The organism is Oligosphaera ethanolica, assembly GCF_030814695.1.
Lineage (GTDB): Bacteria > Verrucomicrobiota > Lentisphaeria > Oligosphaerales > Oligosphaeraceae > Oligosphaera > Oligosphaera ethanolica.
The window spans coordinates 4,093,774-4,151,444 of the sequence record NZ_JAUSVL010000001.1; the positions used below are offsets into that span (position 1 = coordinate 4,093,774).

The following is a 57,671-nucleotide window of genomic DNA, read 5'->3' on the forward strand; positions in this document are numbered from 1 at the left end:
AATGCGCTCCTTGATCTTGTCGGTCGTTTCCCGAGGCAGGGATTTGCCGTCGCCGTAGTAGAGCTCGAAGAGATTGGTTTTCTTGGGGTACTGCAGCCAGGCTTTGGTGACGGCCTCCGTCCAGCCGTTGCGCAGTTTGAGCACGGCCTGGTTCTGGAGTTCCACTAAGTTGGGCATGGCGGCGCCGCGGGCGACGGCCTCCATGGTGTCCTTGATGATATCATGGACAATGCTTCCTGCCCACATGACCAGCGGCTTGACGTTTTTAAGGATGTAGAGCGTGCGGGTGCGTTCGGAAGCATCGGCCTCCCAGCCGCCCCAGGAGCCGTAGTAGGCGTAGTAGTATGCTCTCGGGCAGCTTTGGAAGAGCTGGGCGCGGGAGACCGACCAGCTCAGATCATTCGTCAATTTGCGCATTATGGGGCCTTTCTTTTTGCTCCAGGCGCCGCTGGCGGAAGAAGGCCTGGAGCATCTCCTGGGCTTCGTCCTTGAGGAGGCCGGCTTCGACGTCGACCTGGTGCAGCATTCCCGGGAAGGCGGTGATTGATAGGGCGCTGCCGGCGGCGCCCATGCGGGGGTCGGGGCAGGCGAAGACGAGTTTGCCGAGGCGGCAGTTGACCATGGCGCCGGCGCACATGGCGCAGGGCTCTTTGGTGACGTAGAGGACGCAGTCGTTGAGTCGCCAGTCGCCGATGCTGGATGCCGCCTGGGTGAGGGCGATCATTTCCGCGTGGGCAGTGCCGTCCTTGAGCAACTCGACTTGATTGTGCGCCCGGGCAATGATTTGTCCCTGGTGGACAACGATGGCGCCGACGGGCACTTCGCCGGCCTTTGCGGCCAAGTCGGCCTGGCGCAGTGCCTGGCGCATGAAGTATTCTGGGGTGAAAGCGAGCATCAGCGGCTGGTGATATTCATGGTGGCGGGTTTGGATAGCGCCGTCAGGAAGCGCTGGGCGCGGTCGGGCTGGGAGTCCAGGACGACGGCGGCTGCGGCGCGCAGCTCCTGCAGGCGGCAATCGTCTTCTGGCAGGGCGCCAGCGCGTTCGATGCGGTCAAAGGTGGCGGCGGCCTCCAGGAGGTGACTGCGCAGATCGTGGTAATACAGATCAACGAGTTCGCGGGCAGATTTGACCGGCTTGAGTGTTGGCATGGGGTATCTCCGGATGGCTGTCGTACAGGGCCTGCTGCTGCCGGGCAATATAAGTGGCGAAGGAGCCGTGGCCAAGCGCGCGATCACACGATGCGCGTTTGGGCGCTGGGGTATTGATACACTATCTCAGCGTTTGCCTTTGCGTGGCTTGGCGGCGTTGAGTTCGGTTTCGCGGTTGCTGATGACCTCGTAAATCTCTGTCGGGCTATCACAGCTGCGCAGATCAGCCAGGATGCTGGTGTTAAGGCAGAGCATGCAGATTTGGGTGAGTACTTGCAGGTGCAGCTGGTTTTCCTTGCAGCAGATGAGGAAGAACAGGTCGGTTTTGCTGTTGTCGGGTGCGGCGCCGAAGAAGATGGGGTTGTGGAGTCGGCCGACGCAGACGAAGGATGCCTCGAACATGTAGTTGTCCCGCTGCAACGGGTGGGGCAGGGCGACGCCGTTGTCGATGGCGGTGGTGCCGATTTGTTCGCGTTTGCGCAGTTCTTCGTAGAGATCGTCAGGATTGTAGAGCAAGCCGGTGTTGGTGGCCAGCCTAGTGAGATCGCGGAGGACTGCGGTTTGCGTCTTGCCCTTCATGGCGGAGTCGATGGCATCGGGCGAGCATAGCGGGGTGAGGATGAGTGGTCGGCAGGCGCTGGCGACTTGGCTGTCGCGGCGGGCTTCGTCGAGCGGTTTGACGACGGCTTCGTGAAGAATGCGTTCGGAGTACCAGGCATCGAGGTCTTCCTGCTCGAAGAGGAAGCGTTCGCCCTGGTGGTTGCTGGGAATCTCGGCGCGCAAAGCCATGGCTCGCAAGGTCTGCGGGTCAAGCTGCAAAAAAGCAGCGGCATCGTTCAGGTTGAGTTGTCGGTAGGGCATGGCGCAGTTCTGGTAAAAAAGCATGGCTGGGGGGGGAATGGAAGCATAAATGTAGTTCATGAACGCATTTTTGCCTGCGCGTACAGGCAGAACTGATAATGACGAGGTAACCGGTCAGTGTACACCCCGGCGCTTCGCTGGGACAATTTGCAGGAAACCCACGGCCAGTCGCCGCCCAGCCATCCGACCTTGATTTCCGCCGACCTTTGCGGCAGCGTGTTTCATAGGAGTGTACACCCCGGCGCTTCGCTGGGACAATTTGCAGGAAACCCACGGCCAGTCGCCACCCAGCCATTACACATAGGTGGCTAACCAGGCAGCGGATTTCATAGGAGCAATGCTCTTCACATAGCATGCGGCAATCGCCGGCCATGAGTTGATTGGTAACCATGCACAAGATCATTCGCCGAGGTTTTGAGCACCGAAGGTGCGCCCTAAGATAGCCCAGGGCAAGCGCCCGCAGGGCGCGTCGCCCTGGGTAAGGTGCCCCATCCCAAGAGAAGTGGGTAAGGTAGAGGTTATGAGCCTCTACCTCCCCGTTGTAGCGATGGGGTCATTTCCCCATATTTACCAGCGTGCCGGTCTGGCACTGGGCTACCCCTACTCAGGTTGCCACGTTTCGTGGGGCAACTCGTCGTGTTTCACCATACTCATCTTTGTACGTGCAGAACTGTTCCAGTGTCAAGAGCCCAAGTTTCTGGCTGAAGTACCTCACGCTGATCCGGCGGTTGTCGTCGTAGTTCTTTCTCTTCTTCTTCATGGCCCGTAGTCGCATGCGAATCCACGAGTCGAGTTTTTGGAAGAGCCACCGGCAGGTTGCGAAGGGTTGCGCGAAGTAGTTTGCCGTACCCCGTATGACTTGGTTGAGCGCATTGATCACGGTCTCGTCAAAGTTTCGCGAGCGTGTGGTTATTTCCCTGACCTTGTCTTGAAATTTGTTCCTTGACTTGTCGCGCATCAGGCGCGATCGTACGGACAGACGGAATCCGAGGAATTCGTATCCTTTGCCGTATGTCGTCAGCCTCGTCTTCTCCTCGCTCAGCTCTAGTCCGAGCTGGATCAGGCATTGCCTGACGACCTCAAGGGCTCCTTGCGTCTCGGCCTTCGTTTTTCCGAGCACGACGAAGTCATCGGCGTACCTGACATGCAGGTATCCGGCTTCGGCTAGTGCCCAGTCCATGTGATTGAGAACGATGTTCGCCAGCAGCGGTGAGATGACCCCGCCCTGTGGCGTGCCGATGGTTGTCGGCTTGAACACGCCGTCCTCCATGACTCCGGCTTTGAGGAACTTCTCCACAATGCCAAGAACGTTTCCATCGGCTACGCGCTGGCATACGGCGGCCATGATCACCTTGTGCGGCAGATTGTCAAAGAAGCCTTTGATGTCGGCGTCCAGCACGTGCTGGTAGCCTTGTTTGTGCAGCTCCAGAATCCGCTCGATGGCACTGTGACAGCCGCGCCCTTTTCGGAAGCCGTGGGATGCGTCGTGAAAAAGCGGTTCGAAGATGGGTTCAAGAAGCCTTCGCAGGACTTCCTGTGCCACCCGGTCACGCACGATTGGGATGCCCAGTGGGCGGGTTTTTGTGCTTCCCGGTTTTGGGATGTTGACGCGGCGCAGCGGCTTGGTCTGAAAGGTCCGGCCCTTGAGGTCGCGCATGAGCGCGTCCAGATTGGGGCTGAGGTTTGCTTCAAACATCTCCACGCTGACCTTGTCCACCCCTGCTGCTCCACGATTGCTTTTGACAGCCTTAAAAGCCTGCCTCATCAACTCGGGGGTTATGCGGCCGGTCAATGAGTGTGCTTTGATGATTTTTGGCATGGTTAGCCTTTCACGTCGATGTTGTCACGCAGTCGCCTCCGGCATGTTTTGGGACCGTCTCCTAGCGGTTGCGTTTCGTCAGCAAGAACCTGACTGGGCCTTTTGTGGCCCATTGCGCCTGTGCTAGCTTGTCTCGTGGTCTGCCTTCGGTTTCCACGTCGCTTTTCGGTTTTGTCTTTCATCGGGTGTTGCGTGTCCCCGACTACTCCGACTCTGCTGCCGTCTCCAAACCGGGGGCCGTTAGGCACGTTCCCCTGACCAATGCTTCAACCCGACCTTTCGCGTAGCGCTTATAGTGCTGGGTTTACCGCTCCTCTGCGGACACTGTGAGACTTTCACCGGTCATGTCTCGAAACCATTTTCCCTTGATGATAGCCCGTTGCATCCGGCAGGTTCTTCCGTGATAACCGCTGTGTCTACGGGAGAGAGACTCGGGGGAGTCCCAGTGCTTCGCTTAAGGGCGGTAGCTCGCACACGCAACCAGACCTAAATGCCATCCTCAAGAGTACCGTTGCCTGGCTCCTTCGTTACGACCCCTTCTTCGGGACGTCCCCGTGGGTGTCGCCCTAGCTGCGTACCTCATCACCTCGTTTGTGAGTTCGAGCAACGGTTTCTGTACGATCGCGGAATCGCACAGGTAGGTTTTGGCTGTTATTGCTGACCTCCTTCCTTTTGGCCTTACCGTTTTCAAAATGCTAGACTTAGTTTCGGACACTGCGGCTCACGCGCCCTGAAAGGGCGGCCTAAAAGACCTGCGACGAAGGGTCACAGCGCAAAATTGCCGCAGCAATCAATGAGTTCCATTGCCTCTTTGGCTCCAGTCAGCTTCGCCGACTGAAGCCAAAGAGGCTGAGGAACACGGACCAATATGGCGCGCTACCCAGGGCGGCGCGCGCCTTCGGCGCCGCTTGCCCTGGGCTATCTTAGGCCGCGCTTTCAGCGCTTCTGCCGCTTCGCGGCGGAAATGCACGACGAGAAAAGGCTGCTTGGTTGAAACAACAAGTGCCATGGATACAGTTAAATGCAGAGCATCGGTTTCATAGGAGTCATTGATATTGGCCGGTCTCAGAGGACGACTGGGACTATGGGGACGACTTGGCGACTGCGCGCACTGGGGCGAGGACTCACGGACTCATGAGGCATGATCCCATGGATTGGACCGTGAGGACTTTCTGGACCATGGGGAAGGACGCCTTGGACACCGGGGACCGGTTGTGGACTGCTTGGACGCCGTGGACTGACCGGCGGTGTCCATAGCGTCCATGGTGTCCAAAAAAACGCCCAGTGTCCCGCCAGTCAAGAGGCGGCACTGGCAGCCGGCTATTCTCAATCACCGACCGATTACGTTGATTATTCACTGACATGAAAAACGGTTTGCAGCAGCAGTGATGTGCGGGTATTATTGCAGGGAGCGGTGCGGATGTGCCGCCGGAGACCGTGAATCACTTTCTGGAGACTATGCCCAATGGAAGCACCTGCGCGTGACGCTGGCAAAGCGAACATCATTCTGATGAATTGCGACGATTTGGGCTATGGCGACTTGGCCTGCTATGGCTCGCCTTGCAACAGCACGCCGCATCTTGATCGGTTGGCGGCCGAGGGGATGCGTTTCACGGATTTCTACATGGCGTCGCCGGTGTGTTCGCCGTCGCGCGGGGCGATGCTCACGGGCTGTTATCCACCCCGAATTGGTTTTGGATCGTTTGATGGCCGCGGGGTGCTGTTTCCCGGCGATCCCATTGGGCTGAATCCCAGCGAGATCACCATCGCAGCGCTGTTGCGCGATGCGGGGTATGCGACGAAGATCGTCGGTAAATGGCATTGCGGCGATCAGCCGGAATTTCTGCCGACGCGGCATGGATTTGACAGCTATTATGGGCTGCCCTATAGCAATGACATGGGCCGTCAAAAGGAGGATGACAAATGGCCGCCCCTGCCTTTGTTGCGGGATGAAGAGGTCATGCAGGAACAGCCGGATCAGTCTGGGTTGACGGAGCGCTACGTGGAAGAGTCGTTGCGTTTCATTCGCGAGCAGCGGCAGCGGCCCTTTTTCCTTTATTTGGCGCACATGCATGTCCATTTGCCCATTTACGCGCCGGCGCGGTTTTTGCGCGAATCGCGCAATGGCGCTTACGGTGCGGCAGTGGCCTGCATTGACTGGGCGGCGGGCGTGATCATGGCAGAACTGCGGCGCTTGGGCCTGGAGGATAACACCATGGTGATCTTCACCAGCGATAATGGCTCGCGTTGCCGCGGCGAAGGCGGCAGCAATGGCGTGCTGCGCGGGATCAAGACGACCACCTGGGAAGGGGGCCAGCGCGTGCCATGCATAATACGCTGGCCGGGGCACATACCCGCCGGCAACACCTGCACGGGCCTGGCTACCGCGATGGATTTCTACCCGACGCTGGCCGCCATTGCCGGCTGTGCCGTGCCGACGGACAGGATCATCGATGGCCGGGACATCACGCCGTTGATGCTTTCCGGAGGGGCTGCCGCGTCGCCACGCGAGGCGTTTTTCTACTACAACCGCAATGACCTGGAAGCCGTCCGTGACGGCCGCTGGAAACTCCACGTGCGCAAAAGTCGCCAGGCCATCGCGGAACTCTATGATTTGCGCAACGATCCCGGTGAGAATCGTAATGTCCATGCCGACGAGCCGGCGGTGGTGGCGCGGCTCACCGCGTTGCTTGAACGTTGCCGTGAAGACCTCGGCGACGAGGCGTTGGGCATCGCCGGCCAGAATGTCCGCCCGGCCGGCCGCGTGGCCTCCCCACGGACACTGACGCAGTACCGGCCGGATCACCCGTACATGATCGCGACCTACGACCTGCAGGAACGGGGATAGGCCAGCGATGTCTGCGCGCGTTGTCGACTATATAGAAAAAAAACTTGGCAACTTACTTATCTTTATTTGACACCATGGCTTTGTTTGATAACATAAGCCCGGAACCTGAATGCTCTGCGCGGAAGGCAATACGATAGGGAAGCGGGATGACAGAGTGTCCCGGTATTTGTTCCTATTTGACATATTTGTCAGTTCGCAATTGGACAAAACTGATCATCCGTGTATATAATAGGACAAGCAGCCAATGAGCCGGGCAAAACGTTTTTTCTGAGTTGGGGATATGGAACCGGCATGAGCGGGGGCTAGTCAGAGGATACAGAAAGAACATGGATAAGCAAACGCACAGGACTAGCCGGCGGGCACCGCCGCGGCGGGAGTACTGCAAAGGAGAAACCATGAGTAATGATAATGATAGCCGAGTATACAGCAACCGCCATCTCTGGGCTTTGCCCAACACCAAGAAAAAGACTGCCACGATTGGCATTTCGGATTTTTTGGCGGAAGAGCTCGGTGAGATTGCCAGCATTGACATGCCGTTGGTCGGTGACGAGTTGGACATGGAGTCCTTCTGCCTGCATCTGCACCTTTCCGGCCGTATTCACCACCTGCGCTCGCCGTTGAGTGGTCGCGTGCTGGAGATCAATGATGACGTGCAGGACAACAGCAACCTGATTCACCTCGACCCCTACAAGCACTGGCTGTACAAGATGGAATATGACGATACCGAGGAGTTGGACCTGCTGATGAGTTCCGCTCAGTATGCCCGTTTCGTGGATCAGCTATGACCCCATTCAGTCCCGCTGAAGGCCGGCTGTATGCACTGGCCGGACGACTCAATGCAATGGCGCTTGCCATTGCATTGTCTCTTTTTGTGTTCAGCGGGCCGGTTTTTCAGAGTCGCCAGTGGCCCTTGCTGCGCTATGGCCAGGTCATGCCGGTGGCGCTGCTGACGTTGTGCCTGCTGGCGCCGACGCCGGCGGCGTTGCCGCTGATTGGCTGGCGCTTGCGTGCGGCGTGTCTGACAGTGCTGGGCCTGTCGCCTTTTCTGACCTGGTTTTTGCGCAGCGACGGCCAGACCTATTTTGCGTTCTGCACCCTGTTGCTGACGGGCGCGGCGCTGTGGTTGCTGCTGGAGATCAGCCTGTGGTTGCGCAGGCTTGCGGCAGATGCGGGCAATATCCTGCTGCGGAAACTGTCGCAGAACAGCGTGACGCTGGTGTTGTTCGGGGCGATCATTCCCGTATCCGCCATTCATTTGGCTTTCCTGGTGCTGCTGGGTGGCGACGAAAATGGCTGGTCGGCGTTGGATCTGCAGGTTGTCTGGGCGACTTCGCCGGCGCACATCGGCCTGCTCTTGCGGGTGCTATTTTACTGGATATCCTTTCATGTCGGCGCGGTATGTCTCTTTGCCGGTCTTTACGGCCAGCGGCAGATACATCGGCGACTGTTTGACAAGCTGGCTGAGGACAATAAGGAGCACGACGAATGAGTACGACGCTGATGGTTGCTTTGGATGTGGATAGCTTGGCCGAGGCCTTTGCGGTGGTCGACCGCCTGGGTGCTGAGGTCAGCTGGTACAAGGTGGGCAAGCAGCTTTTCACCCGTCTGGGCCCCGCCGTGGTGCAGGGGCTCAAGGACCGCGGTAAAAAGGTGTTTTTGGACATGAAGTACCACGACATCCCCAACACCGTCGGTCAGGCCGTGCGTTCGGCGGCGGCCATCGGCGCGGACCTCTGCAATGTGCACGCGTCTGGCGGGCCGGCCATGCTCCGGGCGGCCGCGGAAGCGGGGCATGAAACGGGCCTGACCGTGGTGGCGGTGACGGTGCTGACCAGCATGGACGCCGCCGAGCTGTCCGCCGTGGGCATCGCCGTGACGCCTGCCGAGCAGGTGCTGCGTTTGGCCACGTTGACGCGCGACTGCGGGTTGCCCGGCGTGGTCTGTTCCGCGCAGGAGATCGGGCTGATTCGCGAAGCTTGTGGCAGCGACTTCCTGCTGGTAGTGCCGGGCATTCGGCCGGCCGGTGCCGGCAAGGGCGACCAGAAACGGGTGATGACGCCCAGCGAAGCGGCGCAGGCCGGCGCGCAGTACATCGTCGTGGGCCGGCCCATCCTGGCCGCCGATGACCCAGCCGCCGCCGCGCGCGCCATCAACGCCGAACTGCGAGGGTGAAGGCCCCGTGCACGAGCGGCTCGGCGCTTGGCCTGGATCATGCGTGGGTGTGTGGACAAGCAGTCACGTCCCCGGCAGGGGCCTCGCGACTGTGGGCCGGCGTGAGCGCGTGAGTCCGTGATGTCTTCCACGAATTCGTGTTCTGGCGGTGATGGCCTAGTCACTGGGCAATATGGTGGAGGAGTTCGGTAAAGTTGAGTGACAACAAAATCAAACTTCAGGTTATGGATGCCATCTGTGCCGCGAATGGGCCTTCATCGAAAAAAGCCATTCGCGAGGCCACTGGTCTGGCCTGGAATACCGTTGGGCGCATCGTTGATCGGCTTGTTGACAATCGTATACTGCTTGAGGAGCGCGACGCCCCGTCTCAACCCGGCCGGCCGATCACCAACCTGGAACTAAATCCTGATAACCAACTGCTAGTAGGTATAGCGCTGGGCGGCAAGTGGTGGCGTATAGTCCTGTGCAGCTATTGCTTTGATACGGTATTCGAAAGAAAAATTGCGACTCCGCAGTGGGGGGGGCCGCTTCCTTTTCTTCATGGCATACGAGATTTCATCCTTTCTTCTCTGTTGCAGGCCGGATATTCACTGGATCGGGTTTTTTGTATTGGCATCGCTAGCTCGGGTACAATTGATCCGGAGAATGGCGTGCTGGTGTCAGCATTGAATATGGGTATGGAGGTCGGCGTTCATCTGCCGTTGCGGCAGGACTTGGAAGCGTTGCTGCACAAGCCGGTGTTGGTTTCAAGTTCAACGGTAGCGACTGCGTGGGCGGAGTATAAATTCGGCTCTTGCGCCGGCATTCGCAACTTGCTAACGGTTGGAATCAGCATCGGTATAGGTGCCGGCGTGATCATTGACGGCAAGGCGCTGGTCGGCAGTCCGGACCGCCCGGTGGGCACTCTCGGGCACTTGTTTATCCCCGGCAATTCCCGTCTCTGCGTCTGCGGGCGAAAAGGATGCCTGGAGGCATTTGCCGGAGGACGATCTTTGGTGGACGTGGCGCAGGAACGCTACCCCGATGCGGGCTGGAAAAGCGCAGAAGAAATCGACCGCGCCGCCGCCACCGGTGATGCCCGAGCAAAAAATATCCTCGGCCGCGCCGCCAGGCTTGATGCCGCCTGTATTGCGTTTCTGGTTCAGATATACCGTCCCGAAGCTATTATTTTTACTGGCGGACAATGCGTGGTACGGGCTTTCTTCTACACCACTCTATGCGAAAAATTACGCAAGGGTTTACCTGGCGATATTGCCGAACACCTGAAAGTGTCCATCTCGGCAATAAAGGAATACGGCAACGCCATCGGTGCCGCGCGTCTCGCCTTCGAACAATTCTTCTGAGCGCAGCGCCGCCGTCCCGGCGGCATGGTGTTTTTTCTATCCGCAGATTCCGCAGATTGGCGCAGATTTTTTTGTAGGGTGGGGGTGCTTGGAAGTCCAAGGCGTCCTTGGGAGTCCAGGCGGGACGGCGGCAAGGTGTTTTTTTCTATCCGCAGATTCCGCAGATTGGCGCAGATTTTTCTGTAAAATGCAAAATCTTATGATAGAAAGAAAGACTTGACACAGTGGTTCTGAAGCCTTTGTCTGCGCCGTAGGCGCTTAACCATGCTTTAGTCTGGGGTTAAGCATGGTAGTGCCCCTTCGGGGCAAATTCATGCACAAATGTTTGACAAGCAGGTTAAGGTCGGCGGAAATCAAGGTCGAATGGCTGGGCGGCGACTGGCCGTGGGTTTCCTGCAAATTGTCCCCGGGGGTTTCCCCACCGTGGTGGTTACTGACCGATTACAGTGTCCATGTAAGCGGTCAGCCATTGATAATGTCGGCACGTCTGCCTTACTCTGGAGCGGTGAGACGTAACGTGTTAAGCCAATGTAGCGCCCTCCAGGCGCAATTTTAGGTTGTTGTTACACCCCTGGTTGCGGCGCCCTCCGGGCGCCTCACCAGGGGTTATGCATGGTCCGGCCCTCCGGGCCGAACTTGGCCGATCAGATGGCTAGCTGTGTCCGGTTCGGGCTGAAAACCACCATTATTCAATATCCATGTTTTTGCGCCGTAGGCGCTTAACCATGCTTAACCCCAGGCTTTAGCCTGGGGACGCAGCCTGCCAACAGGCAGTGCCTCGTAGAGGCACCACAGTTTTGGTTATCAGTGGCTGACCGATTGCGTGTCCATTTGTCCGGAATTTGACTCCCCCTTGACTTGCACGACATGGCGCGCTATAATTAAAACATCGGTATTTTAATTAATATGAACCGACATATGAATGGTGCGACATGCGGTATAGGGAGTTTACAGCGGACGTCGTGGTAGTTGGAGCTGGCATAGCTGGTTTACGGTCTGCGCTAGCGGCCTCTGGGCGTGGCGTGTCGGTGTTGATGGTCAGCAAGGGCGCTGCTGCTTCGCCGGCGGTTATTGGTTTTAACGCGCCAGTGGGAGCAGGTGACAGCGGCGATTTGTTTTATCGTGACACGAGTGCTGGTGGTGGTGGGCTCAATGACCGCGAGTTGGCCAAGCTCTTAACTGGGCAAGCGGTGGGCGTGTTGCGGGAGTTTGAGGCCTTGGGGTTCAGCTTTGATCGTGAGGGTGCTGCCTACGATGTACTTCAGCCTCTGGGCAGCAGTTGTCCTCGCCTGGTTCATCAGTCCAATCACACGGGGTCGGCGACCATGGCCATGATGCGTGAGGAGCTATTGCGCCGGCAGGTCAAAGAATGTTCTGGGGTAACGGCGTTGGACTTGTTGCGCGATCGGCATCGTGTCTGCGGGCTGTTGGCGGCAGATCCGCTTCGGGATGAGATATGGGTTATTAGCGCTGGCGCGGTGGTGTTGGCCAATGGTGGCGGCAGTGGTATTTATGCCGACAGCACCTATCCGGACGGGATTGCCGGCGATGGCTATGGCATGGCGTATCGCGCTGGCGCGTCGTTGCTTGACATGGAATTTGTGCAGTTTGAGCCCTGTCGCTGCATTTGGCCACGCAAGCTGGGCATTTCCACCACGTTGCTGGCCAGAGGGGGGGAACTGCGCAACCGCCTGGGTGAACGATTTATATGCAAGCGCTATCCTGGTGGCGAAGGCACGGTAGCCAAAGATATGTTGGCCCGGCTGATCGCTCTGGAAATAAAAGCGGGTCATGTGAGTGAGCACGGCGGGGTGTATCTGGATTTGCGCATGCTGCCGGAAAAAGTGCTCAAGCGAGACCATTCCATGTATTACGAGCGCTTTTTGCGCGCCGGGATTGATCTGACGACGGAACGGATTGAAGTTGCGCCGGCCGCTCACACCTTCATGGGCGGGGTCAAGATCGACGCTGGTTGTGGCTGTGGGGTGCCGGGGCTTTTTGCCGCCGGCGAAGTGACTGGGGGTATTCACGGTGCCAACCGCCTGGGCGGCAATGCGGGCACGGAAATATATGTGTTCGGTAAAATTGCCGGGGACAGCGCTGCAGAGTATGTCCACCGGCATGGCCAAGTGTCCATTTCAGATCAGGAACGAAGGATGATAGACGAGCGCGTTGGCCATCTCCATGGCCGCGATGCGTCCGTTGTCATTCAGAACGCCAAAACGCTCATCAAAAACACCATGGGGACGTATGCCGGCGCAGTCAGGTGTGCGGATGGACTGGCGCGGGCAGGGCGGATTATTCAAGAACTAGCTACTGAATTCAAGAACTACCAAGCCGCCAGCGTGCAGGAATTGACTCAGTTCACTGAACTGAAAAACATGATGTTGACTGCGGAACTCGTGGTTGCGGCGGCACATCGGCGCCAGGAGAGCCGGGGCGTGCATTTTCGCGAGGATTTTCCAGAACGCGATGACCGGCACTGGTGCAAAAGCATCGCAATCACCCCGGGGGCTGCCAGCTATGAATTGACAACCGTTGCCCGCAATGGGGAGATTTGCGCTGAAGGACGTCGTGCCGAAAAAAGTCGCAGGGAGAAATTCTGATTATGATCTGTAATTATGTGAAGACGAACGACTATCGCGATTCGGTGTTTTTGATGGGCCTGGGCCGCCGACTTGGCCAGGTCCCTGGCTTGGAGCGGGTGGCGGTGCTGATGGCGACGCCGATGAACCTATCGTTGCTGGACGATATGGGTGTACTGGGGCCAGCGGGCAAAGCGGCCGGACCGAATGACCTGATCATAGCGATGTCGGTGACGGATGAAGAAACGGGCAAGAAAGTCAAAGCGCGACTGGACGCGCTGCTCAACGAGAAGAAGCCGCAGCAAAAGGGCTCGGGGGCCTGTCGCGATATCGCATCGGCTCTGCGACAGTTGCCGGGCGCCGACTTGGTGGTGATTTCCTTGCCTGGCGAATTTGCGGTTGTCGAGGCGGAAAAGGCGTTGAATGCAGGGCTTAACGTCTTCATGTTCAGCGACAACGTCGCTATTGAAGATGAGCGTAAGCTCAAACAGATGGCGCGTGACAAGAATTTGTTGATGATGGGGCCAGGCTGCGGCTTATCGTTCCTCAACGGCAACGCCATTGGTTTATGCAGCAAAGTCCGGCGCGGTCCGATCGGCTTGGCGGCGGCTTCCGGGAGCGGATTACAGGAAACCATGGTGTTGATCGACCGCTTCGGTTCCGGCGTGTCCCAGGCAATCGGCGTGGGCGGGCGAGATCTGGGTGACGAGATTGGCGGCATTACCATGCTGCAGGCGATTGATATTCTTGAGGCTGATGCTGACACCAAGGTCATCGTGGTAATCTCCAAACCGCCGGGTAAAAACACCGAGCGCAAGATCATGGATCGGCTAAGGACCTGTTCCAAGCCGGTCATGGTGAATTTCATCAACGGTGACAAGGAGGCGATAGTCCAGGCGGGAGCAGTAGCGACCGAGACCTTTGCCGAAACTGCCTTGGCGGCAATTTCGCGGCTTGCGCTTCCGGTAGCCACCAAGACAGTTGACATAACGGCAGTCGAACTCAGCGCCATTGCGGCGAGGGAAGTGGGACGATATGCTCCCGAGCAGCGTTACCTGCGCGGGATATACTGCGGTGGGACCCTGGCGGAAGAGGCCATGCTGATTATGCGTCGGAGCATTGGGGAAATTTATGCCAACGCCCCACTCAGTCCAGACATGCTGCTGGCCAATCCTCAGATCAGCCGTGAGCACTGCGTCATCGATATTGGCGCTGAAGAATTTACGCGGGGCAAGCCCCACGCGGCGATTGATCCGTCGCCGCGACTGGACCGCTTCCGTACTGAAGCCGCCGACCCAGCCGTCGCCCTGATCCTGATGGATTTTCTGTTGGGTTACGGCTGCAATCCTGATCCCGCCGGCATGATGGCGGAAACAATTGCCGAAGCCATTGCCACCGCTGAACGGGCTGGACGGCATCTTAGCGTCGTGGCCTCAATTTGCGGCTCGGAATTGGACCCGCAGGGGTTTTCAGCACAAAAGGCAAAACTGAGTGCGGCCGGAGTGATGGTCATGCCCAGCAACTCCGCCGCCGCCAGGTTGGCGGCCGCGATCATTGCCATGAAAAACGGCGTTGCCGGAGGGAGAAAATGACTACAGCCTTACCGATTCGTTCGCCGCTCAAGGTCATATGCATCGGCGCTGAGGTTTTTGCCGACGCGTTGCGGGAACAGGCCATTGAAACCATCCAGCTGCAATGGTCGCCGCCGGCGGAAAGCGTCCGCAACTTTCAGCGGCAGCTCTGCGAGCTGCGCGCGAGTCCATTGGCGGGCAAGATTGCCGCCGCCAACGCGAAAGTCATTGAGTCACTGCTGAATGCCGATCCCTGCTGGGTTGATATGAAACCGGCGATTGACGTCGTTCCCGGGTTAACGCCGAACATGATCTTGAAATCCGGCCCGCCCTTGCCCTGGGAGCAACTCTGTCCGACTCAGCGCATGGGGATCTGCAACGGGGTTATATACGAAGGCCTGGCGACCTGCGAGGCTGAAGCGGAGGCGCTCGTGCGCTCGGGCAAGATTGAATATCATGCCGCCAACGACTTTGCGGTCGTGGGGCCGGGTGCCGGCATTGTGACGCCGTCGATGATCGTCAATGTGGTTGAAGACCGGCACAGCGGCAAGCGCGGTTACTGTGCTCCGTTTGAAGGTCCGAACAAAGGCGGTCTCAGTGGCTGGGGCATATACAATGCCGATATCAAAAAGCATCTCGATCTGCTCCGTGACGTGGTCGGGCCGATCTTTGCCAAAATGCTTAAACGCATTGAGGGCATTCCCATGAAGGCGATTATTACCCGGGGGGGTGAGATGGGCGACGAGACCCATTCGCGTCAGGAAGCCGAGAGTCTGATCCTGATCAACAAGCTGTTTTTCCTGCTGTTTGCGGAACCGGCTATTCCGGCGGACACCTTACGCTGCTGTGTTGATTTTCTGGACAAGACGCCGCGCTTTTTCCATCCGCTGGGGATGGCATCGGCCATGGCGACCCTGCAGGCAATGAAGCACGTGGAGTATTCAACCGTGGTTACGGCGCAGGTCGGCAACGGCGTGGAATACGGCATCAAGGTCAGTTCCATGGGCGATCAGTGGTTCACGGCGCCATCACCGCAGTTGAAAGGCATGTTTCTGTCTTCGGACACCAGGCAGGAGGACGTCCTGCCATGGATCGGTGACAGTTGTATCCTTGAAGCCATTGGCCTGGGCGGCTTCGCGGCAGCGGCGTCACCGGCGGTGGCGCGGCTAACCGGTGGAACCTTCGCTGACGCCATCGCGCAATCTCGGGAAATGGCGGACATCTGTCTTTGTGAAAACCGCAATTTTCTGTTGCCGGCTTTGGATTATGCCGGTAGTCCGGCGGGAATTGACATGTTGAAAGTACTGGCTACTGGCATTCAGCCGGTGCTGCATGGCGGGATGATTTCCAAAACCGGCAAACGCATGGGGGCCGGCATGACCCGCGTGCCGCTGGAATGTTTTGCGCAGGCCTTTACGGCGTTTGCCGCGAAATATCGCGAAGGAATACCAGGTTGACCGCTATGGGCACGGAAAGCAAACTGGTGGTCGCTGCCGGCAGTCAGGCGATATGCTTTTACTGCCTCAGGAGCAACATAGTGACACTCACAGGAGACCATATAGACCATGGACGCTGAACTGAAAAATCAGGTAGCGGTCATTACCGGTGCTTCGCAAGGCATCGGCCAGGCTTGTGCCGTGGCCTTTGCGCATGCGGGAGCGGATGTCGCTTTTACCTACGGGCAGAACCATGAAGCGGCCGAACACACCGCCGCGCTGGTGCGCGACGCCGGGCCCAAGGTATTCTTCGCGGCAGCTGACGCCGCCGACCCCGTGGCGACAGAGGCGTTTATGCGCGACGTGATGGATACCTTCGGACAAGTCGATATTCTCGTCAATAATGTCGGCGGCGCCGATGCCACGCCTAATACCGGCTTCGCCGATATGCCAATGGATTACTGGCATCGGCAGTTCGCAAAAAATTTTTTCAGTGCGGTTTCCTACAGTCGTTTGGCGTTGCGGTCGATGGTTCCGCGTCGATGTGGCAGCATCATCAACATTGGCTCCGTGCATACCAGCCGGGTGATCAATTTGGATGTCATGCCCTATGCCTGCGCCAAGCAGGCGTTGAATCATCTGACTCGCTGCCTGGCGGTGGAAATGGCGCCTCACGCTATTCGGGTCAACTGTATTGCGCCGGGGCTGATTAAGACCGCGCTGACCGAAAATCGCTATAATCAGGATTGGTGGGACAAGGTCTTCGCAAAAATCCCGATGGCCAGGGCGGGTTCGGCCGCTGAAGTTGCCGAATTAGCGCTGTTTTTGGCTTCGGCCAGGTCCAGTTACATCACCGGGCAGATTATCGGTATTGACGGTGGTAGGACGCTGCAGTAACCCAAAGGGACTGATGAAAATGGAAATTTGTCCCGGCATTCATGTGTTGAAATACCCCTGTGGCACCGCGTGGACTGGCATGGTGTTGATTGTGCGCCGACGTGTTGTCTTGATTGACACGGCATTTGCGCCGGCGATTGATTCGCTGCTGTATCCGTACCTGGAAACGTTGGGGCTGATAGCGGCTGACATTGATGTGATCATCAACACCCATGTCCATGGCGATCATATTGGTGGCAATGCGCGGCTGCAAGCCGAAACCGGCGCCGAGCTCGCGGTTCATGAGCTCGGGGCGGCAAAGCTGCGCGATCCCTATTTGCATCTGAACAGGATTCGCAGTCGCTTCTCGCCGCTGGTTCCTTTTCAGGAGGTCCCGGCGGGACTGGCGCCCGTGATAGCGGATCGGGTCCTGCATGACGGCGACCGCATCGATCTGGGCGATTCCGAATTGCGGATCATCCATACGCCGGGGCACGACAGCGATTCGCTCTGCATATGTGAGCCGCAATCGGGATGTCTGTTCAGTGGCGATACATTACAGGGACAAGGCACGCTCAGTGCCGGGCTGGCTTTCTATCAGGATTTACCCGCGTATCGGCACAGCCTGCAAAAGATTGCCGCCATGTCAGGCCGGATTAACTGCCTTATTGCCGGGCATCCTTTTTCTCCCACCGATGGCATCATGCGCGGCGAGCAGGTGACTGAGTTCCTGGCGGCCTGTCGCGAGACGACCGATCGCTATGATCATGAGCTAAGGAGACTGCTGCAAGCGCACCACGACTGCAACGACCTCAAATACTTTACCGATGAGCTGCTGGCCAGTGCCGGTCTGACGGCCAAACCGACGGTTCCCGTGCTGGCTTTCCACACCGTTGCGGAACATCTCAAAGACATCCAGGGAACTCAGTCGCTATGAAAATGACCCTACAGGGAATTATCTGTGCCTTGATTACTCCGCTCACTGAGCAGGAGAAGATTGATCTGCGCGGCGTTGACCAGCTGCTTGAACGGGTTATTGGCGGCGGGATCAATACTCTGCTGGCGCTTGGATCAACGGGCGAACAGGCGATGTTGCGTGATGCTGAAAAGCAACGTTTGCTGCAAGCAGTCAAAAGCGCGCTTCCGGCTGGCGTTGCGCTGATTGTCGGGACGGGTGACACCGGGACGGAGCGGGCAATCGACAACGCCAAGATGGCTCAGGACGCCGGCGCGGATGCAGTCATCGTCACCCCGCCGAGTTATTATCCTTTTGCCGACGGGTCATTGCAGGAGTACTACGAGCGCATCGCTGAGGCGATAGCTCTCCCCGTTATTCTTTACAATATCAGCCGCTTTACTGGGAATAAGCTGTCGCCAGAACTGGTAACCAAGCTCAGCGCTGATCAGCGGATCATTGGTATCAAAGACAGTGATCGCGATATGGACTATTTCCGTCAGCTCCTTAAGCTCACCCAGGCGCACAAGCATTTTGCGGTCATTCAGGGCAGCGACCGTTTGTTGGTGGAAAGTTTTGTCGCCGGGTCGCCGGCCGGGGTTTCTGTCACCGCCAATATCTATCCGGAACTCACGGTGAGTTTATATGAACAGTGTCGGCGGGGCGATAGCGTCGGCGCGCAAACACTGCAGCAGCGCAATTTGGAGTTGGTCAAAGTCATCATTCGTCATGGCTGTTTTCCGGTAGAATTAAAAACGGCCGCGGCTGGGCTGGGCCTGTGTCAGGCCATGGCGAGTTCACCGTTTCCGGTTCTTTCTGAGCAGGATAGGCAACAGCTCGTTCATGACGTGCAAAAAATAATCGCGGGAGAAACGGTATGAATCAGCGCAGTAAACTGGATTTTGGCATTGCCAGCGTGAAACGCGACGGCATTCTCATGGGCTTGGGGTACACCAGAGAGGAAATTAGGAAGCCCTACATCGCCGTGGTCAACTCCTGGAACGAGTACAATCCCGGGCACATTCATCTGCGGGAGATTGCCGAACGGGTGAAAGCCGGCATTCGTGAAGCCGGCGGGCTGCCTTTTGAGGTGGTCACGACTGGTCTCTGCGATGGCATGGTGCTCAAGGACCCCCGCTATATTGAACTGCCCAGCCGCAACCTGATCGCCGATGAAGTCGAGCTCAATGTGGAAGCCAATATGTTCGACGGCATGGTGCTGTTGAGTACCTGCGATTCAATTGTGCCTGGGCACCTGATGGCGGCGGCGCGGCTGGATATTCCCGCAGTAGTGGTGACCGGCGGATATATGCCGCACTGCTTCTACCGAGGGCACGAGATCGGCCTGACTGAAGTGTCCAGCTCGGTCGGCAAAGTGATGGAAGGCAAAATGCCCCGCGGCGATTTCGACGACATGGTCGGCTGCGCTCATGCGGGGCAGGGGGCCTGCGGGAGCATGACCACCGCCAATAGCATGTGCTGTATCGCGGAAGCCCTCGGCATGGCCATGCCGAACAATTCGACCACGGATGCCACCAACAAACGCATCGGCGGTATGGCATACGAGGCCGGACGCCACGTGATGCGCATGCTGGCGGCGGGCATCACCACTCGCGCTATCATTACCGAAAAAGCTCTGGAAAACGCCATCATCACCGATATCGCCATCGGTGGCTCAACCAATCTGCTGCTGCATATTCCAGCCATCGCTACCGAGGCCGGGATCGATCGCGACTGGTGGAAATTCTTCGACGAAGCTTCGCATCGCATTCCACTGTTGACGGGCATCGCTCCCAACGGCAAGTATTATTTCAAGGACTTCGATGCCGCCGGTGGCATGCAGGCTCTGCTGAAAAATCTCATGCCCAAGCTTCATGCCGACTGTCTGGCGATTAACGGCAAAACGATTGGCGAGAATGCTGCCGGTGCACCGATCTATAATGCCGAGGTCATTCGTTCTTTGGACAATCCGGTGATCAATGACGGCGGTATCGCCGTGCTCTATGGCAATATCGCGCCCGAGGGTGCGATCATCAAAACGGCGGCGGTGCCGGAATCCATGCTGCGTTTTGTCGGGGGGGCAAAAGTCTTCCATGACGTCGATGACGCCACCGCGGCCTTGCGGCGCGGCGACATTACCCCCGGCACGGTAGTCGTCATCCGTTATCTCGGCCCCAAGGGGCGTTTCGGGACCACCGCCTTCACTTTCCAGAAAGAGCTTGCTGGCATGAGCATCGCCGACAACGTGGCGATCATTACTGACGGACGCTTCTCCGGCGGCACCTCTGGCCTCAGCATTGGCTATGTATCACCGGAAGCTGCCGTGGGCGGACCGCTCAACGCAATCGCTGACGGCGACATCATTCACATCGATATCCCGCAACGCACGCTCAAGGTCATGCTGTCTGACGCCGAGATCAAGCGGCGCCAAGCCCAGGTTGACTGGACCTTCAATGTCCCCAATTGCCGGCCATTTTTGCGCCTCTTCGCGCGCAACGTGACCTCAACCGCCAAAGGGGCGACGTGGTATTGAGCGCAAGGTTTTCTGTAATGTGCGAAATTTCGTGATAGAAAGCGAGACTTGACATAGTGGTTCTGAAGCCTTTGCCTGCGCCGTAGGCGCTTAACTATGCTTAACCCCATGCTTCAGCATGGGGTTAAGCATGGTACTGGACTTTGGACAATCTTGCACGGACTCCTACGCAACGTCCGGTGCTGATTTTTTTCCCTCCGCCAGCTCGCTTTGCATTAAACGCACCAGATCGCGCAGGGATGGACGGGTGACCGGGTCGTTTCGCCACCGTTCTCGCGTTGGGAATGCCTCGTTTCGCTTGTCATCGTAGAGTCGTATGCTTGCCAGAAGCAAAGCGGCATAGCAAGCCGAGATGAAAGCGGGCACTTTAGCTACTGAATCTTTGTTCCACACCTGGGCTTTGCCAATGCCAAGTATTGCTTTCTGGTCTCGAAAGCTGACTTCGATCTCCCAGCGAAGCAAGTAAGCCCTTATAGCCTGTTCGATCGTGATCTTGTTTATGGCACCGGTTACGACCAGGAAGGCAGGCTGCCGATAGAGAGTGCGCCCATTCTTGGTCAGACGATAGGGAAAAGGCTTAATGACTATGAGATTACAGGGCTGATCGTGGGTCGCACCCGGCCACCTGACGTTTTGGACGCACTTGTAATGCACGGCAAGTTTACGTCCGTGCTTGAATACCTCCATGGTCCGCGTTTCGTAGTTGTCGCTGGCAAGAATATCCTTGGGTGAAGGCAGACGTTGGCCGTACTTGCGATTGCCTTTGCGTTGTTCGGGGCAAAGAGGCTCGACAAAGACCGTGTCCTTCCTCGCTCGCGCGACGATCACGGTGTTGTGAGGAGGATCAGTCAGGAAACAGCTGTTGGCAAAACTGCCGTCGGCGCTTTGGATAAGGACACGGTCGTAACCGCCAGGTATTGCGTCGATTGCCCCACGAAGGGAAAAAAGCTGCTGGCGACCGCGCACACTCATGTTGTGCTTTTTCTTCTCTTCCTTCAGTATCTGTTCCTCCTCCGGACTTGTCACTTTTCCAGCCTTGACCGGTGGTGCGTGTCTGAACGCCACGGGTACGGCTCGACTGGAGTTGGGATCAGAGCCGTGGCACATGATGGTCGTTTCCAGATAGCGCTGGCCAATGACCAGATTGACATGAAACGGGGGGCTGATAGGGTCCCGGGCGTAAGCAGTACCGGGGATTTTTTTGCCGGTCTTGCGCACGAGCGTATCGTCGATGGCGGAAATGATGGGGTCGTAGACTGGGCAGAGACTGACGGCCTCCTGGATAATGGGCCCGAATATGCCTTCACAGTCCCATTTACTCCGGGAGAAAAGTTTATAGAACGCGCTCCAGTGGAACACCATATCTAGAAAGTTAATGGCGCTGGTTATGGTTTTTGGATGACTGGCGCCCAAAAGGCCGATGCCTATCGTGACAAATCGCTTTCGTGACCGAACATCCTTGATGCCCACGCTCAGAGTCGCCAAAAAAGCACGCAACCACACAAGCAGCGATTTGTTTTCCATGGCTAATCGTCCTCCTCTTGGTCCAGCAGTGCAAATTCGTTGCGTCCTGTACGCCGGAACGTGTGTCCGTCGAGAACCTTCTTGGTCATCGCCGACACGATGGACTCGCGACGCAGCTTCACGCCATGGCGCTTCTGCACGCGGTCAAGGATCTCATTGATGTGAAGAGGCTCCCCCGCTTCTCGGAGTATATCGCTAACTAGTAACATGTTAGATCTTTTTCCGGCTGCCTTTCGGTTCGCTTCCAGGCGACCGTCCAAACCTTTGGCCGAGCGCAATGCCTTTAGTCCGGATTCAAGCATTGTTTCCAAGACATTACAGAGATCGTTGCTGCTGATTTCTTTTGCCATACCCGTAGCCCTTCCTTGTTGTGACCAGACACGCCAGCATTCAAGCTACGGGTAGCATAATACGGAGTAGGTAGAATGCAAATTAATTTTTAGATTTATTTTTAAACAAAAAAAATTGTCCAAAGTCCAGAACTATGCTTAACCCCATGCTTCAGCATGGGGTTAAGCATGGTAGTGCCCCTACGGGGCAAATTGGCAACTACAAGTGTCATCATAAAACTTCGCACATTTACCGATTTTCAGATCGTGATGAAGATGGGAACTGATTGGAAGCCGGTTACTGGTCATTCCATTCACAGCAGCAAGGAGAAAACGATATGCGTTTCACAGTAATTGCGGGCATGCTCTTGTTTCCGGCGCGGGTCCACTGCGCCCAGCGGGCGGTGTTGGAGAGCGCCCGGGCGTATCCGGTAGCGGCCGAGGTCGATCTCGTGGTGGTCGGCAGCGGCGTCGGTGGCATGGAAACTGATAAAAAACAGTAGTAAACAGTGGTAGGGTATTTATAGGCCCTGCCGGGCGGTGCCCGTCTGCTGTGGCTGTACGCGCAGTGGACGTTGTTCGTGGCATGGTTGTTAGCAAAGGACAGAATGACGATGGACAAGAACTTGACGGTTGCGATCATTGGTTGTGGCAAATTCAGCCCGAATTTTGTACCGTTGTTCAAAGCGCATCCGCTGGTGGACAAGGTGTATGTCTGTGATTTGCTGCCGGATCGGGCGGCGGCCGTCGCGCAAAAATTTGGCGTTGAGATCGTGGGGTCTTTTGAAGAGGTCCTCAAACGGCGGGACATCAACGCGGTGGCGATATTTACGCAGCGGCATTTGCATGGGCCGCAGGTGCTGGCGGCGTTGGCGTCTGGCAAGCACGTGTATTCGGCGGTGCCGATGGCCAGCGAAGTCGAGCAGTGTCAGCAGATCGTGGAGCTGGTCAAGAAGACCGGCCAGACCTACATGATGGGCGAGACCTGCTACTATTATCCCAGCGCCATGTACTGCCGCGAAGCCTATCACGCCGGCAGCTTCGGCAAATTCGTGTATGGCGAGGCGCAGTATCACCACGACATCGGCCACTTTTCGCAGGAGTACCGTAACGATTTGCTCAATGCGGGGTTGCCGCCTTTCTATTATCCGACCCACTCCACGGCGATGATCCTGTCGGCGGTGGATTCATACGCGCTGAAGGTCGTCGCTTTCGGCTACGAAGACCAGGAAGACGACCAGATCTATAAGCGGAACGTCAACCAGTGGGACAATGTTTTTTCCAATTCCTACTCCATGATGAAGCTGGCCAACGGCGGCACCGCGCGGATCAACGAATGCCGGCGCATCGGCTATAAAGCCCCCAGTTCCTACGTGTCGGCGTTCTATGGCACCGAAGGCGCATACCAGTTCAGCAACGCCCAGCATCTGCTGACGGTGAAGGCGCCCCAGGGCGTGACGCTGACCGACGTCAGCGCGCGCGTCAATCCCGTGGCGATGACGGAACATGCGGACGACCCAGAGTTCAAGCAGAAAGTCGCCAATCACAAGTGGCAATGTGATAACTTCGCGCCCATTCAGCAGGCCGATGCAGACCGCCTTCCCGCGAGTTTCAAAGTGCCGGGTTTTCCCAATGGCCACAGGGTGCAATTCCCAAAAGTGGGTAACGCCTATGCAGCCAGGCCATTGAGTAAATCGGCGTAGAACATGTTCCAGTTGTTGGTTTTAAGCTGACACCGCAGGTGGAGTGCCGCCTCCGCGTTCTCCAGCTTCCAGAACATGCCCGCACCTTTGATTCTCAGGTTCACGATTCTGCGCACGGCGCTTTCAATCGCTCCAGAGCCAATCGGCTGTTTCTCTCTGCTGAGCCTGGCATAGTCAATTGCCGACATGTTGGTTTTGAAATACGCATATTCCCGCCTGATGACCGCGTTGCCACGCCGTCTTGATTTGGCCAGTTCAGCCAGGAACACTGCGGGAGGAGCCTTCTTGAGCAGTTTTTTCATGTTGTCGAGCCACGCGCGCTTCTCGATCTGGCTTGCAAACGTCTTAGCCTCCGCGACGCTTGCAAGATGCTCGACCGCGTGGTAGTAGTCAAGGCACGTTGACACGCGCGCCCTGTCGATGCCGACTTCTTCGATAATCTGGTCGATCCTGTTCCATATCCATTTTGCGCCGTCGCCCAGGAACGTGATTGACTTTGCGTCCTGCGCGCCCATCGCCCTGAGCTCCGCCACCAGCAGCCGAGTGATGTCCTCCGGGCCGCCGATGGTGCCGTCGCAGCGTTCAAGTCCCTTGCGCATTTTCCGGCCCTCGGCGTCCAGTTCGTAGATGATGAACAGCTTTGGTTCGCGCCAGTCGGCGACATAGGTATGATAGCCCTTGGCGGTCTTGCGCCCGCGCTTGTTCGTGCGTATGAGGACGCGTCCCCCGTCCATGGCAACCGCGAGTCTTTTTCCCTCGGCCTCGTTGCTCACACGAAGACAAGCGAGCCGTCGTTCCCTCGCTTTCAGGGAAGCATGACCGACAGCCCGGCTGATCGTGCCGACGCGCTTGGCCGAAATGTCCCGGCCCCGTAAGCGCAACGCATTGGACGCCTCTTCGTAGGAGTCTCGCAGCCCTTCCAGCGTGACATCCTCGCACAAAGCAGGCGAAGCGCCGGCAAGGACGCCTAACAAAAGCAAAGCGGGAAACCTGCCTGTGCCCGCCACGCCGCGTCTACCCGTGCCGCGCTTGCGCCCGCGACGCTTCTCTTTTACGGGCAGATAGTAGGCCGCGGTAATCGAGGTATACTTCCCATGCTTGAGCTGAATGCTGGTCAGCCTTTGCCCGTGGTACCGGAGTTTTTTTTAGCGGGCCTTTCTATTCGGACGTCTCCCACCGTCTTTTGCAGCACCTCCGCCACGATGTCGTCCATCGCCTGTCCCAACAGGCGATCCGGTGTGTTTTCCGCTTCCTTGAAGGTCTTCGCCGACGGGCTCCGGTTGAATGTTTTCAGCGCCTGGACGATCTCGGCTTTGCGTTCGAGAAGCTTTTTTTCCACCAGGGCGTTCAGTTCTTCGTCCGTCATTCCCATTTTCCTTGATCTCCTTGATGTTGAGTTCAGTCAGTTCCTCGATGATTGCCCATGCGCGCTCATACATGGCCACGGCACGCTCAAACGCTTTTTCCTCGGACGGCTTCACATACTGGATCTTGTTTTTCGAACCAGCTGAAGACCGCGACAGGTAGCAGAACGGATGCTGCTTGCCTTTCGCGCATTCGCATTGTGCGCGCCCGCACTTGCGCGTCGTATGGACAATCGATCCGCGCACCAGACCACACAGCTTCACCAGTTCCTTTGCCAAATCGCGTTGCTTTTCCATCGCCATCGTCGCAACTCCTTGTATATATGCGGTTTAACATACCATACAACGACAACAAAAAAAAGCAAGTCGAGTACTTGCAAAAAAAATGGGGGGGGGTAGTGTTTACCCCATCGCGCAATGACCCACTTTTGGGAATTGCACCCATGGCCACATGGCCTCGCATCAGCTGCTGATCGACGATTTCTGCAGGGCCGCCGTCCATGGCACGCTGCCACCCGTACACGCTTGGAATGCGGCGCGCTGGACCATACCCGGCCTCCTTGCCCACAAATCCCTGCTGCTGGACGGCGAGCCACAGATTGTGCCGGACTGCGGCGAACCACCGCAGGAGTGACGCGTACGGGTATGTCCCTCCCGTGACGCCGCCGTCCCGGCGGCAATCATCCTGGGAGCGCCGCCGTTCCGGCGGCGATGTTTTTTTATCCGCAGATTCCGCAGATTGCCGCAGATTTTTGTTTTGATTGGTTGCTTGGATGTCCAAGGCATTCCGTGGTGACGGCTGTCTCAATAACGGCTCGTTCATCTCGTCCATCTCGTCCATGCGCTGAGGCGGGTCTTGGTCGCGGTTATCGATGTCCGTCCATTTTGTCGATGAGGCATTTCTTGATGAGTGCATACGCATCGTCTGGTGAAAAAGTGATGGGCGAACGCAATAAAGCGGCGACATCTTCACGGAATGCCACATCCTGCATTTTCAGCTCCAGATTGGCGACATATTCTTTGTAGGAGGGCGCATGTCCCACCACAAAGGCCATATAACGTCGATAGCAGGATATCACCTCATCGGCGCAGACCTTGGCGTTTGTCAGCGCGTAAAAAAGATCAAATAGATCGCGTCCCTTCTTGCGCTGGTACAGAGCACGCAGTTTTGTGCCCAGCAGTTCTTCCAGGCGGTAGGTTGTCAAGTCGCATTGCCCCTTGAACCAGCTATTGTTTACCGCGAAGGGGATTTTTTCCAAGCCCAGAACGGTGAAATGTTCGCAGCAGTTGATTTCGATTTTCAGCCGTATTTGCTCAACCGGCGGTATTTCTGAGTCAACCCGAAACAGCAGAGTGTTGTTATGCCGTTTTTGCCTGGTCACTTTGTCGGGCATGAAGGCGAGCACTTCGCCAAGACGCTGAAGCACTGGCTTGATTGGACCGGGCTGAATTTGGACTAGATCAATGTCTTCACTATAGCGGGGTTGCGGTTTGAGATAGAGTTTATGGAGGGCTGTTCCCCCACGAAAAGCCAACTGCAAGGCGAGGAATTCGTCGCTGTAGATAGCGACCAAACAACGGCAGATTAGCAGATCCTGTTCGACTTGAACGTTCTCATTCCAGGGAACAAGCGTGCGCCATTGAGTAATCGCCGCGCGGTTAATCATATCTCATCGGCCTCTATGTCAGTATTGATAAGCAGCCGCCATCTGGTATGCTTGGGACAAGGTGTGGACAAAGCATGTCGCCGCGATAGTGGCACCCAACGAAGGTTCATGTTTAATTTCTTTAGGCGGCAGTATAGCTCATCGGCCTGCTTTGAGCCACCCAGTATTTCTTCCATGATATACCCAAGGCGCTGGAAAGCCGCCAAAGATGCCGTTTTGAACAGGCAGAGTGGCGCCTTCAGATAATCCACCTTGTCCAATAACTCAGAAATGACTGTGGCGGCGATGGGCAAACCGCCGACAAATTGTTCGTACTGCACCAGATCAACCGCCGTCAGTTCGACGCCCGAATACAGTACGTGGCCGGTTTCGCTGTTTTGTCTTAACAACAGCTCGGGAAAAATGTCGCGCCGATAGTTCCAAACGATGTGTGGATTCTTTCTGGAAGAGGTGCTGGAGGCTGGGAAGGTGGTGAAGACGAAAAATTTTTGTGGTCGCTGGTGGGCGGCGCCGAGCAGTTGGCCAGCGCTCAGCAAACTGATGTAATAAGGCTTCCCGAGGTGATGCATCAGCTGATCAATATAAAAAACTGGGGGGACCTCGCCACGCGCAGCATAGTGAACCGGGACCTTCACATAAAAACCGTTATGAACCGAGGTAATGATCTTCTTGCGCGCCAGGCGACTCAGTTCATTCAACATAATCTGACTCGTCATCGACGGAAAGGCACGCTGGATATCCTGCAGCGAAAAGCAGGAATGACCCATCATTTCTTCTTGTTGTATCCAGCGTAGTATTGACATATTTACTGCAATAATAATGTTAATATGGTTATTTATGCCATAAAAATGTACTTTACCCGTGCGCATCGCAATGTCAATAGCCCCGCTTATTTTTGTTTTTGTAAATTGACGGAATACGGCCATTGCAGCGGTGGTTTTGCGGATTACTTTCACGTTGAGTGATGAATGAGTGCAAATGGCGCAAGGCTGGGAGTAACGGATGCGGATACAGGACATAGCGGCTTTAGCGGGGGTATCGACGGCGACGGTATCGCGGGTTTTCAGCAATCACCCTAATATTCGTCGTGATGTGCGCGATCATGTGTTGGCGGTAGCGAAGGAGCACGGTTATCATCCGCGCTTGTCGGTACGACGGCGGAATGTGGTGGTGATTACGCCGTCGCGGGTGTTGGTGCCGGCGGAGAATTACAGCGGGATGGTGCTGACGGAATTGGCCCGGGAGTTGGCGGAACGCGATTTCCGCATTGAGATCTTGCCGGCGGACAATATTGATCGTTTGGACAGCATACAGTTTTGCGGCGTGGTCACGGTGGGCATTGACGAGACCTTTGCGAAGGGCTGGGACAATCGTTTTGCGGCGCCGCTGGTGGTGGTTGATCGCGCAGTGCCCTCTTTTCGCAATGTCTATGCGGTGCATTCGGACGAGGGGCAGGGCATGGCGCTGGCGCTGGCGCATTTGCTGGCTACGGGGCATCGCCGCATCGGCTGTTTGATTTATCATTGGCCGGGGCACAGCAATTCGCTGCTGCGTCAGGAGGCGATCAAAGCGACTTTGCAGGAGCACGGCCTGCCCTGCGAGGACGCGTTGATTCGGCTGGTGGGGCCGAATGATTACATTGAGGAAGTGGGCAAGCTGTTGCGGGCAGGCGTGGACGCCTTGTTTTGCCCCGGCGGCAATGGCGGCATTGTGACGGCCTACGCCCTGTCGTTGTATGGCAAGAGCATTGGCACGGATGTCTCGTTGCTCAGTTCTGAGCGCATGATGGTATCGCGCTACTGCGTGCCGGCGCAGACCACGATCACTCAGGATTATCCGGCGCTGGCGGCGGCCGTGGTCGATGTGATACACACTCGCATGGAAGGCCGACCCAGCCCGCAGAATATCCTGTTTCCGTATAAATTGATTGAACGCGACAGCGTGCGGCGCCGCGAGTAGGGCGGCGGCCGGCGCCCGGCGCGAGTAAGGCGTGAAATCAGCTTGGTGGAACGGCGAGATGTCGCCACGCCGGGGCTGCGAACGATGAATACAGGTGAGCAAGCAGGCCGCTGGACGCGGCCAGGGAGATGAGGCAATGGGTATTGACCGCAAGGCTTTTGTGCGACCCGAGCGCCGTTATGGCATTTATCCGATCATCCATGGTGCCGTCGCTGGCGACTCGTCACGGGCCGAGCGCCTGGAACGGCTCGGCTTTGCCGGTATTGTTGGCAACGTGCCCTATGGGCGGACGTTTCCTGACGACGCGAAGGAGTGGCGCGACACTGCCGAGGGCTTCAAGGACTACATTCGGCGGGGCATGCCGGTATGGATCTACGACGAGAAGGGCTACCCCTCGGGTACGGCCGGCGGTGCTGTGACCGATGCGCATCCGGATACCATTGCCGAGGGGCTTTTCTGTTACGAATACTGGCGGACCTTGTCCGGCCCGATGTATTATCGTGCGGACACGCCTGGTGACAAGCTGTTTCGGGCGATGCTGCTGCCCCTGGCGGGTGGCGAGGCGCTGGACGTCACGGCGTCCGCCAACGAGCGCGGCACGCTGCTGATGGACATTCCCGCAGGCGAATATCACTTGTTTCTGATGAGTTCACGGCGGCTGTTTGACGGCACCCACGCCGCGCACAGCTACTCCGAGCCGCGCAACTACATCAATTTGCTGGACCGCAAGGCCACGGCAGCATTCGTCGAGGTCACGCATGAGCGCTATGCGGCGTTGCTGGCGGACGAATTCGGCCGCGGCGTCCGCGCCTTTTTCACGGACGAGCCGTCGCTGATTGCGTGGAATATCCCGCGCGGGGTGTATCCGATCGTGCCCTGGCAGCGCGAGTTTCCGGCGCGTTTTCAGGCGCGCTACGGCTATCCCATCGAGCTGGCGGTGGTTGCGGTGGTGACCAAGCGCGGACCGCAGCTGGTCAAACGCCGCTGCGACTTCTGGGAATTCGTTGGCGATGGCGTGGCGGAGAACTTTTTCGGCGTATTGCAGGACTGGTGTCGGGCGCATGGCGTGAAGTCGTCGGGTCACATGTTGGCCGAGGAGCATTTGCAGGCCCACGTGGTGAATTACGGGTCGTTGTACAAATGCGGTAAGCGCATGGACTGGCCGGGCATTGATCAGCTCAATAGCGAACCGCCGGCGCTGATGAACGACCAGATCATTCCCATTGCGCGGCTACTGGCGTCCTTTGCGGACATATCGGGCGAGGGCGAGAGTTTCACGGAGTTTTCCGACCACTGTTCGCGCATGGCCAACAAGCAGATCGGGCTGGACTGGATTCGCGCGTCGGTGAACTGGCATGTCGCCATGGGCATCACTAATCTCACCAGCTACTACAACTGGGATTATTTCGCGGAGGACGACATCCGGGCGTTGAATCAGTACACGGCGCGGCTTGGCGGCATGATCCGGCAGGGGCGGCGAGACAGCCGGGTGGCGCTGCTGTATCCGGAGGCGTCGATCTGGTCGGTGTACACGCCAAGCGTCGAACCCAATGCAATGGATCACTCGGAGGCCTGCCGGCGCGTCAATGACGCTTTTGCCAAGACCTCGTGGGAACTGCTGCATCGGCAGATTGATTTTGATTACGTTGACGAAGACCTCATCAATGACGCCGAGATCGCGGACGGCAAGCTGGCGTATCGCGACCGTCGTTATGAATGCGTGGTGCTGCCGGCGGTGACGGTGTTGTCCTGTCGCACGGTGGACAAGCTGGCCGCGATGCTCGCGGCGGGCATCGGCGTGGTGGTTATCGGCGACTTGCCGGCGATTGCTCGGGAGACCGGCGAGGACGCGCCCTTTGCGGCGAAGCTGCTGCCGCATCTGGCTTCGGGCAAACTGGCACAGGTTCCTCTGCAATCAGGCTGGACCCTGCCGGGACCCGCGCGCCTGCGGGCGCTGCCGCGGCCAATACAACTGCGGCCGCGGGGCTTGAGCAGCGTGCTCACGGGCGCGACCGGCAGCGGCACCATCGTGGACGGCGAAGCCATTTCGCCTAACATCCTCTCGCATACACGGGTGCTGCCGGACGGATCGCGGCTGGTCTTTCTGTGCAATATGGGCGGCAAGACCTACGATGGCTTCTTGCAGGCGGCAGGCGCCGCCGCCGCAGAACTGGCGGACCCCGGCGACGGGTCATTCCGGCCGGCGCAGACCAGCCACGCGGGTGACGCATTGGTGGTGGATATACGCCTGCGCGCCTACGACGCGTTGTTTGTGCTACTCAGCCCGACGCCGTGATGACTGCCGGGGTCGCCGCGTAAGCACGGGGCTTGCGCGGCGTCATCGGTCAGTGATTGATATTGGCTGTCCGACATGCCGCCGACGTTAATGCCCGCTGCAGCAAGCACGCTGAAAGCGTGCTTGGAGTTTGGCAAAACTCGACATTGCGCCCACGGCGCACCAAAGCCAAGCCAGTTTTTCTCCGTATAAACAGACCATTGTAAAAATCTTTTTACACACACAGCCGTCCCATAACTTGATGGTGGCTTCGTAAAAAAAAGGATTCACGGCATCTTAATGGTAGCCTAGTAAGCAACCATAGGAGGTACCATGAATCCACTAAAAAGTACTGTGTCAGTCCTCGCGCAGATTGCAAGCTGGATACCTGACCGGATTATCGACAACCTCGCCAAAAAGTACAAAATCCAGACACGGGCCTTCAGCGCCACCAGCCATGTAATGGCTATGCTTTACGCGCATCTGGCGCATTCATTAAGTCTGAACGACATCTGTGACAGCCTCCACAACCATGCCGGCCCCCTTGCTCAGATACGCAACTGCACGCCTCCGAGCAGGAACGGTCTCTCTCACGCCAACAAGACCCGCAATGCGGATATGGCCGAAGAACTGTTCTGGAAGGTATATGAGTCACTGTCAACCCGTTACCCCGAGTTCCTGACCTCCAGCCGCAATTATCCCGGTTTGCCCTACCGCTTCCGGACAAGAACCATTCGCGCCGTTGATTCAACCACCATCAAACTGACGGCATTTAATATGGGCTGGGCCCAGCACCGACGCCAGAAAGCGGCCGCCAAGATGCACACGGCGCTGAACATGCGCTCGTTCCTGCCGAACTTCGTCCTCGTCAAAAGTGCAAAGGATTCTGACCCGAAAAGCGCCTGGGAACTGTGCGCCGACATGAAGGCCGGAGAGGTCGTGGTATTCGACAAGGCCTATGTTGATTTTAAGCATCTTAAGGTCCTTGACACGCGCGGCGTCTCCTGGGTGACGCGGGCCAAGGAAAACATGCTCTATGAAGTTATGGGACAGCATGCGACTGGGAAACCGGAGGCGTCTGATCCCGTCAAACATGCGTCCGCCTCCTCAGAACCCGAGACAGATACGGCTGAAGTTATGGGACAGCAAGCGCCCGGCAAGCGCCGCTATGTCCGCAAGAAATGCAAGGTGTTGTCAGATGAGCGCATCAGGCTGATAGGGGTGCAGACCAAGGACAATTACCCCGATGACCTGCGGCTGGTCACGGCAGAGGTCGAGGTGAAGGGGAAGATGGTGGTGATGACGTTTATTACCAACAACTTCGAGTGGTCGCCGTTTTCCGTGTGCCAGCTCTATCAATGCCGTTGGGGTGTGGAGGTGTTTTTCAAGGAAATCAAACAGACGCTGCAGCTGGCCGATTTCCTTGGATATAACGAAAATGCCGTCCGCTGGCAAGTCTGGACAGCGCTGCTTGCCTATCTCCTGCTACGGTTCGTCGCTTGGTACAACAAGTGGAAGCGCCAGTTCAGTCGGCTCTTTACCTTGTTGCGTGCCGTGCTCTGGAATTACTTCAGTTTGCCCAGTATCATCGAGTGCTGCGACACGAAGCGGGAGCGGCGCCATATTATCCGGGGAAGTCCGGAAAAAGCATATCAGCTGTATTTTGAAGGGATGGTATAGTCTCCTGGCTAAACTTTTCCACACACAAAGAAGGTGTCTTGAAAAATCAGGCGGCCTCGTGCTCGCATGTGCCCAAAAAACAGGTAATTTCAGTGACTATGGGACGGCTGTGTTTTACACAAGAAGAGTTTCGGTCACATTGGTACAAGGAATTACCGATTGGCAATACCACGTTTCATCACAAAATTTCGCACACTTACAAAAAAAGCGTCATGTCTATACGGGCGCGGGATTGCGTGTTACTGTAGGACGATTTTTGGGGTGGTGCGCGTGGCGCTTGCGTCGACGCTGGTGTAGCGTCGGGGTAGCGTCGGGGTTGCGTCGGGGTGGCGTCGGGGTGGGGGCGTCGGATTTTTTGGTAGTGATGGGTACGAACAACAGTAGGGAGTCACCATGAAACGTCTGGTGTTGGCGATGGCGATGATGGCCGGGATGTTGTGTTTTGGTTGGGACGTGGATTTCAGCGTGGGGCAGCCGGCGGTGTATTGGTGGTCTCAGGCCAAGGAGCTCAATCGCTGCGAGTTGACTTACGAGCAGATACCGGCGATGGGTCGGCAGGCGTTGAAGGCCACCTGGGATGCGGGCATCACGGACTACATGCATGTGTTGTACAATCCCCAGGGGACGCTACCGGCGTTTCAGTATGCCAAAGTATCCATTAGGGTGACGAATACCATGCCGCTGGGCGTCAGGGCCTGTCGTCTGCGCATGCAGGACACGAATACCGAGACCTTCTACTGGAGTCAGAAGGTCGATTTTCTGACGCCGGGCACGCGCACGCTGGAGTGGGTGGTCAATGCGGCAAAGCTCGATGGTGTGCAGTTCGTCATGCATGGCAAGGACAGCAACCACCAAATTGATTTTCCCATCAGCAGCATTGGCCTGACCCTCGATTTTCCGCAGGATGGCGTCCCCGGCCACCTCTACATCGAGTCCATGACGCTGGCAGAGCTGCCGGCGCCGCCGGCTGTCGAGCAGCGGGACTATCCACTAGCAGCGTTGGCGCGGCCCTTCATTGAGCCCCTGCGCATGCCGCAGCGCATTCCGGCTGGCAATACCCGGCTGGAGGCGGCGAAGAATCCGCTGACGGGCGAGGATGCGTTGAAGATGACGGCGCCGGGCGACAACGGCGTCTTTGGCGTCAATTTCACGCTGGTGACCTCGCCGCGCGGGGTTCTGGGGCAGAAACTAGGTCGGCAGCATGGCGGCGAGATGACTGTGCGGGTGACGACGGAGCGTGCGCTGCCGGAGGTCAAGACCCTACGCCTGGTTTTTGTGGAAGCTGTCGGTGGTGCTTATATCCATCGTTTGCCGGTGAACTTGGACAAAGCTGGCACGCACGCAATTACCTTTACGCTGCCATCGCTGGTGCGCACCAAGAAGCCCTGGGGATCGCGGGACTGGCAGGAAACGCCGCTTTTCGTGCTTGCCGGCGTGACCTTCGAGTGCGACAAGACCTTCAATGGCCTGCTCTATCTGGATGCCGTCGATGCCAAGTGGTCGCGTTCGCCGTTGGCGGGGTTTGACTTCCAGCTCAAGACCGACAGCGTCGGGTACGTGGTGACGCCGGAGATGGCGCCGCAGGGCGTTCCGGCGCAGTTCAGCAACATGTCGTCCGAGGCGGTGACCGGCCACATCAGCGGCAAGCTGACGGACTGCCGCGAGCAGGACCAAGGATGGGTTTTTGAGCGCGATATGACCTTGGCTGGCGGCGAAACGATTGAGTTGTGCCGAGTGCCGGTTCCGCAGCGCTACGGCGTGTACTACATCGATTTGACCGTGTCGGGCGGCGGCCACGAGCCCCAGACCTATCGGCGCTCGTTCGCGCACCTGCAGCCAACGGGCTCCAAGCACGAGGGCACCTTCGTCAAAGGCTTCAAATTCGGCAGCGTCTGCCACCTCGACCACTGCGTCAATTCACCGGAAACCGTGCAGGAGGCGGCGACGGCCATGTCGCAGATCGGCCTACGCATTCTGCGCACCGACGTGCGTTGGAATGACAACCCGATGTACCTGGCGCACCTCGATGGCATCGTGGACAAATTTCTCGCGGTGGGCATGAACGTGGATTTCATTCTGCCGGGACATCGCCAGGGTAAGGCCCAGTACGCCTTGGAGAGCAATCTGGCTGGCTACCGCAAGTTGTTCGAGCGCTACCGTGGCCGCATCCAGTATTGGGAGATGCTGAACGAGCCGGACATCCCCTGGGGGCCGGTCGAGAATGCGCCGAAGAGCGCCGCCTACATTGAACTGGCGCAAAAAACGGCGCAGATCTTGCGCGAGACCGACCCGCAGGCGCAGCTTATGTCGGCCGGCTGGTGTACGTTGGTTGCCGGCCGGTCGGGCATGGGTCCTTTTCACCGTGACGCCATGGCGGCGCTGAAGGACGTGTTTGATGTGCATTGCTTCCACGGCCATGGGCCTTTCGAGAGATATGCCAAGCACGTCATTCAGGAGGGCCTGCTGGAAATGCGCAAAGAGCTCGGCATCACGATGCCCTGGTACGCCAATGAAACGGCGCTGACCTCGCGCGGCGGCGTCACGGAGAAAATGCAGGCCGAGGCGCTCTACAAGAAACTGCTTTTCAGCTGGAGTCGGGGCGCCATCGGCTACACCTGGTACAACATGCGTTCCAAGGGCGAATTGCCCGACGACGGCGAGCACAACTACGGCCTGATGACCTGGGACTTCTACCCCAAGGCCGTCTATGCGGCCTACAATGGCCTCACCGGACTCTATCATGACAAGGACTTCGACCGGGCATGCGAGTTGCCCTGGGGCGAATGGGCCTTCATCTTCAAGAACGACCACGAGCTGGCCGTCGCCCTCTGGAATGATGGCGAGGCCGACGTCCCCCGCGTGTTCAGGACTGACGCCGCTGCCGCCGCGAGCGTCGATCTTTTCGGCAATCGCCAGGAGCTCCCGGTGGTCGATGGCACGGTGTTGGTGACGACGACGAACGAGCCGCAGACGCTGCTGCTGAGCGGCGCTGAAAGCGCCGAGCTGCTGCCGCCGCTGAGCAGCTTCGCCATGCCCGAGCTGCTCTTGCCGGGCCAGCCCCAGCCCATGGCCGTGGTGCTGACGAATCCCTTTGGCGACGCGCGGCAGGCGACGGTCAAGCTGACGCTGCCGCCGACGGTGGCAGCCAGCCAAAGCCAGTTTTCGGCGCAGGTCGCTCCGCATAGCCAGGTGGAATTTGCGGCGACGCTGACGCTGACTGCGGCGCCCGCAAACAGCCTGGGTGCCAAGGAGTGGGTGATGGCCGAGGGCCAGCTGGCTGGCCTGGAGCCCGTCCGGCAGCTGCACCTATTGCCGGTGCCCTTCCTATTTACGAGCCGTCTTGATGGCGACGCGCTGTTCACGTTGGCAGATCATACGAAGATCACGCAGCTGTTTGTTGGCGATCCGGCCAAGGAAGACAGTACCTGGAAGGGTGCGCAGGACTTGAGTGCGGCGGTCTGGCTGGCCATGGACGACCAGGCCCTCACCATCAAGGTTGTGGCTACCGACGATCAGCACTGGCAGAAAAATACCGCCGACCAGCGTTCTTGGGACGGCGATGGCATCCAGCTCTTCCTAATGCCGTCCGGCATGCCATCGGCGGTGGAGATGGACTTCGCCCGCGAGGAAGACGGCCGCAGCCACGTCTTCCTGCGCCGACTGCCACTGGGAGTTATGGGCGACGAAGCCGCGTTGCAGCTGGCGACAGAACGCGCGGGCACGCAAACGACCTACGTGATCACGGTGCCTTTCGCGGCCATCGGCAGCACGGCCGAGGCCTTCGGGCGCGGCTTTCGTTTCAACCTGATGGTCAATGACGCCGACAACGGCATTCGCGAGGGCTGGGCTCAGGTGGCGCCCGGAATCGGCTCCGGCACGGTCAACACCCAGATCATGCCGGTGCTGTTGGCCCAATAACACGGGAGCGCCGGGGGGGCGCTACGAGGAATTATCGCCTTTGCCATCGTCGTGCAAGTTGGCGAGTGTTGGCTTGTAGCGCAGTCCGGCGCGGTTTTCCGACTGGCAGTGCCAGTCAGCAATGCCAGGTCATTATATGTACCATATGGGAATTTGCAGCACGTTTTCCCGCAACGTGCCGGGTTGTGGACAACTACATAGGACTGCGCCCATGCCTCGTGTCTTCCCCGCGATCTTGTCAAGAACCAGAAACGCACTGGTATCTGCGGCCGAGACATTGGCGTTCTTCTTGATTTCGACGGGGTGGAGTACGCCATTCTCTTCGATGATAAGGTCGATCTCACAATCCATTTCGAGAACATCGCCCTCTTTGCTTATTTTCTTTTTATCCCGACCGCGATAGTAGGACACGAAATTGCGGTAGTCCAGGCCGATATTGGCAAAGGACTTGAGAATTTCGGAAATTGCGAAGGTCTCGAACATCGGTCCGCTCATCGCTCCATAGGCAAGTGCGTCGCTGCTGAGCCAGCGCGTCAGGTAGCAGGCGAGACCGGTATCGCGAAAGTAGAGCTTGGGTGTCTTCGTCGCGCGCTTGAGCGCGCTAGCCGCAAAGGGCTCCAGCAAATAGATGATGCCGGAGCTTTCCAGCAGTGAAAGCCACCGTTTGACCGTCGTCACATCGACGCCGGCTTCATCGGCGATGTTGGAGCAATTGAGGACTTGGCCAGTTCGTGCAGCTGCGGCAATGACAAAACGGCGGAAGGCATCCAGATTCTGGACAACGGTCAGTTCCCTGATATCGCGCTCGATGTAGCTCTTGACGTAGTTGCCGTAGAAGGTCGACCAGTCCGTTTCGGACTTCTGCAACTCGGGGTACGACCCGCGATGGATGGTATCCCAGATGTTGACTGGCGTACGGACGGTTTTTCGCCGCTCCAGAATGTAGTCCGTGGTCGGGATGAAGCGCAGCGAAAATGGGTCGGACTGAATTTCACGCAGAGACAGGCCGGACAACTCGATGATGCCGATGCGTCCGGCGAGAGATTCTGACACGTCCTTCATCAGTAGGAAGTGCTGGGACCCGGTGAGCATGAACTGCCCTTTCGCCTCAGCTTCGTCACAGGCCATTTTGATATGGCGAAAGAGGATCGGTGCGCGCTGGACCTCATCAATGATGAGCGGCGGGGGATTCAGCGTGAAAAACATGGTGCTGTCGGTCTTTGCCTGCTCTTCTAGGAAGGGATCGTCAAGCGTGATATAACGGCGTTCGGGAAAAAGGTGCTTCAGCAAGGTCGATTTGCCGACCTGTCGCGGTCCGGTGATCAGCAATGCCTTGTAAGCTCGAGAAGAAGCCTGAACCAAGCCTTCTATGCTGCGTGTGATGTACGTCATAGGGGTCTCCGCTAAATTTAGTTTTCGATCCTGAATATGCCAATACAGTAGCGCGCAGGTAGTTAATGTCAATTTCTCGAGGTGGAATGGTGCGGATATAGGCGCAGATTGGCGCGGTTTGACGCGGTTTCATTTTATCCGCAGATGACGCAGATTAGCGCGGACTTTGTTCAGTCTCTGGCAAATATGGTTTCCAATCCCATATCTGCCAACGTGGGGGCTTGCGGGCGTGTTTTGTCACTTGTCTGTCGTGGGCGCCATTGCTGGCTCCTTGGTGGCACCTGGTAGTGCAATTTGCAATGGTTGGTGCCATTGACAAGCGGTCGGCCGGGGGTTATCATTGTCACGTGCGAGGATAGCCAGCTAGTCGCCGAAAGGCGCGAACGACTGGAAAGAGACAACTGGGAATAGCGGCGGGAGTGGTTGTTGCCGAGGGCAAGTTGTAGATTGCCTGTTTGAATACGTTTTTTGACGCGGCAAGAAAATTGGGCATTCCCAAAAAAGGAGAGAGGGACATGAAGCGTGCTTTTACGTTGGTTGAAGTGATGTGCGTTACCGCGACGATAGCCATCGTGGCCGCGATGGCAATGCCGGCGTTCAGTAAAGCTCGGAACAAGGCTACCGCAGGGGCTTGTCTCAGCAATCAGCGCCAGCTTGGCCAGGCGTTCCAGATGTTCCTGATGGAAAATAAGCACACCCTGCCCAACAGTACGGTAAAGCCGGAGGGTAAGGGTTGGCTTGCAGGCACGATTGTGCCCAATGCTCTTTCCGATAACAATGTCGTTTATTCCTTGGATGGCGGGTTGATCTTCTCGCAGGTTGAGGAAAAGGGCATTTTTCGCTGTGAAGCCACGCCCGATGACAAGCCGGTGTCCTTTTCCATGAATCAAGTCTTGAGCGGGCGGAAAGTAAGCGGCATTCGTAAGCCCACTGACGCGCCACTGCTTCTTGAAGAACTAACCAACGATGACGGGAATTTCACCTTGGTGAACTACTACCTGACGGAGCAGGGCACTCTTGGCGTCAAGAGCAGTTATATACCAAGTAGGAACAATACTCTCGGGAATCGTCACAACGGGCACGACAACGTCCTTTTCCTGGATTTCCATGCCAATGCCGTGAACTGGAGTACGGAAGAATGCTGGCTGGAGTGCCTACGCGTTGACTACAAGGGGAAATAGCCCCAGCAGCACTCAGCAGCTATATGAATCCGCAGTTTGCGCCGATTGCTTTTCATCAGCGCAAGCGGCGGATTTTTTGTTGTTTGGTCACCGGCGGGGTTTGGCGCTTGGTGGTTTGGGATGTTTGGTTTTGGCGTGGTGTTTAGCGGTCTTGGCGTGGTGTTTGGACTTGGCGGTGGTCATATCGTCTGAGCGGAGGGCGAGGATGACCCAGCGGTCGGGGTCGTTTTCGTCGAGTGCGAGTTGGTGTTCCTCCATGAGGGTGAAGCCGTAGTTAGGGAGGGCGTGGAGGAAGTCGTCGCGTTCTTTAGTGGGGTAGGCTGGTCCTTTGAGGAGCATGAGGATGCCATTGATGGCGAGGAGTTCGACGGCGTCGGGGAGGAGATCGGCGGCGGGGCCGACGGCTCTGGCGGTGACCATTTGGCATTGCTGGTGGAGCTCGGGGTGGTGGCTGGCGACTTCGCGGCCGCGGAAGGCGTAGGCCTGGGGGTTGGCGCAGGGGGTGAGTTTGACGGCTTCCTGGAGGAATGCGGCTTTACGGGCGCGGCTGTCGACGAGGACCCATTGGCGGTCAGGAATCCAGGTCATGAGGGGCAGGCCGGGGTAGCCGCCGCCGGAGCCGAGGTCGAGGACGATGTCGCCGGGGGCGGTGTAGGCTTCGACCAGATTGCAGACTGTGAGGGAGTCGAAGATATGGAATTTGAGGTAGTCGAGGGGGGAGACGAGGCGGGTGAGATTGAGCCAGCTATTGACGCCGGCGAGGTGGCTGTAGATGGCCTCGAGGCGTGAGCGTTTTTCGTCATCGACGGTGAGTTCGAGGTCTTTGCAGGCGGCGATGAACCATGCCCAGGCGTCGTGGTCGAAGGCCAGCCGGGGGTATTTGTCCGGCTTGAGATCATCTGGATTGAGAACGTGTTCGGTGGGCATGGCGTGGCTCCGGGTGGGGGCGGGCTGGGTCATCAGATGCACTCGCCTTGGAGGGTGGAGAATTTGCTCAGGGGGACATTGGGATTTTTTTCTGCGAAGTAGTCGACGCTCCACTGGTCGGGGAAGAGAAGCACGGGCACGTGGTCAGTATCGAAGGCGATGCGGACATTGCTGCCCATGTAGGCGCCTTTGAACTGTTCGACGTCGGTGTCGGGTTCAAGCCAGCGCACTTCGGTGAAGGGGGTGACTTCGAGGCGGACATCGGCGGCGTATTCGGTTTCGAGGCGGTGTTTGACGACTTCGAACTGCAGCTGGCCGACGGCGCCGAGGAGGGCGGTTTTCTGTTGGCTGTTATGGAGATAAAAGACCTGGATGACGCCTTCGTTGAGGAGTTGTTCGAGGCCATCGCGGAACTGTTTGAATTTGGACGGCGTGTTGTTGTGGAGGTACGAGAAGACTTCGGGTGGGAAGCGTGGTATTTCGTGGTAGTGCAGATCGGGGATTTGGGTGAGGGTATCGCCGATGCGGAACGCGCCGTGGCTGACGAGGCCGACGATATCGCCAGGGTAGGCGGTTTCGACGCTTTCGCGTTCCTGGCCGAAGAGTCGTTGCGGGTATGAGAGACGGATGGGCTTGTTGCCGCCGCGGGGATTGGGGACGGTCATGTCCTTGGAGAAGACGCCGGAGCAGATGCGGATGAAGGACAGACTATCGCGGTGATTGGGGTCCATGTTCGCCTGGATTTTGAAGACGAAGCCGGAGAAGTCGGGGCGGGTGGGCTCAATGAGTCCCTGGCTGGACTTGCGGGGCATGGGCGGCATGCCGTGGCGGACGAAGTAGTTCAGGAGCAGCTGCACGCCGAAGTTGTTGATAGCGCTGCCGAAGAAGACTGGGGTGAGTTCGCCGACGCGGACCTTCTCGTCGTCGAAGGCCTCGCCGGCGAGTGACAGCAGTTCGATTTGTTCGAGCCATTCCTGGTGGATGGACGGGTGGAGTTGGGCGCTGATGCGGGGGTCGTCGGCGCCGGTGACGTGGTCGGCGGCTCTGCTGGCGCCCTTGCCTTGATTGGCGTAGAGGTGCAAGGTTTTCTCCAGGCGGTCGTAGACGCCCTTGAAGTCGGGGCCGTCGCCGAGGGGCCAGGTGACGGGGAAAGCGCCGATGCCGAGGACGCGTTCGAGCTCATCGAGCAGCTCCAGGGGATTGAGGGCGGGGCGGTCCATCTTGTTCATGAAAGTGAAGATGGGGATGCCGCGCATGCGGCAGATTTCGAAGAGTTTGCGGGTGCGTTCCTCGATGCCCTTGCCGGCGTCGATGACCATGATGACGCTATCGACGGCGGTGAGCACGCGGTAAGTGTCTTCGGAAAAATCCCGGTGGCCGGGAGTGTCGAGCAGATTGATGCAGAAGCCCTCGTACTCGAATTGGAGGACGGTTGAGGACACGGAGATGCCGCGTTCGCGTTCGAGGTCCATCCAGTCGGAGGTGGTCGAGCGCTGGTTTTTCTTGGCGCGGACAGAGCCGGCCTGCTGCAGGGCGCCGCCGTAGAGGAGGAGTTTTTCGGTGAGGGTGGTTTTGCCGGCGTCGGGGTGGGAGATGATGGCGAAGGTGCGGCGGCGTTGAATCTCGTGTTGGAAGTCGCTCATGAAGGCCCTTGGGTGGATATGGAGAACGGTTGCTGAAGACGGTTGGGAGGATGGGCGTTGTGCCGCGCGGGACGCATGGGCGTTGGACGGCAGACGCTGGTGGTGCGGATGTAGTCGGCGTCGCTACGAGAAAGGATGGCCGGCATCGCGGAAGAGCTGGGCGAGGAACTGGCCGGTGTAGGATTTTTTGCAGGCGGCGACGGCTTCGGGCGTGCCGGCGACGACGACCTTGCCGCCGGCGTCGCCGCCTTCGGGGCCGAGGTCGATGACGTGATCGGCGACCTTGATGACATCGAGGTTGTGTTCGATGACGAGGATGGTATTGCCCTGATCGCGGAGAGCCTGCAGGACGAGTAGGAGGTGGTCGATATCGGCCAGATGGAGGCCGGTGGTGGGCTCGTCAAGGATGTACAGCGTGTGGCCCTGGGGGCGGCGTGACAGTTCGGTGGCCAGTTTGACGCGTTGGGCTTCGCCGCCGGAGAGGGTGGTGGCGGGCTGGCCGAGGTGGATGTAGCCCAGGCCGACATCGCGCAGGGTGTTCAGCTTTTGCTTGAGGCGTGGGATGGCCGAGAAGACCTCGCAGGCTTCGTTGACCGTCATGTTGAGCACGTCGGAGATATTGTGGCCTTTGTAGCGGACATTGAGGGTCTCGCTGTTATAGCGCTGGCCATGGCAGTGTTCGCAGCTCACATAGACGTCGGGCAGGAACTGCATCTCAATTTTCTTGATGCCATCGCCGCGGCATTCATCGCAGCGGCCGCCTTTGACGTTGAAGCTGAAACGGCCGGGGCCGTAGCCGCGGAGTTTGGCGTCGTTGGTCATGGCGAAGATTTGGCGGATGACATCGAAGAGGCCGGTGTAGGTCGCCGGGTTTGAACGCGGGGTGCGGCCGATGGGGCTTTGGTCGATGACGATCATTTTGTCGACGTGGTCGAGACCGTCGATGCTGCGGTGTTTGCCGGGCTCGTCGGTTTTGATGCCGAGCTGCTTGTTGACGGCGCGGGTGAGGATGCGGTTGATGAGGGTGGATTTGCCGGAGCCGGAGACGCCGGTGATGCAGCAGAAGGTGCCGAGGGGGATGCTCACGTCAATGCCGCGGAGGTTGTTTTCGGCGGCGCCGCGGATGACGACGGTGTTGCCGTTGCCGGGCAGGCGGGTGGCGGGGATGGGAATGGCGCGAGCGCCGGACAGGAATTGCCCGGTGAGGGATTGCTGGCAGCGGGCGACTTCGTCGGGCTTGCCGGCGCTGACGACGTGCCCGCCGTTGCGGCCGGCACCGGGGCCGAGATCGACGATGTAGTCGGCGGCGCGGATGGTATCGAGGTCGTGTTCGACGACGATGACGGTATTGCCGAGGTCGCGCAGTTTGAGGAGGGTCTGGAGCAGGCGTTCGTTGTCCCGCTGATGGAGACCGATGCTGGGTTCGTCGAGGATATAGAGCACGCCGACGAGGCCGCTGCCGACTTGGCTGGCCAGGCGGATGCGCTGGGATTCGCCGCCGGAGAGCGAGCCGCTTTCGCGGTTGAGGGTGAGGTAGTTGAGACCGACGGCGCGGAGGAAGCCCAGGCGGTTTTTGATTTCGCGGACGATTTCGTCGCCGATGGCGCGTTCGTTGTCGGTCATGGCGAGTTCGTCCATGAACTGGTAGGCCTTGTCGATGCTCAGGGAGCAGAACTGGTGGATATTGAGGTCGTTGATCGTGACGGCGAGGACTTCTGGTTTGAGGCGGGCGCCGTGGCAGCTCGGGCAGGTTTCGAAGGTCATGTGGTCCTGCAGGCGTTCGCGGAGTTCGTCGCTTTCGGATTCGCGGTAGCGGCGGAGCAGGTTGGGGATGATACCCTCGAAGGGCTTGCGCCAGGGCTGGAGCTTGCCTTTCATCCAGACATCAAAGACGACGACATCGTCGCCGCTGCCGTAGAGGAGGATTTGGCGTATTTTTTCTGGTAGGTCTCGCCATGGCGTGGTGAGAGAGAAGCCGTAGTGGGCGGCGAGGCAGCGGAGATAGTGGTTGTAGAGGATAATGGTCCGGCGCATGCCCCGTCGCCAGAGTGGGATGGCGCCATTTTTGATGGAGAGGGAGGGGTCGGGGATGATGGCGTCGGGCGTGAAGATGAGGCGGGCGCCGAGGCCGTCACAGGCCGGGCAGGCGCCGTAGGGGGTGTTGAAGGAGAAATTGCGCGGGAGGAGTTCGCCGAAGCTCAGGTCGCAGTGGGTACAGGCGAGGTGTTCGCTGACGAGTTCTTCCTGCCAGCCGCTGTCGGCGGCGGGGTCTTCGGTGAGGATGCTGATGACGCCGTTGCCTTTTTTCAGGGCCAGCTCGATGGAGTCGGTGAGGCGGCTCTGGTCGGTGCGGCCGGTGACCAGGCGGTCGACGACGGCTTCCAGCGTGTGCTTTTTGGTCTTGGCGAGTTTGATGTCGTCGTCGAGACTGCGGATTTCGCCGTCAATGCGGGCGCGGGTGAAGCCGTCCTTGCGCATGGTGTCGATGATATCGACATTTTCGCCCTTGCGGCCGCTGATGTAGGGGGCGAGGAGCATAATTTTTTTGTCTGGCGGCATGTTGCTGATTTTAGCGCAGATGGCCTGGGCGCTTTGGCCCTGGATATGGCGGCCGCATTTGGGGCAATGGGGTTTGCCGACGTGGGCGAAGAGCAGTCGGAGGTAGTCGTAGATTTCGGTGGTGGTGGCGACGATGGAACGCGGGGAGCTGCCGGCGCTGCGCTGTTCGATGGCGATGGCGGGCGAGAGGCCGTCGATATGCTCGACCTGGGGTTTTTGCAGGCGGTCAAGGAACTGCCGGGCGTAGGCGGAGAGGCTTTCGACATAGCGTCGCTGGCCTTCAGCGTAGAGGGTATCGAAAGCCAGGGACGACTTGCCGGAGCCGCTGGGGCCCGTGATGACCACCAAGGCGTCGCGAGGGATAGTCAGGGTGATGTTTTTGAGATTGTGTTGGCGGGCGCCAATTATTTTGATGCTTTCGGGCATGGCTGGGATGCTTCAATCTGCTCGGGGGTGAGAAGGGCGGTTGCGGGCGTGGCTATGGGTGGTCAGGCGCGGAGGTCTTTGACGCGGACGGCTTTGCCTTCGTTTTTGGGCAATTCACCGGGGCCGACGAGTTGGATGGCGGGTGTGACGAGGATTTCGTCGCGGAGGTCATTGGCGATGCGTCGGCGGAGGGCGTCGAGTTGCTTGTAGTCGTCGGTGAAGGATTCGCTTTTGAGTTCGGCCTGTACGGTGAGGGTATCGCCTTCGTCATTGCGGTCGAGGACGATAAGGTAGTCGCTGCCGATTTCGCGGATGCGCATGAGGACGCGTTCGATTTGGATGGGGAAGACATTGCAGCCCTTGATGATGAACATGTCATCGGAGCGGCCCTTGATGCGGTCGATACGGCGGGATGTACGGCCACAGGGGCATTCGTCGGGAATGATGCAAGTGAGATCGCGGGTGCGGTAGCGGATGATGGGCATGGCTTCGCGGTCGAGGGTGGTGAGAATCATCTCGCCGATTTCGCCGTCGGGGACGGGTTCGAGTGTGTCGGGGTTGACGATTTCGAGCAGGTAGCAGTCTTCCCAAAGGTGCATGCCGTTCTGGTAGCTGCATTCGAAGGCTACGCCGGGGCCGTTCATTTCGGTCATGCCGAAGGAGTTGTAGGCCTTGGCGCCGAACATTTCCTGGATGCGCAGGCGGGTTTCTTCCGAGTGGGGTTCGGCGCCGATGAAGAGCCGTTCGAGCTTGGTGTCGCGGATGGGATCGAGGCCATTTTCGAGGAAGACGGCGTGGAGACGGCCGAGGTAGCTGGGGATGGAATGGGCAATGGTGGTGCCGAAGTCCTGCATGAGCTTGATTTGCCGGCGGCTGTTGCCAGCGGCGGCGGGGATCGTGAGGCAGCCGAGGCGTTCGGCGCCGTACTGGAAGCCGAGGCCGCCGGTGAAGAGGCCGTAGCCGCTCATGTTTTGGAAGACATCGGCGGGTCGGGCGCCGGTGGCGAACATGGAACGGGCCATGAGGTTTGCCCAGGAGTCGAGGTCGTGGCGGGAGTAGAGGACGGCGGCGGGGTTGCCGGTGGTGCCGCTGGTGCAGTGCATGCGGATGATGTTGTCTTTGGGGCAGGTGAGCAGCTCGAAGGGATAGCAGGCGCGGAGGTCGTCCTTGGTGGTGATGGGCAGCTTGCGGACGTCGTCATAGGTCTTGATGGACTCGGCGCTGATATTCAGCTCGCGGTAGAGCTTGCCGTAGAATGGCGAACGGAGGGCGCGGGTGATGCTCTCCCGGAGTTTTTTGAGCTGGAGTTCCGCCAGCTGTGGGCGGGGGAGGGTTTCGATGTCCTCTTGCCAGTAGATGCTGCTCATGGTCATGGGTCCTCTGTTCGGAGCGCTGGGAAAAACCGGCGGCGCGTGCCTGTGATCAGTGGGCGGGCGCGGTGCCGGTGGCGGTCAATGAAAAATGGCGTGGGCCGGTCTGCTTCCGGTTGCAGGCGACCGGGCGCGGCAGCAAGGGGCTATGGGCCGTGGTTGCCGCGCTCATTTGTAGCCCTCGAAAAACTTGAGATTGCCGGGCGTGCGCAGTTTATTGATGGCGGCGGCTTCGATTTGGCGGATGCGTTCGCTGGACAGGTTCAAGTCCTTGCTGATGGTGGCGAGGGTTTCGACTTCGCAGCCATTGAGGCCGAAGCGGCGGCTGATGATTTCGCGTTCGCGGTCATCGAGGGAGTCCAGGGCGAGTTTGACGGAGTCCTGGAGGGTATTTTGCGCGGCGATGTCCTGCGGGTGCGGGGCGTTGTCGTCAGGCAGCAGGTCCTGGATATTGGTGTCGGTGTTGGTGATGGCCTGCAGGGATATGGGCTGCATGGTCATTTTGAGCAGGGCGCGAACGCGGGCTGGCGAGAGGTCAATGGCGGCGGCAATGTCTTCGGCGCTGGGTGGATCGCCATTTTTCTGCAGCAGCAGTTGTTCAGCCTGGCGGATTTGATTGACTTGACGGAGGGTGTTTGCCGGGAGGCGGATGATGCGGCTGTTGTTGGTGATGGAGCGGAGAATGGCCTGGCGGATCCAAAAACTGGCGTAGGTGCTGAAACGGTGCCCGCGCTGGTAATCGAATTTCTCCACGGCGCGCATGAGGCCGATATTGCCTTCCTGGACGAGATCGGGCAGGGGAATGCCGTAATTGAGATAATTGCGAGCGATGCTGATGACGAGGCGCAGATTGCGTTCGACCATGATGGTCCGGGCTTCGCGCAGCAGCGCGCAGTGGTGATGCAGGGGCTCTTGGGCTTTTTTCCACTGCGCCGCCGGGATAAAGCAGCTGCGGATGGCGTCGTTGTCAATGAGTTTGAGGCATTCGTCGAAGAAATAATCGCGCAGTAGCAACGGTGCGCAGCGTTCCCAGAAGATGGCGTGGTTGCTGATGCGGGGAATGTCTTCTGGCGCGGGGTCGTTCTTCTTGTCGCAACTGGGGAGAAATGACTCAACGATTTGTTCGAGCAGTTCATGAATGCTGCCGTCTTCCTCGCTGTCCTCAACTTCGATGAAATTGCCGAGGCGTTGGCCGGATTTGGGTACGTTGAGAATAGCCAGTTCGAAGAGGATGAGGGCGGGGAACTGCCGGATGATGGCCTGAATCTGCTGACGGGCTTCGTAGAACTGTTTGGCGTAGAAGAACTCTTCCTGCGGCGACAGTCGCGGGTAGCTGCCGACCATGCGGAGGTACGAGGTCTGCAGGTCCTGGCTACCGGCACCCTGGGGGCGTTGGCGGGACTGGCAGCTCGCATCATCGGCGGTCGGGCCACTGTCAGGCGAATGGACTGTGTTGTCGGATTCTGCCACGGTTTGCGGGTGCTCGTTTCGAAAAGGGGGTGATTGCGGGGCTTTGGAGGTAAACAAGTAATATAGCGGCTTTTTCGCTCCCGCCGCGCGTAGGCGGCGATGGGGTTGTGGTCAGGGTGGTCTAGAGCAGAGACAGCAGCATGTAGGCGACAATGGCGAAAACAGCGCCAAAGGCCAGGACGGAAAGGATCATGGGCCAGGTGATGGACATTTTCGGGTGCAGGATGGCTTGCACGGCCGGGTCGCTCAGAGGGCTTTGGGCGTGCTGGCCTTTTTTGCCGGTGCTGGCCTCGACGCCCTTGGCAATACGCACGCCCTTGGTGAGGTGGATCTTAGTGTCGGCCATGGTGATCTCGTCACCGACTTTGATCTCGACGGGGGTTTCGCCGACCGCTTTGTCATTGACGGCTGAGCGGTTGCTTTTGAACATGTTCTTGTAGCTGACCTTGTCGCCCTCGACCCGGATTAGGCCATGGAAGCGGGAGACATCATCGGTGCGGACGGTGACGTAGTTGTCAGCTGAGGAGCCGATGGAGTTTGCGCCAGGCCAGAGGACGGCGCGGCGCAGGGGGTTGTTGGTAGGTATGTCCCAGGTGATGTCGTAGGGCGAGGGGCCACATAAGGCGCCGACGCAGAGGAAGTATTGGCCAAAACGGATGACATCGCCGTCGCTGACGCTGCCTTCCTCAAATTTTTCCGCGTCTTTATAGAGGCCGAAGTGGCTGTTATTGGAAATTTTCCATGTCAGTCCCTGTTTTTCGAGGACGAAGTGTTCGCGGCTGATGGTGGTGTCGGCGATAGCTTTGAGGGACACGTCGCAGCTGGACGACCGCCCGACGCTGATGCTGGACGAGAAGTCTTCAGAGGCGAAGCGTTTGAGTTCTTCGCCGAAATGATTGTAGATTCTGAAGATTGGCATGGTAGTCGACGGGTGGCGGTCGGCGGTGGGGCTCAGTTTCGGGGTGGGGGTGGAGCGGGGCGGTTCCGGTGGTGTACGGCGCTGTGGCCGGGCACTAGCCCTGGCGCGGCGTCGTAGACAATGGCTACTCAGGCCGTAGGCGTGTCAGGGCGGCAGAGTGCCATGAGCTCCTGGATTTGCTGCTGGACGAAGGGTAAGACGCCGTCCAGGGCAATGAGTTCGGAGCGCTTGCCCCAGTTGCGTTGTTTAAATTCGACCTGGCTTTGGGCCAAGGTCTTGGGCGAAACGACGAGGCGCAGGGGCACGCCGATGAGATCGGCGTCGGCGAAGGCGAAGCCGGCCTTTTCGCCGCGGTCGTCGTAGAGGGCGTCAATGCCGGCATCGAGGAGGCTCTGGTAGAGATTGTCGCATGCTTGGCGAACCTCGGGCTGATTGATATTGAGGCCGATGAGGTGTACCTGGAATGGCGCGATGGCCATAGGCCAAACGGGGCCATAGTCGTCATGGCATTGTTCGATGACGGCGGCCATGGCGCGGCCGACGCCGATGCCGTAGCAGCCCATGATCATGGGCTTGCTTTTGCCGTCCTGGTCGAGGTAGTTGCAGGCCATTGGCGCGGAATACTTGGTGCCAAGCTGGAAGATATTGCCGACTTCGATGCCCTTGAGGGCCTGGAGCGGCTGGCCGGTGAGGGGGCAGGGATCGCCTTCGCGCACGGTCGCGATGTCGGTGATCATGATGTGCTCGCGGCCGGCTGCATCGCGCGCAAAATTGAAGTTGAGCATGTGGTGGTCTTCTTCATTGGCGCCGACGACGAGGTTGCTGGATTCGCTGACAGAGGGGTCGACCACCACGCGGATCTTTTTCGCGTCGATACCCAGCAGCGACGCGAAGCCGGGGACGGTCCCGGCGGCGCGGATGAGCTCGTCGTTGGCAAAGTCGATTTCGGGGCACTGAATAGCCTTGCGCAATTTAGCTTCGTTGACCTCAAGATCGCCGCGGATGCAGACGAAGACCAGCTTGTTGTCCTGATCCTTGTAGAACACGGCCTTGCAGGTCTGTGCGGGGCTGAGTTTGAGGAAGGCGGCGACGTCGGCGATGGTCTTGCAGCCGGGCGTGTGGACCTTGTTGAGAGGCAGTGGCGCATCCTTGGCGAAGGCGAGCTTGGCCACGGCGACTTCGCGGTTGGCGCGGTAGCTGCCGTCGGGCGAAGCAAAGATGGTATCTTCACCGCAATCGGCGATGGCCATGAATTCATGGGACACGGCGCCGCCCATCATGCCGGAATCTGAGAGAATGGACAGGCACTGCTTGAGGCCGATGCGCTTGAAGATGCGCACGTAGGCTTCGTGGCAGCGCTCGTAGTACTTCTCCAGGCAATCCTGAGAGCCGTGGAAGCTGTACGCGTCCTTCATGGTGAATTCGCGGACGCGGATGAGCCCGGCGCGGGGACGGGCCTCGTCGCGGTACTTGGTCTGAATCTGGTAGAGCATGGACGGCAGCTGCTTGTAGGACACCAGCTCGGTGCGGGCGACCTGAACGACAGCTTCCTCGTGGGTCATGCCCAGGAGCATGTCCTTGCCATTGCGGTCCTTGAAACGCAGGAGCTCGCTGCCGACCTTGGCATAGCGGCCGCTTTCCTCCCAGAGTTCCGCCGGCAGGACCACCGGCATGCGGATCTCCTGGCCGTCGACGCGGTCCATTTCCTCGCGCAGAATCTGCTCAATTTTGCGGGTGATGCGCCGGCCGAGGGGCAACAACGTGTAGAGGCCAGCGGATACGAGGCGCACATAGCCGCCCCGGATCAGAAAAATGTGGCTGGCCGTCTGGGCATCACGGGGGGCTTCTTTGAGGCGTTGGCCGACAAGCTGGGATAATTTCATAATTGATGCGGTTTTTCTGGCTGCAAGGGGGTGTTTTTTTACTTCGGGACTTGCCGTTAGCGGGTCTTGGGCAACAATAACGGACCGTCGCCTGCGGAGATGCGGCGCCGGAGGCATAACGAATACAAACTGCACAATATAATTTAGGAATGACTTGTGGCAACCGACGGCAAAGGGGCAGTAACAAAAGGTTGTAATGCCTCACCCATTGATACTGGCGGTTCCAAGGAACGCCAGGGACCGTGCGGGCTAATTGGCGCGGCGCACTGGGGCGAGGACTCACGGACTCATGAGGCATGATCCCATGGATTGGACCGTGGAGACTTTCGGGACCACGGGGAATGACGCATTGGACTCAAGGGACTGTTTGGCCGACTTCCGGGACTCCTGGGAGCGCCGCCGTCCCGGCGGCAGTCGAGTGCAGTCGAGAGCAGTCGAGTGCAGTCGAGAGCAGTCGAGTGCAGTCGAGTGCAGTCGAGTGCAGTCGAGAGCAGTCGAGAGCAGTCGCAGGCGGAATGCTCTATTGCTAAAGGCAGGTTTTGCGGGTATATTAGGCGTTTTTACAGCAAGGTATTTCGGGGCAGGGTGCAATTCCCGATCGGCGGTGACAGTCCGCCCGTCCTCAATGTGCGAGCAGTGGCTGCTGATGTCGATGGCATCAGTGGTTTGAGGGCTGACACGGTGCGATACCGTGACCGACAGTGACAGTCTGGATGAAAGTGATGTCTTGCTGTTGTGTATGGCGTTGGTTCAGAGTGGCGTTCAGGCGTTGTTCTGGATTGATTGCCGTGCCTTTGCGTTGCCCCGGGCGAAGGTAGGTTGATGAACAGCCGACAGTGAGCGGCGGGTAACAAAGGACAGAGGCATGTTCAGCACGGTAGAAGAACTTAGCAAGGCCCTGGCAGCCGGCGAGATGATCGTCTTGACGGACGACGAGCACCGCGAGAACGAGGGCGATGTGATCATGGCAGCGGAGAAAGTGACTCCGGAGGCTGTGAATTTCATGGTTACGCATGCACGTGGTTTGATGTGCGTGCCGATGCCGAGCAAGCGCGCCCTGGAACTGGGGCTGAACGAAATGACGCGCAATACGGACCCGCTGGGGACCTGCTTTACGGTCAGCGTGGATGCCAACGAGGGCACGACGACGGGCATTTCCGCCTTTGACCGGGCCTTGACGGCCCAAAAGCTGGCGGACCCTCGTTGCCTGGCTGGCGATTTTCATTCGCCGGGCCATGTGTTTCCGCTGATTGCCCGCGAGGGCGGCGTGTTGGTTCGGGCGGGTCACACGGAAGCGTCGGTGGATTTGATGCGCATCGCTGGCATGTCTCCTTATGGGGTGATTTGCGAGATTCTGAATGAGGACGGCAGTATGGCGCGCCTGCCACAGCTGGAAGTATTCGCCCGCAAGCACGGCTTGAAGCTCGGCTGCGTGGCCCATCTGATCGAATACCGCCGCCGCACGGAAAGCATGGTCGAGCGGGTGCAGAGGGTGAAATTGCCGACGCCTTACGGCGAGTTCATGCTGCACTGCTTCGTGGCCAAGCATGATGGGCGCGAGCATCTCGCGCTGGTCTACGGCGATATCATCGACAAGGAAAACGTGCTGACGCGAGTGCACAGCGAGTGCCTGACGGGCGACGTCTTCCATTCCATGCGCTGCGACTGCGGTCAGCAGCTCGACGCCGCGATGCGGCGTATCGTCGAAAATGGCTCGGGGGTCATTGTGTATATGCGGCAGGAAGGGCGGGGAATCGGCCTGGCCAATAAGCTGCATGCCTATCATCTGCAGGAGAAAGGGCTGGATACCGTCGACGCCAATGTTCGCCTGGGTTTTGCACCTGATCTGCGTGAATACGGCATCGGCGCGCAGATTCTGCAGAGCATTGGCGTGAAGAGCATCCGGCTGCTGACGAATAACCCGAAGAAACTGGTGGGGCTACAGGGCTACGGCCTGAGTATCACGGGGCGCGAACCGCTGGTGATCCCCCCGCAGCAGCATGACGAGGCGTATCTGAAGACCAAGAAAGAACGCATGGAGCACATGCTCTGACCCGCAGGGCGGCAGGGCGGTCGGATATCAAGAAAATTGAACTGGCTTTTTGAAATACCAAGCAGAAAGGGCAGTAGCCATGACAGCAGAAGTGAAGACCTACGAAGGCGGTTTGAATGCGGCGGGATTGCGTTTCGCCATCGTCTGTTCGCGTTTCAACGAATTTTTTGTTTCGAAGCTTTTGGGCGGAGCGGTTGACTGCCTGCTGCGGCACGGTGCGTCTGCCAAGGACATTGAGACCGCTTGGGTGCCGGGCTCCTATGAGATCCCGCTGGTAGCCAAGAAGCTGGTGGCTTCTGGCCGCTACCACGGTGTCATTGCGCTGGGCGTGGTGATTCAAGGCTCGACGGCGCATGCCAATTACGTGAACGCCGAGGTCTCCAAAGGCCTGGCTCAGGTGTCGCTGGAAAGCGGCGTGCCGGTGATCTACGGGGTGGTTACCACCGAAAACATTGAGCAGGCCATTGAGCGTTCCGGCTGCAAAGCCGGCAACCGTGGCAGCACCGCCGCCGAGACAGCCATTGAGATGGCCAATCTGCTGCGGGTTTTGCCGGAGGCTAAGTGAGGCATGCCAAAGGAGAAGCAACCAGGAGACAAGGGCGGCGCGTTGTTCAGACGCCGCCGTTTCTGGGCGCGAACCAGCGCCATGCAGATGCTCTACCAGCTGGACATGCAGAAGACCTGGGAGCCAGACAGCAACCTGCTTGAAAACTTTGACGAGCTGTTGGCAACGGACGGACTGCTTGCCGAAATTGATGCCGAACTCAATCCTGACGACTGCAACAAAGCCCGGGAGTACGCCTGGCAGCTGGTCGCAGGCGTCACGGAGCATCACCGCGAACTCGATGACATGATTCGTCCCGCCGCCCTCAATTGGAGCCTTGAGCGCATCAGTGCGGTCGATCGGGCCATTTTGCGCCTGTCCGCCTATGAGATCAGCAAAGTGGGCAAGGTGACGCCGGCGACGGCGATCAACGAGGCTGTCGAGCTGGCTAAGCGTTTCGGGCAGGCTGAGTCGCCGCGCTTTATCAATGGCGTGCTGGACAATGTCCGCCGCGCGATCGTCAAGAAACAGCTCGCGGCAGATGCCGCTGCTGGCGATGGCGATGGTGCAGGCGCAGGCGCTGGCGCCAAGTCGTAACGGGGGGGTAGGCATGCCATCGCTTTTCCAATTTTTTCAACGGGGCTTACAGAAGACCAAGACCTCGCTGCTGCGTAGTCTGCAGGGCATTCTGGGCACCCAGACGGGGGCCTGGACGGCCGAGACCTACGAACGGCTGGAGGCGGCGCTGATTGCGACGGATCTGGGCGTAGAGATTAGCGCGCGGCTGGTGAATGAGATTCGTGACCGCTATGAACGCGGCCTGATCGCGACGGGCGAGGACGTCCTCGCCGTGGCTCGGGAGAGCATTCTGGCGTCTTTGCCGACGTCCTCGTCGCCGATGCATGAAGCCGTGGCCGGCCCGACGGTGGTGATGATGGTCGGGGTCAATGGCAGCGGCAAGACCACGAGCGTGGCGAAGCTGGCGCATTATTTTGCCGCCTCGGGCAAGAAAGTCCTGTTGGCTGCCGGGGATACCTTTCGGGCCGCGGGCATTGAACAACTCTGCATTTGGGGCGAGCGCGTTGGCTGTCCCGTGGTCGCCGGCAAACATGGCGGTGACGCGGCGGCGGTGGCATTTGACGCAGTGCGTTCCGGCAAGCAGCGTGGCATGGACATGGTTTTGATTGACACCGCTGGTCGTCAGCATACCCGCCGTGATCTGATGGCCGAACTGGAGAAGGTGAAGCGTGTAATCAGCAAGGAGATGCCCGACGCACCGCATGAGATATGGCTGACGGTCGATGCCTCGACAGGCACAAACGCGCTCAATCAGGCGCGGGAATTCGGCAAACTGTTTCCCATAACCGGATTGGTGCTGACCAAGCTTGATGGCACCGGCCGCGGCGGCGTGGTCGTGGCGATCAACGAAGAGCTGGGCTATCCAGTGCGTTTTGTCGGACTTGGTGAGCAGGTGGACGACTTGCAGCCCTTTGTCGCCACGGACTTTGTCAAAGCGCTGTTCGCATAGGGGCATCCAAACAGGCACCGAGGATGGCCGTTGCGGGACAGTACCACCGCTGGGCCTTGCAGATCTTTTTTCTTGTTTTCGCGGACGGATCTGCTGTCTTTTTTCGCGGACGGAGCGGACGGAGCGTCTGTCATTTCTCGCGGACGGATCGGTCGGATCGTCTGTCATTAATCGCGGACGGAGCGGACGGAGCGTCTGTCATTTCTCGCGGACGGATCGGACGGATCGGACGGATCGGACGGATCGGACGGATCCGATTTCTGATCGGTCTGATCCGATTTCTGATCGGTCTGATCGGTCTGATCGGTCGGATCGGTCTGATCGGTCTGATCGGTCTGATCGGTCGGATGGCTGGTGGTGGTACCGACACCAAAAAGAGTGCAACGGCAGGCGAAGTATCGGCAAGGGTGGGCTATTCGCGTTGGCAGCAGACGCGGTCGCTGGCCTGGCGGATGATGTCGCCGGCGTAGCCGCGGCCGGCCAGGAAGCGCATGAGCTTGACGCGTAGCTGTGGCGATGGCTCGGCGCGGCGGCATAGCGACTGCCATTTGGGCGTGGCGGCGCGGATGGCGCGGGCGAGTTCGGGCGACAGCCCGTCGTCGTCGAAGTTGCCATCATCATCGGTGAGGCCGTCATGGCGGTCCCAGACCTCAGCCATGACCTCGTTGATGATGTCGGCGGGCAGGCCTTTGCGGCGCAGGGCCAGCGCGACCTTGTAGCGCCCGGGAGGCGTCATGGCGCTCTTCTTCTCCTCGCAGAAGAGCGCCACGAACTGCCGGTCGTTGAGGAGGCCCACGCGAGTGAAATCACTGATGATTTCCTCAATGACGGCCGGCGGGAAATCGCGGTTCTTGCGCAGCTTCAAGCGGATTTCGCCGCTGGCGTGCGGGCGCATTTCGAGGAGTCGCAGGGCCTTCTCGCGGCATTTTTCGCTGACGATGCCGTCGCGGCCGTCCATCATGTTGTCCTTCGCGGTTGCCTATTCATCAAGGCATTTCGTCAAAGACGCGGACGAAGTCCACTTCGAAGAAATCGGGGAGGATGGCTTCTTCGAGGGACGGGTCGTGCTTGCCGGTTTGGCGGTAGCCGTGGCATTCAGTGGAGACGAGGATGAACTGTTCGACATCGGACACGGGTCCGGTGGCGACAGCGCCGGCGAAACCGGCGAGTTTGCCTTCGTCGTCGAGGATTTTTCGGGCGTCATTGGGGTCGGGCGAGACCCTGCCGACTTCCTTGCCGTCGGCGTAAAAGACGTAGCCATTGGGGTGCCAGTGCACGCCGTAGTAGTGCCAGCGGTCGGCGGTTTCTTCGAAGGGCCAGTTGAAGTGGCCGTGGCCGCGGCCATCGGCGCCGTAGCCGCCCCAGATATTGCCGCCGATGATTTTTTTGTTCTTGTACATGCGGTAATTTTCCATGACGTCGCATTCGACGCCGGCGCGGCGGGGGTCGGGATGGGCGCCGATGCTGGGCGATTGCAGCCAGAAGGCCGACCACCAGCCGTCGTTTTTCGGGAAGCGGCAGCGGATTTCGTAGTAGCCATAGCGGTGCATGAATTTGGCTTCCTGCTTTTTGCCGAAGGGCCAGAAGCCCTCGCGGTCCCGGGGTATATCGTAGGTCAGCGAGCCCGTTTGCAGGTGTGGTGAGCAGAAGTAGCCGTCTTTTTTGACCAGGTGGAGCTGCAGGTGGCTCTGGCCGTCGAGGACGACGCCCTCGTCGGTGAAGGCCTTGAAGCGCTGGCCCCAGAAATTGAGGCGGAAATTCCATTTACTGGTATCCAGTTCGGTGCCGTCGAATTCGTCATTCCAGACGAGCTGCCATTTTTTGTCGGCGGGCAGATAACTATCGGCGTGATCATTGAGGGCGAAAGACTGCATCATGGTCGAGCCTCGGGTTGTGGTGATGTTGGTTGCGGTGGGACGACTAGATATCGGCAAGAAAGCATTCCCATTGGGCGAGGATTTGTTCGCTGGGGCCGCGGTCGCTTAATGCCGGCCAGGGGCCGGGCAGTCCCGTCGGCGGGTAGATGTCCCAGAGTTTTAGCGGTGGGTCCAAGTGTGTGCCAGTGAAGTTGCCGGCGAGGGCATTGGCGTTCAGCGCGTCGGCTGGCCAGGACGGCAGACAGGGCGCGCAGGTCGCGTCGAGAATGGGCTCGCGGCAGTCTTCGTCGTCCGGCAGGGGCGTACGGATGCCGAAGTGCGTGGCGAAAAATTCGCCGATGCGCTGGCGGCGCGGGGCATCCCAGGAGTGCTGGCCATCTGGCACGGCGCTGGCAAAGGCCTCTTGGGCGCCGAGCGCCTGGTAGATGTGTTTGATCTTGCGGGCGGTGGCCAGGAAGCTGTCCAGCAGGAAGAGATTGTCGTAACGGCCCTGCATGATGAGCAGTGGGCGTGGTGCGAAGAGCGCATAGAGTTCCCACATGTCAAAGCGGCCAATGGCGCCCGGGAAAAGATTACAGTGGCAGTGCGTTTTTTGCTTGCGGGCGATGAGTTCGAAGGAGCTGGGGTAGCCGGTGGAAGCGATGGCTTCGAGATCGTCGGATAGCGCTGCCAAGCACATGGTGAGGGTGCCGCCACCGGAGTTGCCGGCGGCGCCCAGGCGAGTGAAGCGCTGGTCCTGTTTCAGCCATTGCAGCCAGGCCAGTGATTCGCGCACGATCATGCCTTGGACGCTGAAGCCCAGCGCGAAGGGCGCAGTGACTTGCCAGTGGCCCATGGGCGTCCGTTCGCCCTGGCCGATATTGTCATTGATTAGCGCGGCTGCGCCCTGCCTGGCTAGGCGCAGGCCCATGGCTGCGTAGGTCGTCTTGCCCAGCGCGCCATGGCCGCAGCAGACCAACACGACTGGCCAGGGCGGCGGCGTGTCTGGCAAATAAAGATGCGCCGTGACGGTGGCACCGGGCCAGCTCGTGCCCGCCAGGCACTGTAGATGACAGCCGCCGAGGGACTTTTCGTCCACGACCGACACGCGCATGGTCGGCGCCGGAATACGCGCCAGTCCCAGCGACCGCGCCAACAGCGCGCGGACCTCGCAGCGGTCATGGTCGGCGGTCAAGTCGCGGACGGGCTGTCGCGCCAGTGCGGCAAAGATTCGCCGCTCGCTGTGTTCGAAGGCTGCAATGACGTCCTGCGGGCTGCTCATGCTTGGGCCCCTGGGGTGTGCGGCGGGTGAGGCGGGAATATGTCGGGTGAAACGTAGGGGGAAAGATGTCG

47 protein-coding genes, 1 pseudogene and 1 riboswitch (1 of these 49 running past the window's edge) are annotated in these 57,671 nt (G+C 58.7%); of the genes and pseudogenes, 25 read left to right on the top strand and 23 right to left on the bottom strand.

The window, feature by feature from the left end; translation table 11 throughout:
• From J3R75_RS14250 to J3R75_RS14265, 4 genes are all read right to left on the bottom strand, one after another.
• Nucleotides 1-417 carry the start of a RecB family exonuclease gene (locus J3R75_RS14250; RefSeq protein ID WP_307262759.1) on the bottom strand. It extends 540 nt beyond the left edge of the window, so only the first 417 of its 957 coding nucleotides appear in the window; it begins with the start codon at nt 415-417; the stop codon falls past the left edge of the window.
• Nucleotides 398-895, bottom strand: coding sequence for a tRNA adenosine(34) deaminase TadA (gene tadA, locus J3R75_RS14255; protein WP_307262763.1), 498 nt, complete (start codon nt 893-895; stop codon nt 398-400). The genes J3R75_RS14250 and tadA overlap by 20 nt, the downstream gene beginning before the upstream one ends.
• Nucleotides 895-1,149 carry a hypothetical protein gene (locus tag J3R75_RS14260; protein ID WP_307262765.1) on the bottom strand — a complete coding sequence of 85 codons (255 nt, stop codon included), beginning with the start codon at nt 1,147-1,149 and terminating at the stop codon, nt 895-897. Before J3R75_RS14260 ends, tadA begins: the two co-directional genes overlap by 1 nt.
• Nucleotides 1,150-1,275: 126 nt before the next feature.
• Entirely contained in the window at nt 1,276-2,070 is a 795-nt protein-coding gene (locus J3R75_RS14265) for a PTS sugar transporter subunit IIA (protein ID WP_307262768.1), read from the bottom strand.
• A 57-nt stretch (nt 2,071-2,127) separates the two neighbouring features.
• Between J3R75_RS14265 and J3R75_RS14270 the strand changes: the two genes are divergently transcribed.
• Nucleotides 2,128-2,322 (top strand): hypothetical protein, encoded by a 195-nt coding sequence (locus tag J3R75_RS14270; protein WP_307262771.1) that lies wholly within the window; start codon nt 2,128-2,130, stop codon nt 2,320-2,322.
• A gap of 292 nt (nt 2,323-2,614) precedes the next feature.
• On the opposite strand, the gene ltrA is transcribed toward J3R75_RS14270, so the two are convergent.
• Entirely contained in the window at nt 2,615-3,829 is a 1,215-nt protein-coding gene (gene ltrA / locus J3R75_RS14275) for a group II intron reverse transcriptase/maturase (RefSeq protein WP_307262773.1), read from the bottom strand.
• Nucleotides 3,830-5,294: 1,465 nt separating this feature from the next.
• Here ltrA and J3R75_RS14280 point away from each other — a divergent pair.
• The 12 genes from J3R75_RS14280 to ilvD all read left to right on the top strand — a co-directional run bounded on the left by J3R75_RS14280 (nt 5,295) and on the right by ilvD (nt 20,148).
• Complete coding sequence (locus tag J3R75_RS14280) at nt 5,295-6,677, top strand: sulfatase family protein (protein WP_307262775.1); 1,383 nt, start codon at nt 5,295-5,297, stop codon at nt 6,675-6,677.
• 395 nt (nt 6,678-7,072) lie between these two features.
• On the top strand, nt 7,073-7,462 hold the full coding sequence (locus J3R75_RS14285; protein WP_307262777.1) for a glycine cleavage system protein H: 390 nt from the start codon (nt 7,073-7,075) through the stop codon (nt 7,460-7,462).
• A complete protein-coding gene (locus tag J3R75_RS14290; protein WP_307262780.1) occupies nt 7,459-8,166 on the top strand; it encodes a hypothetical protein in 708 nt (235 codons plus the stop codon). The genes J3R75_RS14285 and J3R75_RS14290 overlap by 4 nt, the downstream gene beginning before the upstream one ends.
• Nucleotides 8,163-8,849, top strand: a complete 687-nt coding sequence (pyrF, locus tag J3R75_RS14295) for an orotidine-5'-phosphate decarboxylase (RefSeq protein WP_307262782.1) — start codon at nt 8,163-8,165, stop codon at nt 8,847-8,849. The genes J3R75_RS14290 and pyrF overlap by 4 nt, the downstream gene beginning before the upstream one ends.
• 194 nt (nt 8,850-9,043) lie before the next feature.
• Complete coding sequence (locus tag J3R75_RS14300) at nt 9,044-10,192, top strand: ROK family protein (protein WP_307262785.1); 1,149 nt, start codon at nt 9,044-9,046, stop codon at nt 10,190-10,192.
• A gap of 932 nt (nt 10,193-11,124) precedes the next feature.
• Nucleotides 11,125-12,798, top strand: a complete 1,674-nt coding sequence (locus J3R75_RS14305; protein WP_307262788.1) for an FAD-binding protein — start codon at nt 11,125-11,127, stop codon at nt 12,796-12,798.
• 2 nt (nt 12,799-12,800) lie between these two features.
• Complete coding sequence (gene fdrA, locus J3R75_RS14310) at nt 12,801-14,369, top strand: acyl-CoA synthetase FdrA (protein ID WP_307262790.1); 1,569 nt, start codon at nt 12,801-12,803, stop codon at nt 14,367-14,369.
• Nucleotides 14,366-15,805 (top strand): YlbE family protein, encoded by a 1,440-nt coding sequence (locus tag J3R75_RS14315; RefSeq protein WP_307262793.1) that lies wholly within the window; start codon nt 14,366-14,368, stop codon nt 15,803-15,805. The genes fdrA and J3R75_RS14315 overlap by 4 nt, the downstream gene beginning before the upstream one ends.
• A 108-nt stretch (nt 15,806-15,913) precedes the next feature.
• Nucleotides 15,914-16,681 (top strand): SDR family NAD(P)-dependent oxidoreductase, encoded by a 768-nt coding sequence (locus tag J3R75_RS14320; protein WP_307262795.1) that lies wholly within the window; start codon nt 15,914-15,916, stop codon nt 16,679-16,681.
• Nucleotides 16,682-16,694: 13 nt separating this feature from the next.
• Complete coding sequence (locus J3R75_RS14325; RefSeq protein ID WP_307262797.1) at nt 16,695-17,597, top strand: MBL fold metallo-hydrolase; 903 nt, start codon at nt 16,695-16,697, stop codon at nt 17,595-17,597.
• Entirely contained in the window at nt 17,594-18,496 is a 903-nt protein-coding gene (locus J3R75_RS14330; protein ID WP_307262799.1) for a dihydrodipicolinate synthase family protein, read from the top strand. Before J3R75_RS14325 ends, J3R75_RS14330 begins: the two co-directional genes overlap by 4 nt.
• Entirely contained in the window at nt 18,493-20,148 is a 1,656-nt protein-coding gene (gene ilvD, locus J3R75_RS14335; protein ID WP_307262801.1) for a dihydroxy-acid dehydratase, read from the top strand. The genes J3R75_RS14330 and ilvD overlap by 4 nt, the downstream gene beginning before the upstream one ends.
• 165 nt (nt 20,149-20,313) lie before the next feature.
• Here the strand turns inward: ilvD and J3R75_RS14340 are convergent, their stop codons facing one another.
• Both J3R75_RS14340 and J3R75_RS14345 read right to left on the bottom strand, forming a co-directional pair.
• Nucleotides 20,314-21,672: a transposase gene (locus J3R75_RS14340; protein ID WP_307259069.1), complete on the bottom strand. Its 1,359-nt coding sequence runs from the start codon at nt 21,670-21,672 to the stop codon at nt 20,314-20,316.
• A gap of 2 nt (nt 21,673-21,674) precedes the next feature.
• Entirely contained in the window at nt 21,675-22,022 is a 348-nt protein-coding gene (locus J3R75_RS14345; RefSeq protein ID WP_307259070.1) for an HTH domain-containing protein, read from the bottom strand.
• Between the two features lie 317 nt (nt 22,023-22,339).
• On the opposite strand from J3R75_RS14345, the gene J3R75_RS14350 reads away from it, so the two are divergent.
• Entirely contained in the window at nt 22,340-22,504 is a 165-nt protein-coding gene (locus J3R75_RS14350; RefSeq protein ID WP_307262803.1) for a hypothetical protein, read from the top strand.
• A gap of 111 nt (nt 22,505-22,615) precedes the next feature.
• Nucleotides 22,616-23,704, top strand: coding sequence for a Gfo/Idh/MocA family protein (locus tag J3R75_RS14355; protein WP_307262805.1), 1,089 nt, complete (start codon nt 22,616-22,618; stop codon nt 23,702-23,704).
• Here J3R75_RS14355 and J3R75_RS14360 read toward each other — a convergent pair.
• The 3 genes and pseudogenes from J3R75_RS14360 to J3R75_RS19910 all read right to left on the bottom strand — a co-directional run.
• Nucleotides 23,671-24,684: a hypothetical protein gene (locus J3R75_RS14360; RefSeq protein WP_307262808.1), complete on the bottom strand. Its 1,014-nt coding sequence runs from the start codon at nt 24,682-24,684 to the stop codon at nt 23,671-23,673. The genes J3R75_RS14355 and J3R75_RS14360 overlap by 34 nt on opposite strands.
• Nucleotides 24,685-24,818: 134 nt before the next feature.
• On the bottom strand, nt 24,819-25,070 hold the full coding sequence (locus tag J3R75_RS14365) for a hypothetical protein (RefSeq protein WP_307259863.1): 252 nt from the start codon (nt 25,068-25,070) through the stop codon (nt 24,819-24,821).
• 109 nt (nt 25,071-25,179) lie between these two features.
• Nucleotides 25,180-25,371, bottom strand: a pseudogene (locus J3R75_RS19910) (DUF6788 family protein); the annotation flags it as partial.
• Between the two features lie 148 nt (nt 25,372-25,519).
• Between J3R75_RS19910 and J3R75_RS14370 the strand changes: the two are divergent.
• Entirely contained in the window at nt 25,520-25,702 is a 183-nt protein-coding gene (locus J3R75_RS14370; protein WP_307262810.1) for a hypothetical protein, read from the top strand.
• A gap of 232 nt (nt 25,703-25,934) precedes the next feature.
• Here the strand turns inward: J3R75_RS14370 and J3R75_RS14375 are convergent, their stop codons facing one another.
• Nucleotides 25,935-26,735 (bottom strand): nucleotidyl transferase AbiEii/AbiGii toxin family protein, encoded by an 801-nt coding sequence (locus J3R75_RS14375; RefSeq protein ID WP_307262812.1) that lies wholly within the window; start codon nt 26,733-26,735, stop codon nt 25,935-25,937.
• A complete protein-coding gene (locus J3R75_RS14380) occupies nt 26,732-27,691 on the bottom strand; it encodes a type IV toxin-antitoxin system AbiEi family antitoxin domain-containing protein (RefSeq protein WP_307262815.1) in 960 nt (319 codons plus the stop codon). The genes J3R75_RS14375 and J3R75_RS14380 overlap by 4 nt, the downstream gene beginning before the upstream one ends.
• 46 nt (nt 27,692-27,737) lie before the next feature.
• Between J3R75_RS14380 and J3R75_RS14385 the strand changes: the two genes are divergently transcribed.
• The 4 genes from J3R75_RS14385 (at nt 27,738) to J3R75_RS14400 (ending at nt 36,567) form a co-directional block, all read left to right on the top strand.
• Nucleotides 27,738-28,694, top strand: a complete 957-nt coding sequence (locus J3R75_RS14385) for a LacI family DNA-binding transcriptional regulator (protein ID WP_307262819.1) — start codon at nt 27,738-27,740, stop codon at nt 28,692-28,694.
• A gap of 136 nt (nt 28,695-28,830) precedes the next feature.
• Nucleotides 28,831-30,990 carry a glycosyl hydrolase family 2 protein gene (locus J3R75_RS14390; RefSeq protein ID WP_307262821.1) on the top strand — a complete coding sequence of 720 codons (2,160 nt, stop codon included), beginning with the start codon at nt 28,831-28,833 and terminating at the stop codon, nt 30,988-30,990.
• 312 nt (nt 30,991-31,302) lie between these two features.
• Nucleotides 31,303-32,649 (top strand): IS4 family transposase, encoded by a 1,347-nt coding sequence (locus J3R75_RS14395; protein WP_307260932.1) that lies wholly within the window; start codon nt 31,303-31,305, stop codon nt 32,647-32,649.
• 393 nt (nt 32,650-33,042) lie between these two features.
• Nucleotides 33,043-36,567, top strand: a complete 3,525-nt coding sequence (locus J3R75_RS14400; RefSeq protein ID WP_307262823.1) for a DOMON domain-containing protein — start codon at nt 33,043-33,045, stop codon at nt 36,565-36,567.
• A gap of 132 nt (nt 36,568-36,699) precedes the next feature.
• On the opposite strand, the gene J3R75_RS14405 is transcribed toward J3R75_RS14400, so the two are convergent.
• Complete coding sequence (locus J3R75_RS14405) at nt 36,700-37,959, bottom strand: ATP-binding protein (protein ID WP_307262826.1); 1,260 nt, start codon at nt 37,957-37,959, stop codon at nt 36,700-36,702.
• 515 nt (nt 37,960-38,474) lie between these two features.
• On the opposite strand from J3R75_RS14405, the gene J3R75_RS14410 reads away from it, so the two are divergent.
• A complete protein-coding gene (locus J3R75_RS14410; protein ID WP_307262829.1) occupies nt 38,475-39,140 on the top strand; it encodes a type II secretion system protein in 666 nt (221 codons plus the stop codon).
• Between the two features lie 87 nt (nt 39,141-39,227).
• Here J3R75_RS14410 and J3R75_RS14415 read toward each other — a convergent pair whose 3' ends face one another.
• The 7 genes from J3R75_RS14415 to J3R75_RS14445 all read right to left on the bottom strand — a co-directional run bounded on the left by J3R75_RS14415 (nt 39,228) and on the right by J3R75_RS14445 (nt 50,337).
• Nucleotides 39,228-40,067 (bottom strand): 16S rRNA (guanine(527)-N(7))-methyltransferase RsmG, encoded by an 840-nt coding sequence (locus J3R75_RS14415; protein WP_307262831.1) that lies wholly within the window; start codon nt 40,065-40,067, stop codon nt 39,228-39,230.
• A gap of 32 nt (nt 40,068-40,099) precedes the next feature.
• Nucleotides 40,100-41,710 (bottom strand): peptide chain release factor 3, encoded by a 1,611-nt coding sequence (locus J3R75_RS14420; protein ID WP_307262834.1) that lies wholly within the window; start codon nt 41,708-41,710, stop codon nt 40,100-40,102.
• Between the two features lie 123 nt (nt 41,711-41,833).
• On the bottom strand, nt 41,834-44,695 hold the full coding sequence (gene uvrA / locus J3R75_RS14425; RefSeq protein WP_307262836.1) for an excinuclease ABC subunit UvrA: 2,862 nt from the start codon (nt 44,693-44,695) through the stop codon (nt 41,834-41,836).
• 62 nt (nt 44,696-44,757) lie between these two features.
• Nucleotides 44,758-46,062, bottom strand: coding sequence for a phenylacetate--CoA ligase family protein (locus J3R75_RS14430; RefSeq protein WP_307262838.1), 1,305 nt, complete (start codon nt 46,060-46,062; stop codon nt 44,758-44,760).
• Nucleotides 46,063-46,233: 171 nt separating this feature from the next.
• Nucleotides 46,234-47,535 (bottom strand): sigma-70 family RNA polymerase sigma factor, encoded by a 1,302-nt coding sequence (locus J3R75_RS14435; protein WP_307262840.1) that lies wholly within the window; start codon nt 47,533-47,535, stop codon nt 46,234-46,236.
• 121 nt (nt 47,536-47,656) lie between these two features.
• Complete coding sequence (locus J3R75_RS14440) at nt 47,657-48,454, bottom strand: FHA domain-containing protein (protein WP_307262842.1); 798 nt, start codon at nt 48,452-48,454, stop codon at nt 47,657-47,659.
• 128 nt (nt 48,455-48,582) lie between these two features.
• Nucleotides 48,583-50,337: a proline--tRNA ligase gene (locus J3R75_RS14445; protein WP_307262845.1), complete on the bottom strand. Its 1,755-nt coding sequence runs from the start codon at nt 50,335-50,337 to the stop codon at nt 48,583-48,585.
• A 567-nt stretch (nt 50,338-50,904) separates the two neighbouring features.
• A riboswitch (FMN riboswitch) is annotated at nt 50,905-51,066 on the top strand.
• 136 nt (nt 51,067-51,202) lie between these two features.
• On the opposite strand from J3R75_RS14445, the gene J3R75_RS14450 reads away from it, so the two are divergent.
• From J3R75_RS14450 to ftsY, 4 genes are all read left to right on the top strand, one after another.
• Nucleotides 51,203-52,390 carry a bifunctional 3,4-dihydroxy-2-butanone-4-phosphate synthase/GTP cyclohydrolase II gene (locus J3R75_RS14450; RefSeq protein ID WP_307262847.1) on the top strand — a complete coding sequence of 396 codons (1,188 nt, stop codon included), beginning with the start codon at nt 51,203-51,205 and terminating at the stop codon, nt 52,388-52,390.
• Between the two features lie 91 nt (nt 52,391-52,481).
• Complete coding sequence (ribH, locus tag J3R75_RS14455) at nt 52,482-52,955, top strand: 6,7-dimethyl-8-ribityllumazine synthase (protein WP_370882405.1); 474 nt, start codon at nt 52,482-52,484, stop codon at nt 52,953-52,955.
• 3 nt (nt 52,956-52,958) lie between these two features.
• Nucleotides 52,959-53,531, top strand: coding sequence for a transcription antitermination factor NusB (gene nusB, locus J3R75_RS14460; protein WP_307262854.1), 573 nt, complete (start codon nt 52,959-52,961; stop codon nt 53,529-53,531).
• Nucleotides 53,532-53,544: 13 nt separating this feature from the next.
• Complete coding sequence (gene ftsY, locus J3R75_RS14465) at nt 53,545-54,462, top strand: signal recognition particle-docking protein FtsY (protein WP_307262857.1); 918 nt, start codon at nt 53,545-53,547, stop codon at nt 54,460-54,462.
• Between the two features lie 412 nt (nt 54,463-54,874).
• On the opposite strand, the gene J3R75_RS14470 is transcribed toward ftsY, so the two are convergent.
• Genes J3R75_RS14470 through J3R75_RS14480 form a run of 3 tightly spaced genes read right to left on the bottom strand, consistent with a single transcriptional unit; the run spans nt 54,875 to nt 57,600 of the window.
• A complete protein-coding gene (locus J3R75_RS14470; RefSeq protein ID WP_307262860.1) occupies nt 54,875-55,423 on the bottom strand; it encodes a regulatory protein RecX in 549 nt (182 codons plus the stop codon).
• 25 nt (nt 55,424-55,448) lie between these two features.
• A complete protein-coding gene (locus J3R75_RS14475) occupies nt 55,449-56,339 on the bottom strand; it encodes a glycoside hydrolase family 16 protein (protein ID WP_307262863.1) in 891 nt (296 codons plus the stop codon).
• Between the two features lie 43 nt (nt 56,340-56,382).
• Nucleotides 56,383-57,600 (bottom strand): alpha/beta hydrolase family protein, encoded by a 1,218-nt coding sequence (locus J3R75_RS14480; RefSeq protein WP_307262865.1) that lies wholly within the window; start codon nt 57,598-57,600, stop codon nt 56,383-56,385.
• Nucleotides 57,601-57,671 lie beyond the last annotated feature (71 nt).

Bases quoted from the DNA above. Each gene is read 5' to 3' on its own strand.
- tadA (WP_307262763.1), bottom strand. From the start codon at position 895: ATGCTCGCTTTCACCCCAGAATACTTCATGCGCCAGGCACTGCGCCAG.
- J3R75_RS14260 (WP_307262765.1), bottom strand. From the start codon at position 1,149: ATGCCAACACTCAAGCCGGTCAAATCTGCCCGCGAACTCGTTGATCTG.
- J3R75_RS14265 (WP_307262768.1), bottom strand. From the start codon at position 2,070: ATGAACTACATTTATGCTTCCATTCCCCCCCCAGCCATGCTTTTTTAC.
- ltrA (WP_307262773.1), bottom strand. From the start codon at position 3,829: ATGCCAAAAATCATCAAAGCACACTCATTGACCGGCCGCATAACCCCC.
- J3R75_RS14280 (WP_307262775.1), top strand. From the start codon at position 5,295: ATGGAAGCACCTGCGCGTGACGCTGGCAAAGCGAACATCATTCTGATG.
- J3R75_RS14285 (WP_307262777.1), top strand. From the start codon at position 7,073: ATGAGTAATGATAATGATAGCCGAGTATACAGCAACCGCCATCTCTGG.
- J3R75_RS14290 (WP_307262780.1), top strand. From the start codon at position 7,459: ATGACCCCATTCAGTCCCGCTGAAGGCCGGCTGTATGCACTGGCCGGA.
- pyrF (WP_307262782.1), top strand. From the start codon at position 8,163: ATGAGTACGACGCTGATGGTTGCTTTGGATGTGGATAGCTTGGCCGAG.
- J3R75_RS14305 (WP_307262788.1), top strand. From the start codon at position 11,125: ATGCGGTATAGGGAGTTTACAGCGGACGTCGTGGTAGTTGGAGCTGGC.
- fdrA (WP_307262790.1), top strand. From the start codon at position 12,801: ATGATCTGTAATTATGTGAAGACGAACGACTATCGCGATTCGGTGTTT.
- J3R75_RS14315 (WP_307262793.1), top strand. From the start codon at position 14,366: ATGACTACAGCCTTACCGATTCGTTCGCCGCTCAAGGTCATATGCATC.
- J3R75_RS14320 (WP_307262795.1), top strand. From the start codon at position 15,914: ATGGACGCTGAACTGAAAAATCAGGTAGCGGTCATTACCGGTGCTTCG.
- J3R75_RS14325 (WP_307262797.1), top strand. From the start codon at position 16,695: ATGAAAATGGAAATTTGTCCCGGCATTCATGTGTTGAAATACCCCTGT.
- J3R75_RS14330 (WP_307262799.1), top strand. From the start codon at position 17,594: ATGAAAATGACCCTACAGGGAATTATCTGTGCCTTGATTACTCCGCTC.
- ilvD (WP_307262801.1), top strand. From the start codon at position 18,493: ATGAATCAGCGCAGTAAACTGGATTTTGGCATTGCCAGCGTGAAACGC.
- J3R75_RS14340 (WP_307259069.1), bottom strand. From the start codon at position 21,672: ATGGAAAACAAATCGCTGCTTGTGTGGTTGCGTGCTTTTTTGGCGACT.
- J3R75_RS14345 (WP_307259070.1), bottom strand. From the start codon at position 22,022: ATGGCAAAAGAAATCAGCAGCAACGATCTCTGTAATGTCTTGGAAACA.
- J3R75_RS14350 (WP_307262803.1), top strand. From the start codon at position 22,340: ATGCGTTTCACAGTAATTGCGGGCATGCTCTTGTTTCCGGCGCGGGTC.
- J3R75_RS14355 (WP_307262805.1), top strand. From the start codon at position 22,616: ATGGACAAGAACTTGACGGTTGCGATCATTGGTTGTGGCAAATTCAGC.
- J3R75_RS14365 (WP_307259863.1), bottom strand. From the start codon at position 25,070: ATGACGGACGAAGAACTGAACGCCCTGGTGGAAAAAAAGCTTCTCGAA.
- J3R75_RS14370 (WP_307262810.1), top strand. From the start codon at position 25,520: ATGGCCTCGCATCAGCTGCTGATCGACGATTTCTGCAGGGCCGCCGTC.
- J3R75_RS14375 (WP_307262812.1), bottom strand. From the start codon at position 26,735: ATGATTAACCGCGCGGCGATTACTCAATGGCGCACGCTTGTTCCCTGG.
- J3R75_RS14385 (WP_307262819.1), top strand. From the start codon at position 27,738: ATGCGGATACAGGACATAGCGGCTTTAGCGGGGGTATCGACGGCGACG.
- J3R75_RS14390 (WP_307262821.1), top strand. From the start codon at position 28,831: ATGGGTATTGACCGCAAGGCTTTTGTGCGACCCGAGCGCCGTTATGGC.
- J3R75_RS14395 (WP_307260932.1), top strand. From the start codon at position 31,303: ATGAATCCACTAAAAAGTACTGTGTCAGTCCTCGCGCAGATTGCAAGC.
- J3R75_RS14400 (WP_307262823.1), top strand. From the start codon at position 33,043: ATGAAACGTCTGGTGTTGGCGATGGCGATGATGGCCGGGATGTTGTGT.
- J3R75_RS14405 (WP_307262826.1), bottom strand. From the start codon at position 37,959: ATGACGTACATCACACGCAGCATAGAAGGCTTGGTTCAGGCTTCTTCT.
- J3R75_RS14410 (WP_307262829.1), top strand. From the start codon at position 38,475: ATGAAGCGTGCTTTTACGTTGGTTGAAGTGATGTGCGTTACCGCGACG.
- J3R75_RS14415 (WP_307262831.1), bottom strand. From the start codon at position 40,067: ATGCCCACCGAACACGTTCTCAATCCAGATGATCTCAAGCCGGACAAA.
- J3R75_RS14420 (WP_307262834.1), bottom strand. From the start codon at position 41,710: ATGAGCGACTTCCAACACGAGATTCAACGCCGCCGCACCTTCGCCATC.
- uvrA (WP_307262836.1), bottom strand. From the start codon at position 44,695: ATGCCCGAAAGCATCAAAATAATTGGCGCCCGCCAACACAATCTCAAA.
- J3R75_RS14430 (WP_307262838.1), bottom strand. From the start codon at position 46,062: ATGAGCAGCATCTACTGGCAAGAGGACATCGAAACCCTCCCCCGCCCA.
- J3R75_RS14440 (WP_307262842.1), bottom strand. From the start codon at position 48,454: ATGCCAATCTTCAGAATCTACAATCATTTCGGCGAAGAACTCAAACGC.
- J3R75_RS14445 (WP_307262845.1), bottom strand. From the start codon at position 50,337: ATGAAATTATCCCAGCTTGTCGGCCAACGCCTCAAAGAAGCCCCCCGT.
- J3R75_RS14450 (WP_307262847.1), top strand. From the start codon at position 51,203: ATGTTCAGCACGGTAGAAGAACTTAGCAAGGCCCTGGCAGCCGGCGAG.
- nusB (WP_307262854.1), top strand. From the start codon at position 52,959: ATGCCAAAGGAGAAGCAACCAGGAGACAAGGGCGGCGCGTTGTTCAGA.
- ftsY (WP_307262857.1), top strand. From the start codon at position 53,545: ATGCCATCGCTTTTCCAATTTTTTCAACGGGGCTTACAGAAGACCAAG.
- J3R75_RS14470 (WP_307262860.1), bottom strand. From the start codon at position 55,423: ATGATGGACGGCCGCGACGGCATCGTCAGCGAAAAATGCCGCGAGAAG.
- J3R75_RS14475 (WP_307262863.1), bottom strand. From the start codon at position 56,339: ATGATGCAGTCTTTCGCCCTCAATGATCACGCCGATAGTTATCTGCCC.
- J3R75_RS14480 (WP_307262865.1), bottom strand. From the start codon at position 57,600: ATGAGCAGCCCGCAGGACGTCATTGCAGCCTTCGAACACAGCGAGCGG.